The organism is Sulfitobacter guttiformis, from assembly GCF_003610455.1.
GTDB lineage: Bacteria > Pseudomonadota > Alphaproteobacteria > Rhodobacterales > Rhodobacteraceae > Sulfitobacter > Sulfitobacter guttiformis.
In genome coordinates, this window is the sequence record NZ_RAQK01000001.1 from 861,292 (window position 1) to 916,904 (window position 55,613).

Genomic DNA, 55,613 nt, shown 5'->3' on the forward strand with positions numbered 1-55,613 from the left:
GGAAAAACAGACAAAAGTCAGGAACGAAGAATGACCGATTTTACCATGAATACAGATGCCGACGGCATTGCCACGATTACGTGGGATGTTGCGGATAAATCCATGAACGTGATGTCCGTTGAGGGGCTAGAACAGCTCGACGCGCTGACCGATGCGGCACTCGCCGATGATGCGGTGAAAGGCATTATCATCACATCCGGTAAGGCTGGCTCGTTTGCCGGTGGTATGGATCTCAACCTGCTGGCAAAGATGAAAGCAGATGCAGGCGACGATCCTGCCAAAGGTCTGTTTGAGGGAACGATGCGTATGCACGCCCTTCTGCGCAAGATCGAGCGCGCAGGCATGGCCCCCAAAACCAACAAAGGCGGCAAGCCTATCGCGGCGGTCCTGCCCGGCACCGCCGCTGGCATCGGGCTTGAGCTTCCCCTCGCCACTCACCGCATTTTCGCCGCTAACAATCCTAAGGCCCGCATAGGTCTGCCTGAAATTCAGGTTGGTATCTTTCCGGGTGCTGGCGGCACTACCCGTCTGGTGCGGATGCTGGGTGCGATGGCTGCCTCTCCTCTGTTGCTGGAGGGTAAAATGCTGGCCCCTGCAGATGCCAAAAAAGCCGGTATTATACACGAGGTCAGCGACGACCCGATGGCCGATGCGCGCGCATGGGTCCTCTCCGCGACAGACGCCGATATTCTCAAGCCTTGGGATGCAAAGGGCTACAAAATGCCCGGCGGCGCGCCCTACCACCCCGCGGGTTTCATGACCTTTGTCGGGGCCTCTGCCATGGTCAACGGCAAGACAAAAGGCGTCTTCCCCGCTGCAAAAGCGCTGCTGAGTGCAGTCTATGAAGGCGCGCTTGTCCCCTTCGATGTGGCCCTAAAGATCGAGGCCCGCTGGTTCACCTCTGTGCTAATGAACCCGACCTCATCTGCAATGATCCGCTCGCTTTTCCTCAACAAAGAAGCTTTGGAAAAAGGCGCTGTACGCCCCGAAGGCATTCCTGACCAGCGCGTCAAAAAGCTGGGCGTTCTGGGCGCTGGTATGATGGGCGCGGGCATCGCCCTCGTCTCCGCACAGGCGGGCATCGAAGTTGTTCTGATCGACCGCGATCAGGCAGCGGCCGACAAAGGCAAAGCCTACTCCGAGAGCTATATGGACAAAGGTATCGCTCGCAAAAAAGCCACTGTAGAGAAAAAGGAGGCACTGCTCTCGCTCATCACTGCCACCTCCGATCTCGACGCTCTCAAGGGCTGCGATCTGATCATCGAGGCGGTTTTCGAGGACCCGAAGGTGAAGGCCGAGATGACTAAAAAGGTCGAGGCGGTAATTCCCGAGGACTGTATCTACGCCTCTAACACCTCCACCCTGCCAATCACCGATCTAGCCAAAGCCTCCAGCCGCCAAGAACAGTTCATCGGTATTCACTTTTTCAGCCCCGTTGAGCGGATGCTGTTGGTAGAGATCATCAAAGGCGCCGAGACCGGTGACCGTGCTGTGGCAAAGGCGCTCGATTATGTGCGCCAGATCCGCAAAACGCCGATCGTCGTCAACGACGCGCGCTTTTTCTACGCCAACCGCTGCATCATCCCCTATGGCGGCGAAGCAAACCGCATGATTACCGAAGGCATCGCCCCTTGGTATATCGATCAGGCTGCACAAATGCTTGGCTTCCCTGTCGGTCCGGTACAATTGGGCGACGAGACCTCCGTGGACCTCGCCACCAAGATCATGCGCGCCACCAAGGCCGCGATGGGCAATGCCTATCCTGCGTCCGAGGCGGATGAGCTGATTGTCTGGCTCGAAGAAAAAGGCCGCCTGGGCCGCAAGACCAAAGCGGGCTATTTCGACTATGACGAAAAAGGCAAGCGCCTTGGATACTGGAAAGGCATGCAGGACAAATACCCGCTGGCAGAAGTCCAGCCCCCCTTGCAGGACGTCCAAGACCGCCTGATGTTCGTACAGGTCCTTGAGGCCGTGCGTGCGCTGGGAGAAGGCGTCCTCATGGACATCCGCGAGGGCGACGTAGGTGCGATCCTCGGCTGGGGCTTTGCGCCATGGTCCGGTGGTCCGTTCTCCTGGTTGGATATGATCGGCACACCCTACGCAGCCGAGCGTTGTGACCAGCTTGAGGCGCAATTCGGAGAGCGGTTCAAATGCCCCGACTTGCTGCGTGAAATGGCCGACAAGAACCAAAGCTTTTATGGTCGTTTTGGACCAGAGGCCAAAAAAGCAGCCTGATCAGGCACAAGTAAAGGGGCGCTTCGGCGCCCCTTTTTATATCCGCTATTCTGCGGATTCCCCGAAAACGGCAATTAAAATGCCCAGCATCGCGAGCATGGCAAAAAGAACCGCTTTCTTACGCGCTGAAGGGTGTGCCGCAGCCCTACGTGCGGCGATAAATGATTGTAATGCGTAATAAATCGCGAAAGCCCGCGAGGCATATCCAATGATCTCAAAAACGCTAAATGCCCAAGTTAGGACCAGACCGCAGGCGACTAGCACGCTATAGCCCGCGCGCGCCGACAACCGGCCCCGCGTCAGTTCAGTCAGCAACCCGCCCGATCCGTTGGTATCCGCCACCGCCGCGCTAAACTGCGCGCTCATAGCCGCAACAAGAAGCAATGCAGGTAGTATGGGCGCAATAACCGACGTCATTCCGATGATCGAAGTCTCGTTCAACGCGGCAGCATCAGGAACAATCGAAAAACATAAAAGCGTGATGTATATCAGATAGATCGCCGTAGAAATACCTTGGGCCAACCGCATCGAACGAACCCTCGTCACCGCATCGTATTCTGCCCCAAGATAGCGCGATGTCTCAAATCCCTGCACCGTTACCAGCAGCCCGAAGGCGAGAAGAATGCCCTCCACCGGTCCCAACTGCACGGGCTGGACAACCAATGCATGCGCCATGCTAAGGGAGGAAAAGTACCATCCGAGCCCAAACAGTAATCCGGCGACAATCGATAATTTCAATCCGACCGCTAGTAGCTCCAACCGCTCAAGCGCGCTGAATCCACGGGTCCATCCCACACCGAGGATGATCACAAACACACCCGTCGTGATGAGCTTTGCAAGGTCGGGACCACCCTGCGGGATCAGAGTCGCCGCGAAAGAGCCCAACAAGTTCAGATAGTAAGCCACCGAAATGACATAGGCCAAGGCAAGCGCCCATGACGCGGCCACCTCCACCGGGTGGTGGCTCCCTTCTGAGCTGGTCCGGTCCAGATAGGCGATGTTGAACCTGATCGCGCTACCAAATAGATAGGCAACCGCACAAAGGCCAGCCATCACCAGCGGTGCCCATGCGCCGAAGGAGCTGCTCAGGATTGGCCCCAGAACCAGAAACCCGCTACCGATGATCGAGGCCAGCGGCGTAATTGCCGCCCGCCACAACGGCGCACGTGCCAGCGGTGGATAGAGCAATACAGCTGCTACTGCACCGCAGACCATCAAAATCAACAGGCTCAACATCTCGCAGGCTCCGGCATGGAATATCAACTTACTGGTACCTACGACCGCGTACGCCGGAATAGAACCAAAAAGAAAGGGCCGCAAAAGCCACCCTTCTTGCACCCATGAAGGCGAATTGAATAGCTGGACAGGAAAATTTACAAAGCCGCGTAAAATTCCGTGTTCTCGACAGGAATCATCATATGATCCTCAATATAGATCATATCGACCAACTCTTCCGCCTTTTCGCCGCTGAGCACCTGATAGGTTGGCTCGCCCGCCTCAAGAAATTTATCCAGCGTCGACATATCACAGGGACAGTGGATCAGCGCACCCCCTTCGGCATAAATCACTTCGTCATGGGCGAAATACACTGCAACCAGTTCAACCTTGTGCATCGGCTGGCGCTGGCGGATACCGCGCAACCCTACGAGGCTGATAGCAGTAAGAACCGCGAAAGGATCGCCATGCACGTCCTGCGCGGCATCACTTTCGACCATAATGCCCTGATCAGGCAGCAAAGTCAGCTCTTCGCGATTACCAAGCGCATTCACAGGAATAACGACGGGCCAGAGGGTTTCAGCGCTTTCGGGTGCATCAAGCCACATATGGGCGCGGCGAATTTCCGTGATCTCCTGCATGCCATGATCGAATGTCAGCACCTTGTCACCAACCGCCAGCGCATCTATCGCGCGCCAGCCCAGATTGCTGGCTACCCGCGTGCCCACCATCAAACCGTGATTGAGTGTATCCAGACCACCATCATAAGCACCGCTCATTTCGAGGATGCGGTGTGTCGGCTCTTGCGCCTTGAAACCTATTCCAAACATTTCATCGTCCCCTTGGTGTGCAGCCTCGTTGGGTTGCCGTATTTTGTTAGCTGCACCCAATTGGCGCGATTCGTAGGGCAACCAAGAGCCATCAATGGGGCAGACTTGGGGCATTGTCCCTGTTCACTCGATAATTCGCACCAAACCCTCAAGATTTGGTTGAAAACGTGAACAATACAGCGAGGCGTGAGTGGAATGATCCTCATCAGACGTCAAAACTGTAGTCAAACCGCGCAATATCGACAGCGCATATGTCAGCGACCTGTTCGCGGCTGCGCTCGGTATAGGTCTCACGATAATTTCCGTTGCGCGCGCTGCGGTTCACATGCGGGATATCAAGTGTCAGACCCAGATGTGCCTCCAGCGGCGCGATATCATGCGCCAGGTGCTCCAGCCGAATGAAAATATCCGCCCGCTCTATCCCCTGCGCATCGGTGACATAGGAGGCTGCGGGTGCGTTCGCGAAACTTTGTGCGGTTAGAGGCGCGCCTACAAATTCCTCGAATGGCAGTGTCTTGGCCATCGCAACAGACGGATGATCGAATTGCTGCACTTTTAACCAATGATAATAGCTGACCATCCGGTCCCACGGATTGCGCACCAAGGTAAAGATAAACAGATCGTCCAACTCGTCCGCCGTCAATAGCCCGTCCAAATCCGCGAGAGTGCTATGCTTCCATAATCGTCCGGCCGCAGTCACACCTTCAAGCCGTTTGCGCCGCTTGCGTGCCTTTGGTGTGTCGCCCAACATAATGTCGTCCTTCATTGCACGCGCCTCCAGCGCCAGCGCCATCGAGGTGCCGCCGGTTTTTGGCGCGTGGATGAAAAGGTATCGCCGCCCACGGGAAAGGATCATATGCCGTCATCCGGTACTTTCACGGCCCGCACCGGCATCGCCTCGTCGGTGCGCAGAGTGATCACCACGCCTGCAGCAGCTATCAGTGCCATCCCCGCAAGGGCCACTGGCCCTACGGTTTGCCCCCACAACACCCACGCCCAAAAACTGGCAAAGACCAGCAGGGAATATTCGAACACCGCCACATACCCTGCCTCGCCCAGCAGGTAGCCCCGAAAAATCAATCCGATGCCAATGATGGACCCCACCGCCTGCACCGCGATCCAAAACCACATCGAAGCCGTCAGCGGCACCCAGCCCCGTGCCACAAACCCGTCAAACCCTTCGGGTCCACCCGCGGGCAACAGCAACAGGCCTACAGCGCCAAACACTGCCAGCGTTCCAAAAAAACCTGCCGACAGTGCAATCGTACTCTCGTCTGCACACCACAGGCGCGTCACCACCGCCCCGATGGCATAAAGAAACCCGGCCACAATCGGTGCAAAAGCTACAGGATCAAGGGCGTTTGGGTCAGGCTGGATCACCAGCAGCGCTCCGAAAAATCCAGCGAGCACAGCTCCGGTCCGCACCTTTCCGACCCTCTCACCCAAAAACAGAACCGAGATCAGCAGCACAAACATCGGAGCGGTAAACAGTCCCGCAACAACCACCCCGATGGGCAGAACAGATAAACAACCGAAATAGATCAGCATCGCGCTGGCAGGAAATAGCGACCGCGCCATCACGGCCTTCCAGCGTAGGGGCCGGATCACGCCAATCCCTGCCGCAGCAACGGCCGCCAGCAATATCACCGCCAGAGCGCCGCGCAGCATATGAAACTGCCATAATGATCCGGTCTCGGAGATATAGGGCACAAAATTATCCGTGATCCCGAGTGCAAACATCCCCCCCAGCACCGACACAGCCGCAAGGCCGGGTTTTAATCCCGTATCGCTCATCCGCTCTCACTCTCCCCGCGCACCTGCGCATCTTGTGCATTTCATATTCCCTCCCCCTGCATATCGTGCTCAAATGTTTGTGCAATGATTTGGTGAGGCGCACAGGCGCAGACCAATGAAACGGGGGGGATTGCAGATGGGCTGGATGCGCGACGAGACCGGGCTGGACAAATGTGCCGCCAATTATGTGCCGCTTACCCCATTGTCCCATTTGCGCCGTGCCGCGGACGTGTTCGCCGGCCGCATTGCAGTAGTGCATGGCGACCATCGCGTTACCTATGCGCAGTATTATGATCGCTGCACCCGCCTTGCCTCTGCCCTCGCCGCGATGGGCGTAAAATCAGGCGATGTGGTGGCCACTTTGCTGCCGAACACCCCGGCACAGGCCGAAGCGCATTTTGGCGTACCCGCCTGCGGCGCGGTCCTGAACACGATAAATACACGTCTCGATGTGGATACTGTCACCTATATTTTCGATCACGGCGGCGCATCTGTCGTCCTCGTGGATACACAGTTTATCGAGTTGGCCGAGGCAGCGGCAGCGCGCCTCGAGACGCCGCCACATGTGATCGAAGTGCCCGATGCCGCCGCAGGTTTCCCCGCCACAGGCCGCCATCCCGCATATGAGGATATTATCGCTGCCGCAGACCCCGTGTTCGAATGGCACATGCCGCAGGACGAATGGGAGAGCCTCGCGCTCAACTACACTTCCGGCACCACAGGACGACCCAAGGGCGTGGTCTATCACCACCGTGGAGCGTATCTGATGACTATGGGCACAGTGGTGTCGTGGCGCATGGTCCTTCATCCTGTGTTCATGCAGATCGTCCCCCTGTTCCATTGCAATGGCTGGAACCATACGTGGCTCATGCCCCTGATCGGCGGTACGCTGGTATGTGCCCGCGACATTACGGCAAAGGCGATCTTTGATGCCATCGCCGACGAAGGCGTAACCCATTTCGGTGGTGCGCCTATCGTTCTTAACATGATGGTCAACGCAAGTGCCGACGAGCGCCGCGAATTCTCCCACCTTGTTGAGGTCGTCACCGCAGGTGCGCCCCCCGCGCCCGCAACATTGGGCAAGTTCGAGGCGTTGGGATTTAACGTGACACATGTCTATGGCCTGACTGAAACCTATGGCCACGTCACTGAATGTATCTGGCGCGAGGAGGAATGGGGCACACTCGACAAACCCGCCCGCGCCGCTGTCAAATCCCGTCAGGGTGTTGCCTATCCGATGATGGAGCATATCACCGTACTCGATGCGAAGATGGCGCAGGTGCCCCGCGATGCCACAACGCAGGGCGAGATCATGATCCGCGGAAACTCGGTGATGAAAGGCTACCTCAAAAACCCCTCCGCTACGCAAGAGGCATTTTCCGGAGGTTATTTCCACTCCGGTGATATCGCCGTACAGCACCCTGACGGCTATATACAAATCTCCGACCGCGCCAAAGACATCATTATTTCCGGCGGCGAGAATATCTCTTCGGTCGAAGTGGAAGCCACACTTATGGCGCATGATGCCGTGATGCTGGCCGCTGTCGTCGCAAAGCCTGATGATAAATGGGGCGAAGTGCCTTGCGCCTTTGTCGAACTGAAAGCGGGAGTAGAAATCGACGAGGCCACGCTCATCGCCTTTACACGCGAAACCCTTGCTGGGTTTAAAGCGCCCAAGCGGGTGGTTTTTCAGGAACTCCCCAAAACCTCGACGGGGAAGATCCAGAAGTTCGAACTGCGAAAACTCGCCGCGGCCCTGTGATCATCGCCAGACCGGAGCCTGATGCCCGTGCTGCGCTAAACTAGCCGACTGCCCCTCCTGAAGGAAAGCAGCGCTGCGGATGATAGCCGCGCCATTGGCGGCTGCTTGGCACATCAGACAGACCAAGACCGCATATCAGGACGAGTGATACGGGATGCTAGCTCCCGTTTTACGACCGGTTCAGACAGAACAGCGTGATGCATATCACTCTGGCCCCCATTGCCCTGCCCTGCCCACCTGTTAATGTGGCATGATAACAGGCCCGAGCAGCGCATAAAATGACGGCACTAACGAAATACGATCGCCTTGAGGCCACAGGCCTGTGGCGCCCTGATCCTGACGGTCAGCGGCGGGAGGTAATTGTATCCATCGGAAATGCGACGCTGGTTATCACAGACATGAACGATCAGGCGATCACGCACTGGTCCCTCGCAGCCGTGGCGCGGGCTGAAACAGGCAACACCGCCGCAATTTACCATCCCGATGGCGACGAGGGCGAAACGCTTGAGTTGCCAGAGCACGAGCGTGAAATGATCGAAGCGATCGAGAGTTTGCGGCAGGTCATTGCCAAATCCCGCCCGCGCCCGGGTCGCCTCCGCTGGCTGGGGGTCACGTTGTCGATCTCGGCGGTGGCAGCGGTTGTTCTTCTGTGGCTTCCGGGCGCAATGCGCGATAACACGCTACGTGTCGTGCCTCAGGTAAAGCGCGAGCAGCTAGGCGTGGCCTTGATGGACCGGATGCAACGGGTCACCGGCCCCATGTGCAACAGCGCCCCCGGCTTGCGTGCCCTGCGGCGCTTGGGCGCGCGGCTTGATACACCAAAACTGGCAGTTGTGCCATCGCTTGGCCGCCCCGCCCTCCACTTACCCGGCGGTGTAATCGTACTTGACCGCTCTGTGTTCGAAGATTGGGAGGAACCGGATGTCTCGGCCGGATACATCCTCGCCGAACTCGCACTTCAGGTTGAAAAAGACCCGCTGTCCGATCTGCTGGACGGTGTCGGCCCGTGGGAAAACTTCCGCCTGCTCACCACCGGTGAGATTTCAGGCAAAGCCCTTGATAGCTATGCCGAACATCTGATGACAGCGCCCGCCCGCGATCCTGACACCACCAATCTGCTGGCTCTTTTCGAGGGATCCGACGTGCCCGCGACCCCCTATGCCCGCGCCCGCGACCTTACTGGCGAAAGCGTGCTGCCCCTGATTGAGGGCGATCCGATGCAGGGCCGCCAAACCGAACCGTTGTTACAAGACGCAACATGGCTACGTCTCCAAAATCTTTGCGGCGGATGATCCTGCTGGACGCCTGCGCTACCATCGTGCTGTCTCCCGTGCTGCTGTTTCAGGCCTTTCGGCTGCGCAAACGTGCCTTGCGCTTGCCCGAAGCAGAAGGGCCGCGCAGCGGATGCACCGGCAAAGGGCCTGCGCTGAACCTGCTTATTGTAGGGGACAGCTCTGCCGCAGGTGTGGGTGCGCAGACGCAAAACGATGCTTTGGCCGGAAAGCTGACAGCTCGGTTGGGGCGCGATAGAACAGTGCAATGGCATCTGATCGCTGCAACGGGAGCCACTACGCCCGGTACACTCGCCCGCCTCAGATCCACAGCCCTACCTCCCGCTGATGTGGTGGTGCTCGTGCTGGGCGTCAACGACGTCACACGCGGCAGAGCGCAATTTGCATGGCTGCGCTGTCACAGCACTTTGCGTGCGCTGCTAAGGTGCGAGACAGGGGCGCGGCATCTTTATATCTGCCAGATCCCGCCTTTGGGCGATTTCCCATTGCTGCCCAATCCGCTGCGCTGGATCTTGGGCCGCAGAGCGCTGAGGTTCGACGCCGCCCTCGCCCGCGCATTGCGAGACGAGCCTGGCACAACTCATGTCATGCTACCCGATAAACTGGATCCGGCAGACATGGCCATCGACGGTTTTCATCCCGGTCCCGTTATCTATGCCTCATGGTCAAACGAAATGGCCCGCCAGATCTTATCCGACGGGCCAAAAAGTTAGTTCGGTAATATTGGTCTAGCGCGCGAATGCACTGTAACCCGCACCGCGCAGCCTGCTCACGGCGCGGCTCACATCGCCCTGACCACCAAACGGGCCAGCAATCACCAGCCGTGTCGTCAGGCCGTCACGGGTGTAGCGACCGATACGCACCGGCATGCCCATCTGTTGCACTTTGCGGGCCATCTGTTGAGCTGCGGCAGGGTCGGTGAACGCCCCGACCTGTACAAAACCGCGACCGGCAACTTGCGCCTTGGGCTGGGCGTTCGCCTTGGGCGCTACTGTCTGCGGCGCGGAGCGGGAGGAATAGACCGGCTGCCGCTGAACCGTTGCGACACGTGCTTGAGCCGGCTCCGGCTGCACGACCCCGCGCACATTGCGCACCAGACGTTTGAGCGTGCGGCCATTGCGCTTAACGATCGTCACTTCGCCGAATTCACGCTGTTGGGCCGCATAATCAGTATATGGGTAAACCAGTGGCACCGATGCTGTAACATCACGGCCATCGGCCTGATTAATCAACCGGCGCGGCACCGACGATGTCCAAACAAGGTTCATTGCGTAGTGACCAGCCAGCGATTGTTCGGCGCGTTTCGGATTCAGGCGGCCGTCTTCCCAAACACGCTTGTACCCATGGGGCACGGTAACGTTCGTCGTGTTCACACGGTTTACCGCGACATGGCGTGGCACAATACGGGTGTTCGGGCCGACAGTGACCGGCTGCGAAGCGGCACTCTTCGACACGCTTGCAACCACAGCACTGCGCGGTGCTGGCGTGTGGGGGATGCGGGAGCCTATGATAGATGCTGTTTGTGGACCGCATCGCACGGCATACCGGCCACTGCGCAGATATTGACCGCTGATCGCAGATGCACCCGGACAGGCGGATGCGCCCTGCTGTACTTGCGCAACTTGCGGCGCAGGCACCATTACCGGAGCCGGCTGCACAACCTTCTCAACAATCGGCGCAGGCGCGCGGGCTACCTGACGCACCACTTTCGGGGCGGGCTGCGCCTTGGGGCGGGCCTGCACAACGGGTGCGGGGCGCGGCTGTGGTGCGGGCGCGCGTACCGCGGAAGCTGCTGGAGGATTGGTAATCTGTACAACTTCGGCAGTTTGCACCGGCGCGGCGGGCGCTTGGGTCACCTGGCCGGCAAACGTAGGCTTGAAACCACAGATCGACTGGCGTGATCGTGATATACGCGGCACCCATGATACGAGACCGTCAATACCTGCACGAATGAATACACAGCCCTTGCTGTCAACGTATTGCTTGCCCAAAAAGGATGCTGGCGGGAATTCCGCCGGCTGGTTATCGACACGGCTCTGGGCGGATGCGGCAGCTGCGCCCAGAGTGCCGGAAATGATAGCGATTACGACAAGTCTGGTAAGTTTCATTCGTGCCCCCACTGGATGTAGTGGTCAGAATGTCAAAACACGCTGGGCGAGTAAAGCGGTCGCTTCAACAATCGCCACAATTTCGCCACATTATCATTGATCTACGAACACAGCGCGCGGGTTTGCGCCTACAGGCTGTGGATAAACCCCAGAGTGTTGCGGCCCGTGTGACGGATCGCAAGGAATCAATATGATTTTCCGGTATTGGGGCAATGACGCTATTTCGTGCCGAACATACGGTCGCCCGCATCACCAAGACCCGGTACAATATAGCCCAACTCGTTGAGCTTTTCATCCACTGCCGCCGTGACAATCGGAACATCGGGATGCGCCTCTTTCATGCGCGCAATGCCCTCCGGTGCTGCCAGCAGGCACAAAAACAGAAGGTTGTTCGCCCCTGCCTCTTTCAAAAGATCAATCGCCGCAACAGATGAATTTCCTGTGGCCAGCATCGGGTCCACAGCAATCACCAGCCGGTCGTCGAGGCCCTCAGGCACCTTGAAGTAATATTGCACCGGTTGCAGCGTTTCCTCGTCACGGTAGAGCCCGACAAATCCCACACGCGCCGAGGGGATCAACTCCAGCACTCCGTCCAGCAGGCCGTTGCCCGCCCGCAGGATCGAGATCAACGCCAGCTTCTTACCGTCCAGCGTGGGCGCGTCCATCATCTGCATCGGTGTCTCGATCCGCTTGGTCGTCATGGCCAGATTTCGCGTCACCTCATATGCCAGCAACTGACTTATCTCGCGCAGCAGTTGCCGGAACACTGCTGTTGGCGTCTCTTTATCACGCATAATCGTCAGTTTGTGCTGGACCAGCGGGTGGTCCACGACTGTGAGGTGTTGGTCGTTCATGTCCGGCTCCTTGAGTTATCGGGGAACCTCTACCCCGAGATGACCGGCAACAAAAGCCGCCACATCCGCAAATCCGATATGACCCTCCGCGCCTAGCATCCCCGTGCCAAGGCCCGCCACCAGAACCGGCACCCGCTCGCGGGTGTGGTCCGTCCCGGCCCATGTAGGATCATTGCCGTGATCTGCCGTGAGTACCATTATGTCACCCTCGCGCATCTGCGCAATGACCGCGCCGATTTCCGCGTCAAACCATTCAAGCGCGCAGGCATAGCCCGATACATCACGCCGATGGCCAAACACGCTGTCAAACTCGACAAAATTGGCGAATGTCAGACTGCCCTCGGGCGCATCACGCACCAGATCGCCCAAATGATCCATCAGCACCGCATCGGTGCCTTTGCGCACCTCGTCAAACCCTTGCATGGAGAAGATATCGCCGATCTTCCCCACTGCAAATGTTGCACGCCCTGCGGCCTGCACCCAATTACTCAGCACCGGACGCGGCGGCATGATCGCAAAATCACGGCGGTTGGGCGTTCGGACAAAACCGGCATCAGCGCTGCCCACGAAGGGCCGCGCAATCACACGCCCCACCTTTTGCGCATGGAGGGTAGGCGCAATATCCGCACAAAGCTTCAGAAGGCGCTCCAGCCCGAATATTTCCTCATGCGCGGCAATCTGGAACACACTGTCGGCGGAGGTATAGCAAATGGGCCAGCCACTGCGCATATGCTCGGCGCCCAGTCCTTCGATGATGGCGGTGCCAGGCGCGTGACAATTGCCCAAAATGCCTTCAATCCCCGCTGCAGCACAGACATGAGCAATGAGTTCCGCATCGAACGACCCTTCGGTGCGCTCAAAAAATTTCCACTCCCACGGCACGGGCAGGCCCGCCAGTTCCCAATGGCCCGATGGCGTATCCTTGCCTTTCGAGACCTCGGTTGCGGCCGCCCAAGTACCCTCTAAAGGCACGTTGAAAGCTTCAATCTCTAGACCGCTCGCCGCTTTGATTGCGGCTCCCAGACCAAGCCGCGCCAGATGCGGCAGCTTGAGTGCGCCGCTCCGCCCTTCCTCGGCGCGCCCTGCCGCACAAGCCTGTGCAATGTGGCCCAACGTGTTTGCACCCGTATCCGGCAACTCCCCGTTGAAAAAGCTGCCCGCATCAGGCGCGCCACCAATCCCCACGGAATCCATCACAACAAGAAAAGCCCGCCCCATCAGCCTACGTGCTCCACAATAAGTTCTGGTAAGGGCAAGGCCGCGGCGCCCAGCGTGATCGCCGCCTGTACCGCAACCAGCGCCCGATCTGCCTGTTCTGGACGTGCTGCATGAACCACCGCAAGCGCCTGACCTTGTTCGACCCATGTGCCAAGGCGCACCACCCGTGACAGGCCAACAGCAGGATCGACAGGATCACTCTCGATAACCCGCCCGCCGCCAAGAGCAACCACAGCAAGGCCCAACGCCTCCCCGTTGATGGCCTGCACATAGCCAGCGACCGGCGCCTTGACCTCGCGCATTACCGTTGCCTCCGGCAAAAACCGCTGCCAGTCCTCGACGAAGCGAACCGGCCCGCCGAGGGCTGCAATCATTGCGCCGAAGCGCTCTGCCGCATGTCCGTCCGCAATCGCAGCACTGATCATCAAAGCACCCGCCTGCGCATCCTTTGCCAGCCCCGCATTGGCCAGCAACACACCGCCCAGCACCGCGCACAGCTCAACTATGGGGCCCTTTACGTCGCCGCGCAGAACCTGCATCACCTCCGACACCTCCAGCGCATTACCAAGGCTCGGGACCAAAGGCTGGCCCATATCGCTGATCACAGCCCGTGTAGGACAGCCTGCCGCATTCGCGGTCCGCACCAGCGCCTGCGCAAGCGCGCGCGCGGCAGCGATGTCCTTCATAAACGCGCCCGACCCCACTTTGACATCCAGCACCAGACCGTCCAGCCCTGCGGCAAGCTTCTTGCTCAGGATCGAGGCGGTAATAAGATCGAGGCTGTCCACAGTGGCGGTCACATCGCGCACCGCATAGAGGCGACGGTCCGCAGGGGCGATATCACCCGTCGCACCTACGATGGCGCAACCGACCTGATCCACAATCCGCCGTAACCGCACCTCATCGAGCATCACGCCCACACCGGGGATCGCCTCCATCTTGTCCAGCGTTCCGCCCGTATGCCCCAACCCGCGCCCCGAAATCATCGGCACATACGCGCCACAAGCGGCCAAAGCAGGTGCAAGGATCAGACTTACGCAATCTCCCACGCCGCCGGTGGAGTGTTTATCGAGCACAGGCCTGTCCAGATCCCATGTCAGTACCTGACCTGAAGCGCACATGCCGCGCGTCAGCGCCACGCGCCCCGCCTCGTCCAGACCGTTGCGGCAAACGCCCATGGCAAATGCACCCGCCTGCGCCGCGCTCAACGTCTGGTCGGCAAGCGCACCGGCGACCCACGTTAATTCCTCGGGGCTCAAGGCGATGTCATGACGCAGCTTGGCCAGAATACTCCGCGCCTCCATTTAACGCCCCAGAAACGAAGAATCGAATGCCCCGGGCAGCAGCGCGGAAATGCTCATCGCCTCCTCGACGCCCTCGACCGTTGCCATGGTCACCACAACATCGCCTGCGCCGAACTCCGCCAGCTTTTGGCGGCAGCCACCACACGGCGTCACGGGAAGAGGTGAACCCGCAACCACATAGCCTTCGGTAAATGATGTCTCGCCCGCGGCGACCATTGCAGCAATCGCACCCGCTTCCGCGCAAGTACCCTCTGGATAGGCGACATTCTCGACGTTGCAGCCGCGATATATGGTGCCAGATGCCCCGCGCAACGCTGCTCCCACCTTGAAATTGGAATAGGGCGCATGCGCGTTCATCCGCACCGCCATCGCTGCTTCTCTCAAATCACTCACTGGAATCTCCCGCTTATTGGCCTTCCACCCTAGCCCTGCTTGATCCAAGATGCGAAGGGTTTTCGTGTCTTTAATTTCCCCACTGCACCGCGGCCTTAAACCGCGTTTCTCAAATGCCCACTGGCGCTTGGTACGCAATAGTTTAATACTAAACTAAATTCAGAATGAGGTTCGCACCATGTCCGACAAGTCCCAAACCCGTCAGGCTGCCCTTGATTATCATGCCTTCCCAAAACCCGGAAAACTCGAGATAAGGGCAACCAAACCGTTGGCCAACGGGCGCGATCTGGCCCGTGCCTACAGCCCCGGTGTGGCAGAGGCCTGTATCGAAATTCAAAAAGATCCCTCTACTGCCGCCCTATATACATCCCGTGCCAATCTTGTCGCGGTAGTGACAAACGGGACCGCAGTTTTGGGCCTTGGCAACATCGGCGCTCTGGCGTCCAAGCCGGTGATGGAGGGAAAGGCAGTTCTGTTCAAAAAATTCGCAGGGATCGACTGTTTTGACATCGAAGTAAACGAATCCGACCCCGAAAAACTTGCTGATATTGTTTGCGCACTCGAGCCGTCGTTCGGCGCGATCAACCTTGAAGATATCAAGGCCCCCGATTGCTTCACGGTCGAGCGGATATGCAACGAACGAATGAACATTCCCGTGTTTCACGACGACCAACACGGCACAGCCATCGTTGTCGGCGCTGCGGCCACAAATGCGCTATTTGTCGCGAACAAGAAGTTCGAGGATATCAAGATTGTCAGCACGGGTGGCGGTGCTGCGGGCATCGCCTGTCTTAACATGCTGCTGAAGCTGGGTGTGAAGCGAGAGAATGTCTGGCTGTGTGACATTCACGGTCTTGTCTACGAGGGCCGCGAGATCGATATGAACCCGATCAAATCCGAATACGCGCAAAAAACCGACCTGCGCCAACTGGACGATGTGATCCATGATGCCGATCTGTTTCTGGGTCTCTCGGGTCCCAACGTCCTGACGCCAGAAATGGTTGGAAAAATGGCAGATACGCCGATCATATTTGCACTGGCGAACCCCAACCCAGAGATCATGCCCGATGCCGCCCGCGCAGTGCGTCCCAATGCGATCATCGCCACAGGCCGGTCGGATTTCCCCAATCAGGTAAATAACGTACTCTGTTTTCCCTTCATCTTCCGCGGAGCACTGGATGTGGGTGCCACAACAATCAACGACGAGATGAAGATCGCCTGCATCGAGGGGATCGCCGCACTCGCGCGCGCCACTACCTCGGCAGAGGCCGCCGCCGCTTATCAGGGCGAGCAAATGACATTTGGCGCCGATTATCTTATCCCCAAACCGTTTGACCCCCGTCTTGTTGGCATCGTCTCCTCGGCGGTGGCACGTGCTGCAATGGAGACAGGCGTAGCCACCCGCCCCATCGAGGATATGGCAGCCTACAGGGCGAAACTCGACCATTCCGTTTTCAAATCCGCGCTTTTGATGCGCCCCGTGTTTCAGGCGGCCCGCGCCACGCCGCGCCGCATTGTATTTGCCGAAGGCGAAGACGAGCGTGTGCTGCGCTGTGCCCAAGCGATGCTGGAGGAAACAACCGAGCGCCCCATTCTCATTGGCCGACCCGAGGTCATTGAACGGAGAATGGAAAAGGCCGGTCTCGCACTCAAAATCGGGCATGACGTCGATGTAGTTAACCCAGAAAATGATCCACGCTACCGCGATTATTGGGAAACCTATCACGGCCTGTTGGCAAGGCGCGGCGTCTCCCCCGATATTGCGCGTGCCATAATGCGAACAAATACCACCGCCATCGGCGCTGTCATGGTCCACCGCGAGGAGGCCGACAGCCTTATTTGCGGCACTTTTGGTGAAACCCGCTGGCATCTCAATTACATTGAGCAGGTTTTAGGTCGAGATGGCCGCCGCGCCCATGGTTCGCTGTCGCTTATGATCCTCGAGGACGGCCCGCTGTTTATCGCGGACACGCAGGTGCACCAGCACCCCAACCCCGAACAGCTTGCCGAAATCGCTATCGGGGCGGCGCGCCATGTCCGCCGCTTTGGCCTCACGCCCAATGTCGCCATGTGTTCGCAATCACAATTCGGAAATCAGGGCGAAGGATCGGGCAGCCGCCTGCGACGCGCCATTCGCATCCTTGACGCTGGCAACCATGATTTCTCCTACGAGGGGGAGATGAACATCGATACCGCTCTCGACCCCGATCTGCGCAAGCGCCTCTTCCCCGAAAACCGCATGGAGGGGCCAGCGAACGTGCTGGTGTTCGCCCATGCGGATGCGGCATCGGGCGTGCGCAACATCTTGAAAATGAAGGGTGGCGGCCTCGAAGTTGGTCCGATTCTGATGGGCATGGGCAACCGTGCGCATGTTGTCTCGCCCTCGATTACGGCGCGCGGGCTGCTGAACATGGCCGCCATCGCGGGCACACCAGTAAACCACTATGGCTGAGGATTGGCGTAGAACAAAAAATCTAACCTGTGAACGGATGTTTGGCGCATAAAAAAGGCGGGGGAATTCCCCCGCCAATGCGTGTTCAGGATAAGGTGCAGTGCGGTCTATTTCTTGCGCACCGCCATGCTTGCGACCGCCGCATCCTTTGCTGCGTTGGTCTGTGCAGTTTCCACCGCTTTAACGCGGCGCTTGGCTTGTTTTGCTTTATTCGCTTGTTTGTCGCCCATGGCGTAACCCTATCAAAGGTTGAATGGCGGGGCCGTGATGTCCTCGCCTAGGGTCAGCGTGCGCGCATGTTCCGGCTCAATCTTGTCCGTTTTCGACAACTGCAGCGAAATACGACACTGTTGCAGAGCTATCAACTCACAGAAATCTGTAAATTCCTTTACCCAACCATCGGCTTTCTTATGAATCTACTTGCCGCCCCCCTGCGCCTGCGCGTTAACTCCGCCCAACAATAAGGGAGGACGACACGATGGGATATGCAGAGGTTTACAAGGCTGCTCAAGACAACCCAGAGGCATTCTGGCTCGAACAAGCCCAAGCTATAGATTGGGTCAAAGCCCCTGAACAGGCCCTGTTCGACAAGGGTGCGGATCTGTATGAATGGTACGCTGACAGCCTTGTAAACGGCTGCTATAACGCTGTGGACCGCCATGTTTTGAATGGCCGTGCAGCACAGGCCGCGATCATCCACGACAGCCCGATCACCGGCACCAAAGAAACAATTACCTTTGCGCAACTTCAAACCCGTGTTGCCGCCCTCGCAGGCGCGCTTGTAGCGCAAGGCGTCACATCGGGTGATCGCGTGATCATCTATATGCCCATGGTCCCCGAAGCGGTCGAAGCGATGCTGGCCTGTGCGCGTATCGGCGCTGTCCACTCGGTTGTGTTCGGAGGATTTGCCGCGAACGAACTGGCCGTACGGATTGATGACTGTACGCCTAAGGCGATAATTGCCGCCTCCTGCGGGCTTGAGCCAAACCGCGTAGTCCATTACAAACCCCTGCTCGACGGTGCCATCGACATGGCACAGCACAAACCCGACGCCTGCATCATCCTGCAACGCGCCCAAGCACCCTGCGACATGGTCGAGGGCCGCGACGTCGAGTGGGAAGCTGCCAAAGCACTTGGCACACCAGCCGAGTGCGTCGCTGTTGCGGGCAATCATCCTGCCTATATTCTCTATACTTCTGGCACGACTGGCGCGCCGAAGGGTGTTGTGCGCCACACCGCAGGCCACCTCGTGGCACTCAATTGGACGATGAAGAACATATATAACGTCGATCCCGGCGATGTTTTCTGGGCCGCCTCAGATGTGGGCTGGGTGGTAGGTCACAGCTACATCGCCTATGGCCCGCTCATCGCGGGCAATACCACAGTGGTTTTCGAGGGAAAACCTGTTGGAACGCCCGATGCAGGCACTTTCTGGCGCGTCATTTCAGAGCACAACGTGCGCAGCTTTTTCACCGCCCCTACAGCGATCCGCGCCGTCAAACGCGAGGACCCCAAAGGGCTTGAAGTCGCAAAATATGATCTTACGTGCCTGCGCGCTCTTTACCTTGCCGGTGAGCGGGCAGATCCTGACACCATCATCTGGGCGCAGAACGTTCTTGGGAAACCGGTCTACGATCACTGGTGGCAAACCGAAACGGGCTATACCATTGCCGGTAACCCTGCGGGGCTGGAAGCGCTTCCCGTCAAAATCGGCTCTCCCACCGTACCCATGCCCGGCTATAACGTGCAGATCCTCGACGAGGCCGGCCACCGCGTCGGCCCGGATACACTTGGGGCCATTGCCATCAAGCTTCCGCTGCCGCCCGGCACGCTGCCGACACTCTGGAATGCCGAAGACCGCTTTCGCAAAAGCTACCTGTCCCATTTCCCCGGTTACTATGAGACAGGCGATGCCGGCATGATCGACGCTGACGGCTATCTCTATATCATGGCGCGTACGGATGACGTGATTAACGTCGCAGGCCACCGCCTATCGACCGGCGCCATGGAGGAGGTCCTTGCGGGTCATCCGGACGTGGCCGAATGTGCGGTAATCGGGGTTAATGATGCGCTGAAAGGTCAAGCACCGATGGGATTTGTCTGCCTGACAAAAGGCGTCGACCGCCCCCATGCGGAAATCGAGGCTGAATGCGTAAAACGGATCCGCGACCAGATCGGGCCCGTGGCAGCGTTCAAGCTGGCGCTGGTTGTGGATCGCCTGCCAAAAACCCGCTCGGGTAAAATCCTGCGCGCGACGATGGTAAAAATCGCGGATGGCGAAACATTCAAACTGCCTGCCACTATTGATGATCCCGCCATACTCGACGAGATCAGAGCGGCACTTCAGACCATAGGCTATGCAAAAGTCTGATGCCGTCTGCGCTTGCCGCACTCGGTTATTAAAAAAAGCGGCCCCCGCAAAGGGGCCGCTCTTCTACGAACTTATCCAGTGGTTCAGAGGCTTGACATAAAGTCGTCAACTTCTTTTTTCGCCTCTTCTTTCGAACGGCCGTATTTCTCTTGAATGCGGCCTTCGAGTTCCTCGCGATTACCCTCTGCTTTATCGAGGTCATCGTCGGTCAGGTCGCCCCATTTTTGCTGCGCTTGACCTTTGAATTGTTTCCAGTTGCCTTGAATTGTATCCCAGTTCATCAGGTATCTCCTTTACGTTTGTTATGGGCCGGTTTCGCGTCTCAGCGTCTCCCGCGCCTCTCATAAATGTAACCCTTCACGATCTTGTTTGGTTCCATAAGCGCATAAAATCTTGCTTCACTTAGCATCGACGCTACGCTGGGCTCAGAACCAGAAGGATAGTCCATGCGCAAAACACTTGGCCTCATTACCGCACTTATGCTCACCCCCGCTTACGCAAGCGCACAGGAAGGCACCCGCGTGCAGATAACAGGAGAGATCATTGACACGTGGTGCTATTTCTCCGGCGTCATGGGCGGGCCGGATGCCGTTGTAGGATCGTCCCACCACACATGCGCACTGTGGTGCAGCGCGGGCGGGATTCCTGTGGGCATACTGGGCGAGGACGGTACCGTTTATACCGTACTCAAGGTCGGCGAGGATGATGAAAGTGCCGGCGGTGACACATTGCTCACCTTGGCCAGCTACTCCGTGACAGCCGATGGAATGCTCTACCCGCGTGACGGCATAAACTATCTGGTTGTCGCCAACGTAGTTGCAGAAGATGCGATTTCCAACCTCACCCATGAGGACTACGGTCCTGTTCCGGGATTTGCGATACCGGAGCCGAAACCATGAAGCACCTTCTCGCCCCAATCGTCGCTTTGGCGCTCGCTCACCCCGCCACCGCTCAGGATTTCTCCGACGGCTCCGAGGCAAAAAGCTGGAGCCTTTATGCCGAGGTGCCCGCCAAATTCGACGCAACGGTAGTTGATCTGCTGTGCCATCTTACGGGCGATTGCCCCGAAGATTGCGGCGCAGGCCGCCGCCAGATGGGCCTGCTACGCAGTGCCGATAACGTGCTGATCCTCGCGATGAAGAACAACCAGCCTGCGTTCACAGGTGCTGCCGTTGACCTTGCCCCGTTTTGCAACCAGACGGTCACCGTCGATGGCCTGCTGCTCGAAGACGAAGATCTTGCTGCCAAAAACATGTACCTTGTCCAGACCGTGACTACTGCTGATGGCACCACGCAAAAAGCAAACACATGGACCCAGGTTTGGGCCATGCAAAACTCTGAGGCAGCTGGTGAAGGGCCATGGTTCCGCCGCGACCCCCGCGTCAATGCCGAGATCGCAAAAAACGGATACCTCGGTTTGGGCCTCGAAGCTGACGCAGCCTTTATAAAAGAGCTGTTCGAGTGATCCGCGCTGCTTTGCTCGCTATGTTTTTCGCCACGTCTACAGCGGCGGGGAGTAGTCTTCCGTTCGATACGGGCGGTGCGTATTCCCTGACCAATCAGTTCGGCCAGACACGCACGCAATCAGACCCCGATGGCCATGCACAGTTGGTGTTTTTCGGATACGCCAACTGCCCAGGAATTTGCTCGGCTGCCATGCCCTTAATCGCAGATGTGGTAGATGCGGTTGCGGGTCATGGCATCACCCTTCGACCTGTGATGATCACCGTTGATCCCGCCCGTGACACAGTCGAAAACATGGCCATCCCGATGGCAAACTACCATCCCGACTTCATCGGCCTCACGGGCAGTCCCGCCGCACTTGATACAGCCTATCAGGCATTCAACATCGACCACAAACTGGTCTATGACGACCCTGAATATGGCCCTGTGTTCAGCCACGGCGCGCTTATTTACCTCATGGACAGCAGAGGCGAGGTTTTATCCCTCATCCCCCCTGTACTCGACACCCGGCGCGCCACCGAAATCGCGCTGAAATATATCGCACGCTGATGATCAGAGCCTAAGACAGAACTTCGAAACAGGTCAGGTGAACTGCTCCGAAATCAGCCGCTCTTCCAGACCATGACCTGGGTCAAAAAGTATCTTGTGGGAAATATTCGGCTCCGAGCGGATCTCGACAGAAGCCACGTCGCGGTAGCTGGTGCCGTCCGCGTCGGCCATGACAGGTCGCTTGTCAGGCTCCTGAACGTCAAAGCGCACTGTGGCGGTCGAAGGCAACAGCGCCCCGCGCCAGCGCCGAGGCCGGAACGCCGCCATCGCCGTTAGGGCCAGCACGTCCGCGCCGATAGGCAGGATCGGACCGTGGGCGGAGTAATTATATGCCGTCGATCCCGCAGGTGTTGCCACCAACGCCCCATCGCACACCAGCTCCTGCATCCGCAGTCGCCCGTCCACAGTAATCTGCAATTTTGCGGCCTGAGGCCCTTGCCGCAGAAGGGCCACCTCATTGAGTGCAAGCGCCTCAGAGACCCTCCCGTCTACATGAATGGCCTTCATCGACAACGGGTGGATCACCGCTTCTTCTGCAGCGTCAAGGCGGGCGCGCAGGTCACTCTCGACGTAAGTATTCATCAAAAAGCCGATTGTCCCGCGGTTCATCCCGTAGACAGGCGCGGCCAACGCCTGGGTCTCGTGCAGCGTTTGCAGCATAAAGCCGTCGCCGCCCAGCGCCACAATGACCTCCGCCTCTTCAGGCTCGACAGTGCCATACCGCCCCACAAGCGCTGCGCGTGCGGTTTGCGCCACTGCTGCGCGACTCGCCAAAAATGCAATCTTCTGAGGCATCATGTTTCCGATCTGCGCCACGTTCCACCCAGAGAACCACACTATTCCCCCAACTGCCAGCACCGGCCAGCCAAATCATCATCTGCGGCAAATTGCAGGGTGCAGTCGCTCCACGGCGCATCTATCTGGTGTTCAGTCGCTTTCACGTCTTCACCACCGCGCGGGTTTCCTATACGAAACTGCGCAACAGGACCCCATGCTCAAGGAGCCATTATGTCAGATTTCTTTACCCGTTCTCTTGCCGATACAGATCCCGCCATCGCGGAGGCCACCGCCAAGGAATTGCACCGCCAGCGCACCGAGATCGAGCTGATTGCTTCTGAAAATATCGTCTCGGCCGCCGTAATGGAGGCGCAGGGCGGCGTTATGACCAACAAATACGCCGAAGGCTATCCTGGCCGCCGCTATTACGGTGGTTGCCAATATGTCGACATTGCCGAGCAATTGGCCATCGACCGCGCCTGCCAGCTTTTCTCCTGCGGCTTTGCCAACGTCCAGCCAAACTCGGGCTCGCAAGCAAACCAGGGTGTGTTTCAGGCGCTACTCCAGCCCGGTGATACCATTCTGGGTATGTCCCTCGACGCAGGTGGCCACCTCACACATGGCGCCAAACCGAACCAGTCGGGCAAATGGTTCAACGCCATTCAGTACGGCGTTCGCCGCGAAGACAACCTGCTGGACTATGACGAGGTACAGCGCCTCGCGACCGAGCATAAGCCCAAGATGATAATCGCCGGCGGCTCCGCCATTCCACGCAAGATTGATTTTGCCAAAATGCGCGAAATCGCCGACAGCGTTGGCGCCTATCTGCTGGCGGATGTGGCACACTTCGCAGGTCTGATCGCGGCGGGCGAATACCCCAACCCCTTCCCCCACGTGCACGTGGCCACCACCACTACCCACAAAACCCTGCGCGGACCCCGCGGCGGCATGATCCTCACCAACGACGAGGATCTGGCGAAGAAGTTCAACTCCGCCATCTTCCCCGGCATTCAGGGTGGCCCGCTGATGCACGTAATCGCCGCCAAGGCAGTGGCATTTGGCGAGGCACTTCACCCATCATTCAAAACCTACATCAAGCAGGTCATCAAGAACGCGCAGGCACTTTCTGATCAACTGATCAAAGGCGGGCTGGACACGATCACCCACGGCACCGACACCCATGTATTGCTGGTTGATCTGCGCCCAAAAGGCGTCAAAGGCAACGCCACTGAAAAAGCGTTGGAGCGTGCAAACATCACCTGCAACAAAAACGGCGTTCCTTTTGATCCTGAAAAGCCGATGGTCACCTCCGGTATCCGTCTAGGCTCCCCCGCAGGGACCACGCGCGGCTTTGCCGAGGCCGAATTCCGCCAGATCGCGGATTGGATCATCGAAGTGGTTGATGGTCTTGCGGCCAACGGCGAAGAGGGCAACGCACAGATCGAAGCAAAGGTAAAAGCGGAAGTAGAGGCGATGTGCGCCCGCTTCCCGATCTATCCGAATCTCTGATCACAAGGCCCTTCGCCTGTCATAATTACACGCTGGCCCCGACACTTATGTGCGGGGCCAGTGCCGTTAGACCGAGGTACTCGCGACATCATCCCGATGCCGAAATCTTGTCACGACAAGCATCAGATGCAGCTTCCCATCTGACAACTGATTTCAGGAAAATCTAAAAGATATCTTCCCGCGGAGCGTGTGTAAGCGCGGAACGCCGTACTGCAATCAAGCGGCGGCTAATATGATACGGGGCGCGGGACGCTAATAATCAAATCCGCGGATAAACTCTTTTAATATCGAAATTTTATCGAAATCTAAGTTCAGTCGGCAGCTTTGAGTCATTATAAAAAACCTCTATTAAAATCGTGAAGAATGCGAGTTTTAGAAACGCGGCCTGTCTATGGTCAGCCCTTCTAATGGCCAGATAGATATCTAAAAAGTGGGCTATCGGAAAAAATTGGCAAATCGGCACAGCGGGAAGTTGTTGCGCACAGCACATCACCCGTCAGCTCAACACAAGCGGGTATAACGTCCTAGATATTGCGCCCTCGCCCAGCGCCATAGAAAAGACCTGCTCCAGCCTTATGGCTACTAGATGCGTTCCAGTCGTTATGGAAATATCTAAACCGCCCGAAAGTTTCGTCTGTTGATTGAAAAGGCTTTTTCTGATTCTCCGCGAGAGCAGTTGATTTGGGAGGAAGACGTCGAAATTCCGCTATTATACAGCCGGAACTTCAGACCATGTTAAAAATTTTGAGAGCCCTGTTGAAGAAGAAATCGGCCGCGCTTTCAAAGGGCAATTCCCAAATCATAAAACCACCTGCCGCTGCTGTCGAAGAGCAACGCATGTCTACAAAGCATGTATTTTGCGAATGTTTGACACGCCTAAGTCGGAACATGAATGTCGCACACCCGCCCAGAGGTTTTCATCGTATGAATGCGCCTTACGGGCAATTGCTGCTCGAAAAAATTGTGGGGATCAATGACAAGAACAGGCAGGTGAGCTCCGATACCCGGTCGTCGGGAAATAAGCAGATGTGAAGCGGGAAATGCGCAAATCCAGTTTCGCTAGACCCAATCCATACCTTTCCACGCAGCGGATTTTAGGTCACTCTATCGTCAGTGACCCGACAAAATTCAAAAGGCGACACCAATGATTATTCATCCCGCAGGTTCCCGCCCCTCCGGTACTGGCCCCGCAGAATATTTTACCGGAACGGTGCGCATGGACCCACTGATCACAGCGCCCGCCCCCGCCCGCCTGCGCGGCGTTACTGTCACGTTCGAGGCGGGTGCGCGCACGGCGTGGCATACCCATCCGCTGGGCCAGACCCTTATCGTGACTTCCGGTACAGGCCTCGTTCAGCGTGAGGGAGGTGTGGTGGAAACGGTCCGCCCCGGTGATACCGTCTTTTTCGAGCCCGATGAGAGGCACTGGCACGGGGCGAGTGCAACTGTAGCTATGACCCACATCGCACTGCAGGAGGAACTCGACGGGAGTGCGGTCACATGGCTTGAGCATGTAACCGACGCCGAATATTCCGCTTAGACATATCCGCCCCACCACAGCCAAACGACGAACATCACTGCAACGGCAAGCAGGTTTGCGGCCACCGCCGCTGTCACGCTCAATATGCGCGACTTGCGCAACTCGACCACGTCCAAACTGACCAGATAGGTGCGCACAGCTTCGAAATCACGCTCGACGGCCTCGGCATCTATCTGCCGCGCGGTTTTGGGGTTATGGGCCAGCGTCTCGGCGCGCATAAGTGCCACCCCCCGCTTTCGCACCGACCTCGGCAGCCGCCGTCCCGCACGGCGCAGGGCCTGCGCCAGATCGCGGCCCCGCACGTCCAACTTTTCCTGCATCAATCCGCGCAATTTTCGCGATTTGGCCGCCATATCCCTGTCTGTCATCATCTCCCAACTCTAAGCGGCTGGTCACTGCCCTGCAATGGCGCTACGCCTGATCACATGCTGAGTTTTACCGAATTCGGGGATTCATCCCCTGACCGCCCCCCCCTGATCATCGCCCATGGCCTTTATGGCTCTGGGCGGAATTGGGGTGTTATCGCCAAACGCCTGTCCGACACGCGCCGCGTGATCACGCCTGATATGCGTAATCATGGCAGCAGCCCGCGCGCGGCGACCCAGTCCTATGAGGACATGGCCGACGACCTCGCCGATCTTATCGCCCACATAGGTGGTCCCGTGGATCTGTGCGGCCACTCCATGGGCGGAAAAGCTGCGATGGTTCTCGGGCTCAAATACCCCCACTTGCTGCGTCGCCTCATCGTGGCCGACATCGCACCAGTCCCCTACTCCCACACCCAATCACACCAGATCGCCGCAATGCGCGCCGTAGACCTGAATGCAGTAACCCGCCGCTCGGAAGCCGCAGAACAACTGGGCGCTCAAGGGGTCGAGCCTGCGCTACAAAGCTTTTTCACTCAATCGCTGGATGTCGCTGGTAAACGCTGGCTGCTCAATCTCGACGTGCTAGAGGCCGAAATGCCAAACATCATCGGCTTTCCCGAAATCGAGGGCCAATTCACGAACCCCACCCTATTCCTGACCGGCGGCGATAGCGCCTATGTACTGCGTGAGCACCGCCCGCTGATAAAATCGCTTTTTCCTGCCGCCCGTTTTGCCAAATTGCCAAACGCAGGCCACTGGCTTCATGCCGAACGCCCACGAGAATTCGAGGCCGCTGTGCGGGCTTATCTTGATGCGTGAAAGGACAGGTAAACCCCCGCCAGCATGCTGTTAAATGAGCAACGCTAGCGCAAAAGGCTTATTCCAACGGTCCAGATGTCAAAGGCCAGCATCGGCCATCTGACCGTCATCGGGTGCACCAGCCAAACGCAAACAAGAATAACCGCATACCGGTCACCGCAAACAGCATCATGAATATCAAAGAAAACACTGCAGGCAGTATCTTGATCAGATCTTTCTCATGCACCACGTCGAAGCGCCGGTACAACGGAGGGAGTCCCCCCTGAACTTGAAGCGTCACAATCAGATAGACAAACGCCGTAATCGAAAAGGGCAAAATCAGGGTGTCAGCATTCATGACGCATGATAAACGTCCTACATCACTTTTGCCCGAACAAACTAGCGAAAAACTGGCACTTAAATACTCCAGCGAAATACCTCCCCTTTTGCACCTTGCACCCCGCAGCCCAGCGCCTATAAGCACAAAAGTTTGCGAAATTCATAGGGGGCCATAGCCATGCCAAAGAGAACCGACATCAAGTCGATTATGATCATTGGTGCAGGGCCTATTGTCATCGGACAGGCCTGCGAATTCGACTACTCCGGCGCGCAGGCATGCAAGGCGCTCAAGGAGGAAGGCTACCGCGTAATCCTTGTCAACTCAAACCCTGCCACCATCATGACCGATCCGGGCCTAGCCGATGCCACCTACATTGAGCCGATTACCCCTGAAATGGTCGCAAAGATTATCGAAAAAGAGCGCCCCGACGCGCTGCTGCCCACGATGGGCGGCCAGACGGGGCTGAACACTTCGCTCGCCCTCGAAGAGATGGGCATACTGAAGAAATATAACGTCGAGATGATCGGTGCGAAGCGTGAAGCAATCGAGATGGCCGAGGATCGCAAACTGTTCCGCGAAGCCATGGACCGCCTCGGCATCGAAAACCCGAAAGCGACCATTTGCACCGCACCGAAAGATGCGAATGGCAAGAAAGACCTCGCCGCAGGCGTGCGCATCGCACTGGAATCTCTTGAGGAAATCGGCCTGCCCGCCATAATTCGTCCTGCCTTTACCATGGGCGGCACCGGGGGCGGCGTCGCGTATAACCGCGAGGACTACGAATTCTATTGCCGCTCTGGCATGGATGCCTCGCCCATGGGTCAGATCCTCATAGACGAGTCGTTGCTGGGCTGGAAAGAATTCGAGATGGAGGTTGTACGTGATAGCGCCGACAACGCCATCATCGTCTGCGCAATCGAGAACGTGGACCCGATGGGAGTGCACACAGGCGACAGCATCACTGTAGCTCCTGCACTCACTCTGACGGACAAAGAATATCAGATCATGCGCAACCACTCCATCGCCGTACTGCGCGAAATCGGCGTGGAAACGGGCGGTTCTAACGTGCAATGGGCGATCAACCCCGCTGATGGCCGCATGGTCGTAATCGAGATGAACCCCCGCGTGTCACGCTCCTCCGCGCTGGCGTCAAAGGCCACTGGTTTCCCGATTGCAAAGATCGCCGCAAAACTGGCAGTCGGCTTTACGTTGGACGAGCTAGACAACGACATCACCGGCGTCACACCCGCGAGCTTTGAGCCTACCATCGATTACGTCGTCACCAAGATCCCCAAATTCGCCTTCGAGAAGTTTCCAGGCTCCGAGCCTTACCTTACTACCGCGATGAAATCCGTCGGCGAAGCTATGGCCATCGGCAGGACCATTCACGAAAGCCTGCAAAAGGCGCTGGCGTCAATGGAATCCGGCCTTACCGGCTTTGACGAAATTATCATTCCAGGTTTCAATCCTGACCTGCCCGATGACGCCTCTGATAACCGCGCCGCCGTGACAAAGGCGATTGCAAAAACCACCCCCGACCGTATGCGGACCATCGTTCAGGCTATGCGGCACGGCATGTCAGACGTAGATATCCATGCTACGACCATGTTCGATCCGTGGTTTCTCGCCCGCTTTCGCGAGATCGTGGAGGCGGAAGAAGTTGTCCGTGCAAATGGCCTGCCCACCGAAGAAACAGCGCTACGCCGCCTCAAAATGATGGGCTTTACCGATGCCCGCCTCGCGACGCTCACAGGCCAGACCGAAAAAGAGATCCGCAAATATCGTCTCGGACTCGGCGTAAAGGCTGTATTCAAACGCATCGACACCTGCGCCGCCGAATTCGAAGCGCAGACGCCATACATGTACTCGACTTACGAAACACCAATGATGGGCGACGTCGAATGCGAAGCACGCCCGTCTGACCGGAAAAAAGTCGTAATCCTCGGCGGCGGCCCCAACCGTATCGGTCAGGGGATCGAGTTCGATTATTGCTGCTGCCACGCGTGCTATGCCCTCACGGATGCCGGCTATGAAACCATAATGGTCAATTGCAACCCCGAGACGGTCTCAACCGACTATGACACCTCCGACCGCTTGTATTTTGAGCCACTCACATTTGAGCACGTCATGGAAATCCTACGCGTTGAGCAGGAAAACGGCACCCTCCACGGCGTTATCGTACAGTTTGGCGGCCAAACGCCCCTGAAAATCGCCCAAGCACTGCACGACGAAGGCATCCCGATCCTCGGCACCACGCCCGATATGATCGACCTTGCAGAAGACCGCGAACGCTTCGCCGATCTGGTGCAGTCCCTCGGCCTCAGGCAGCCGCACAACGGCATCGCCCATTCCGACGCCGAAGCCATCGAGATCGCGAAAGAAATCGGCTTCCCCCTCGTCATCCGCCCCTCCTACGTCCTCGGTGGCCGTGCGATGGAGATCGTCCGAGATCAGGCCAACCTCGAGCGCTACATATCGGAGGCCGTTGTCGTCTCGGGCGACAGCCCCGTGCTTCTCGACAGCTACCTTTCGGGGGCGGTCGAACTCGATGTAGACGCCCTCAGCGACGGCACTGATGTCCACGTCGCGGGCATCATGCAGCACATCGAAGAAGCCGGCGTACACTCCGGCGACTCTGCCTGCTCGCTCCCTCCCTACTCGCTCAGTAAAGAAATTATCGCAGAAGTCGAAGTGCAGACAAAAGCCCTCGCAAAGGCTCTTAACGTCGTGGGCCTCATGAACATCCAGTTCGCCGTCAAACCCAACGCCGAGGGCGTCGAGGAGATCTTCCTGATTGAGGTCAACCCCCGCGCCTCACGTACAGTCCCGTTCGTCGCCAAAGCAACCGATAGCGCCATCGCCAGCATCGCCGCCCGCATCATGGCCGGAGAGCCGCTGAGCAACTTCCCCCTACGCGCGCCTTATGACGCCAATGCCGCTTATGACGATGTCCTGCCGCTGGGCGATCCGATGACGCTGGCCGACCCGAACATGCCATGGTTTTCGGTCAAAGAGGCGGTTCTCCCCTTTGCCCGCTTCCCCGGTGTCGACACGATCCTTGGACCCGAAATGCGTTCCACCGGAGAAGTGATGGGTTGGGACCGCGATTTCCCCCGCGCGTTTTTGAAGGCACAGATGGGCGCTGGTACGATGCTGCCCCGCACAGGCAACGCTTTCCTATCGATCAAGGATGCTGACAAAACCTCCGATGTTCTGGATGCAGCGCGCATTCTAACAGAACAAACCTTCACCATTATCGCAACGCGCGGCACTGCCGCATGGCTGACTCTTCACGATATTCCCTGCCAAATCGTGAACAAAGTTTACGAGGGCCGCCCCGACATCACCGATATGATGAAAGATGAAAACATCCATCTTGTGATGAACACGACCGAGGGCGCGCAAGCGGTCGAGGACAGCAAAAGCATTCGCTCTATCGCCCTGTATGATCGTATCCCTTACTATACCACGGCTGCAGGCGCTTACGCCGCCGCGCTGGCGATCAAGGCACAGGCAGAGGGTGATATTGGCGTGAAATCGCTTCAGGGATAATGTAAGGAAAAGTTCCAGATGTCAGGCATCGCCGCAAAGATCGCCCACAGTGCAAGTGATATGATCGCTGGCATGGCTCCCTCCCTGCTTGATGGGCTGTTTGTCTTTGCCAGCACAACAGATAATGAGCTTTTGATCCGAACAGCGCCCCATGTAAGGGGACTGTTTCTAGAGGCGGAAGGCAGTTCTCTGATATTGCCGCTAGATGTAGCAACTGCCGAAGGTTTGGATATTTCGGCGCCTATGCACTGCATTACCCTTACGGTTCATTCTGCACTCGATGGTGTTGGCCTTACCGCTGCGGTAGCCTCTGCGCTGGCAGACCATAACATCCCTTGCAACATGGTCGCGGCCTTTTACCATGACCATGTTTTCGTCCCTGAGACAGACGCAGCTAACGCAATGCGCATCTTACAAGCACTCCAGAAAAACCAATGCGCCAGTGAAAGCCCATAAACTCCGCTTTTAAATCGCACATCCCTGAAATATCCGCTAAAATCATCCAAGCCTTCCCGAGGTGTCCGCAGTCTTTCGCGCCCAAGAAAAGTTACCCACAGGAATTAACCGACCTAAGTCACTGCCAGTAAAGAGGAATAAGAGATGTACACACCCGCAATTACAGGCACTGGCGTATTCACGCCCGATCAGGTCATCACCAACGCCGAACTGGTCGCGTCCTTTAATGCTTATGTGGATATCTACAACGCAGAAAATGCAGCGCAGATTGCAGCAGGCGCGCTCCCTGCCAAGGACTACTCCTCGGAGGAATTCATCCTGAAAGCTTCCGGCATTAACCAGCGCTATGTAATTGATAAAGAAGGCATCCTAGACCCGAACGTCATGCACCCCCTTCTGCGCCAACGCAGTGATGACGAACCCTCGTTAATGGCGGAAATGGCGCTGGATGCTGCAACAAAGGCTCTTGAGGCGGCAGGAAAGACAGCTGCCGATGTCGATGCCGTTATCTGCGCAGCCTCAAATCTCGAACGCGCTTATCCCGCAGTGGCCATCGAAATACAAAACCTTCTTCAGATCAACGGCTTCGCTTTTGACATGAATGTGGCTTGCTCCTCTGCGACCTTCGGCATTCAAGCTGCCGCGGACATGATCCGCTCTGGCTCAATCCGGAGTGCGCTTGTGGTTAATCCTGAAATTTGCTCAGCGCATCTGGAGTGGCGCGATCGCGACTGTCATTTCATATTCGGCGATGTCGCCACGGCCGTTTTGATTGAGCGCGCGGAGGATGCGACGGGGTCGTATTTTGAAATCAGATCAACGCGCTGCGCGACGGACTTTTCCAATAACATTCGCAACAACAACGGCTTTTTGCGCCGTTCCCGCCCTGACGGTGTTGCAGACCGTCGCGATATGCAATTCATGCAAAACGGGAGAAAAGTGTTTAAGGAAGTGTTGCCTATGGTGGCAGATCACATCGCCGGGCATATGGCTGAAGAAACCGTCCACGCTGATGATTTGAAACGTATTTGGCTGCATCAGGCGAATAAATCTATGAACGATTTTATCGGGAAGAAAGTTCTAGGACGCACTCCGGAAGAAGGAGAGCAGCCCAACATTCTACAAGATTACGCAAATACATCTTCCGCAGGGTCGATGATTGCATTCTCCAAGTATTCTGACGACCTGAATGATGGTGATGTCGGTCTTATCTGTTCGTTCGGTGCTGGATATTCGGTGGGCTCGGTTATCGTCGAAAAACACGGCTAGATGTCCTTCAGTGACACCCGTTTATGCACCTGCTCGGCACTCTCTACCCGCTCGGAGTAGCGGTCGACAAGGTAGTCAGACCGCCCCCTTACCAGCCATGTAAACTTTACCAGCTCTTCCATGACATCCACGATGCGGGCGTAAAACGGTCCTTCTGGCAGCCGCCCTTCACTGTCAAACTCCAACCATGCCTTCGGGATACTAGACTGGTTCGGAATGGTGATCATCCGCATCCAGCGTCCTAATATACGCATTTGGTTGACCGCATTGAAGGACTGAGAGCCCCCCGAGACCTGCATGATCGCCAGTGTCTTACCCTGCGTGGGCCGTATGCCGCCCTGCAACGACAGCGGCAACCAGTCAATCTGGCTCTTTATGATCCCTGTCATCGCGCCATGCCGCTCAGGACTGGACCAAACCATCCCCTCCGACCAAACGGCCAGATCCCGCAATTCCACGACCTTGGGATGATCATCCGCTGCATCGTCTGGCTGGGGAAGACCACGCGGGTCAAACATCTTTGTCTCACACCCGAGGTGCCGCAAAATGCGCGCCGCTTCTTCTGCTGCAAACCGCGAATAACTCTGCGCCCGCAAGGAGCCATAGAGCAATAGGATGCGCGGTCTATGACCTGCATCATCAGGGGATTTCAGTGCGTCTACGTCAATCTGCGCAAGTGCATCCATGACGGCCGCAGGAAGGGGCTCAGACACTTTCGTCTTCCAGATGGAGCTTCATATCCACCAAAACCTGCTGCAACAACGAGGTTTCCTTCAACAGCCTCTTGGCCTCGTTCACTGTGATCTTACCATCAGCGATGGACTGCTGATATTCGCCCATCAGCATCGCAAACCGTTGGCTAAGTGCGATAACATCCGAATTCACGCTGCCCCTCGTCGTGTCATTCGCGCGCCGCTCATCAAACTCGACCCGTGCACCAGAAAGCTCTGCAAGCGCTTGCGTCACGTGAGGATATCCCGCAGCCATTTCGAGCGCTGCAACAGCGTCAATTGGCATAAACCTGTCCGAATGTTCGTCGTGGTCCGAGTAATAGCGGCCAAGCGTAGCTTTGGATTTGCCTGTAACATCACAGGCGGCCTCTACCCCCACCGCTTTGACCAATGCCTCGGTATGCTTTTTCAAATAATTGGCGGCTGCACCCATAGAGAAAAACCTTAAATCGCTGCACGTTTATGCCAGCATAAAATTCATGCCTGCAAAGACCTAGTGCATTTTCCCCCTAAATTTGTCAATCATAAGCTGACTGACTTGCACAGCGCACCGCTTGCCGCATAAATACGCAGATGGCCAAGCTTTATTTCAATTATTCAACAATGAACGCAGGAAAATCGACCGTCCTGCTCCAAGCAGCGCATAACTACCGTGAGCGCGGCATGGTCCCTTATCTCATCACTGCCCAACTCGACAATCGCGCTGGCGAAGGTCGCATTGCGTCGCGCATCGGCATCGCCCAGTCAGCCGATACATTCCACAGCGACGAAGATATCTTTGCCAAGATAGAAACCCGCCTCGCAACCGGCCCTTGCGCCTGTATATTCGTAGACGAGGCGCATTTTCTTAGCGATGCCCAAGTCTGGCAACTGGCGCGGGCGGTGGATGATCTGGGCGTTCCAATCATGTGTTACGGTTTGAGGGTTGATTTCCAAGGAAGGTTGTTTCCCGGCTCTGCTGCCTTGCTGGCCCTGTCAGACGAGATGCGCGAGATCCGCACGATCTGTCATTGTGGAAAAAAGGCAACCATGGTGGTCCGCAAGGATGCAACAGGTCAGGTGCTCCGTGAAGGCGCGCAGGTACAGATCGGCGGCAACGAAAGCTACATTTCCCTGTGCCGCCGGCATTGGCGCGAGGCGATGGAGGACCGCTAAACCGGATTTGGCGGAGTATCGCCACGAAAGAATGCTTGTAGATTCTCAACTACCATACGCCCCATATCCACACGCACCTCCGCAGTAGACGTACCCATATGCGGTAATAGCACTACGTTATCCAGATCCCGCAGCGCTTGGGGAACGTCCGGCTCGAATTCGTAAACATCGAGGCCCGCGCCCCCTATTTTGCCCTGCGTCAGCGCCTCAATAAGGGCTGCCTCCTCAATCACATCGCCGCGCGCAATGTTAATCACGCGGGCATGCGATTGCATGGCCCCCAGTATCTCAGCATTGATCATATGGCGCGTCTGCGGACTTGCTGGCACGGCAGTGACCAGCACATCAACATGCGCGGCCAAGCTCTTTAGATCGCTGTGATATACAGCATCGAAATCCAGATCTTTTTCAGTGCGGCCAAAGTAATGAACCGTCATCCCGAAACCGAAGTGACAGCGCCGTGCAATTGCCTGTCCGATGCGACCCATGCCCACAATACCGACCGACTTGCCGCTTAAATGCAGCCCCAGCATCTGGGTTGGATGCCAACCCTCCCAAGTGCCGGAACGGACCAGTCGCTCGCCTTCTCCAGCGCGGCGTGCACTCATCAACATGAGCGTCATAGCAATGTCAGCTGTGGCGTCTGTTACAGCGCCGGGCGTGTTGGTCACCGTAATGCCACAGGCTTTCGCAGCGGCGACATCGATATGATTATACCCGACCCCGAAGTTGGCTAAAATCGCGCAGCGAGGTGAGGGCACACCGGCAAACACTTCGCCTGAGAACTGATCCCCCAATGTGCACATAACACCGTCATAGTCGCGTAGCGCCGCCGCCATCTCTTCTGCGCTCAGCGGGTGCGTCTCATCACGGCGCACGACGTTCAAACCCTCAAGCGAGGCATAAACTTCATCGGGCAAGAGCCGGCCAATCAATACTTTTTTCAATGCATCCGCCCTCCCAGTGGCGTGGTTTGATCCGGTACTGCAAGGACAACCGCTCCGTTCTCGTCCGGCAATCCCAGCACCAGTACTTCTGACATAAATGGTCCGATCTGACGCGGTGGAAAATTTACAACCGCCAGAACCTGCCGCCCGATGAGGCCTTCAGGCGTATAATGCACCGTCAACTGCGCAGAGGTCTTGCGCACTCCTATGTTCTCTCCGAAATCAATCCACATCTTGATCGCCGGTTTGCGGGCTTCGGGGAATGCCTCCGCCTTGATAACGCGGCCTGTGCGGACGTCGACTTTCATAAAATCGTCAAATGATAATTCAACCATTTGCCAACTCCCTTGATCTGTCCGCCGCTGCCGCAACCGCGCGTTTCAGCAGCGGGGGAAATCCGTTTTGCGCGTCCATCAGAACCTCAAGGGCTGCCTGCGTCGTGCCATTGGGGCTAGTGACATTCACCCGCAGCTGCGCTGGATCCTCATCCGATCGCATCGCCAGCGCGCCGGCCCCCGCAACAGTTGCCCGCGCCAACTGAAGGGCCATCGCTTCGGGCAAGCCCAGCGAGACGCCCGCCGCTGCCATCGCCTCGATCATATGAAACACATATGCCGGACCGGAGCCGCTTACGCCGGTGACGGCGTCAATCTGCGCTTCCTCGCTCAGGCGCACAACCTCACCTACCGCCAACAAAAGCGCTTCGGCCTCATCCAGACCTTTTTCGCCTGCATGCACATTACCAACAATCGCCGTAATCCCCTGCGAAATCGCGGCGGGTGTGTTGGGCATGGCACGCACTACAGGTGTTTCTGCTCCCAATGTCGTCTCGAAAAATGCGATCGGCGTGCCTGCAGCCACACTCACGAACAGGGTATGGCCATTACCCATTTTGCGCAGCGTGGGCAGCGCCTCGGCCATCATCTGAGGCTTCACGGCGACCAATACGATGGCAGGACGCTCTGGCAGGTCTGCGTTCAGATGCACGCCGGTCTCTTTCAGCCAATCGGACGGAAATGGATCCTGCACCCAGACAGAAGATGGGGGCAAACCACGACCCAGCCACCCCGCAAGCATCGCAGATCCCATCTTTCCGCAGCCCAGCAAAACAAGCCCGTCTGCGGCAATTCGTGAATTTTTCATACGTCCCCCGATTTTATGTCGGGATAAGAGTTACGCCCGCCCGTAGGCCTCTGCAATGGCGACTTGCAGCGCGTCTTGTGGCGTCCGGTCGCCCCAAACCACAAGCTGCATCGCAGGATAATACCGCTCCGCACTCGTTACTGCGGCGCCGATCATAGTGTCGATCTGCTCAGGCGATGCGATATGCCCGCCCGCGAGAACGAGGCCGTAGCGGTAAATCATCATCTGCTGCTCGGCCCAATAGCTGAACGCGCCCGCCCAGCATCGGTCATTCACATCATTGAGCAGACCATAGAGCGCGGGGATCTTATCCTCCGGTGGCTCCATCTCAAAACTGCAAATCAGGCGTAGTGTTTCGTCATAGGCCGACCATGCCAAGGTGACCTGATAGGTCCGCCACTGGCCTTCTACTTCCATCGCGATCTGTTCGTCGGAAATCCGGTCGAACACCCAGTCATGATGCTCGGCTAATGTTTCGACAATGTCGATAGGATGAACGTCATCTTCAATATACTGCTCGGACAGGGCCATTCAGCCACCTCTTTTGTTATCTCCAGAACGGTGGGGCATGTAACCTGCCCCCTAGTTTTGGGTGCTTTCGCTATAAGACGCGTGTTTGCCTGTACGTCCTACAATATATGGTGGCGTGATGGGTAGGGTCTGGCAAGTCTTTTTCTGGGGATAACCCAAGACAAACGCGAATAACCCGATTTACAGCCCCAACCAGCTAATTTTTATGGAGTTTTGGGACTAGTGTTGCCGCCGCTGCACTAACATATCCAAAAAAAATCGCCCCGACCGGATGGTGGGGCGATCTTGCGTAACGCAATATTTGCCGAAGTCGGGCGACAGCGCGCCCGCCTGATCAGGACTTTTCGAGTGCGTCCAGTCGCGCTTTGAGCGCTTCGTTCTCTTCACGTGCTTTTTGGGCCATCGCGCGGACCGCATCGAATTCATCACGGGTCACAAAATCGCGGTCCGCAAGCCAGCGGTCCATCATTCCTTTGAGGGCATTTTCGGCCTCATCCTTAGCCCCTTGCGCCACGCCCATCGCGTTGGTCATGATCTGGCTGAGGTCGTCAAAAATTTTATTGCGGGTCTGCATCGGGTCTCTCCACTGGCTTCTCTTTATATATGGGGCCGGTTGCGGCGCCATGCAAGGTTGACATCGCCTGCCAGCCGCGCTCAATCACCGCATGCATGCTTTGATCCCCTTCCCCGACATCTCGCCCGAGATTTTTTCCGTCACCCTGTTCGGCATGACGTTCGCGCTGCGCTGGTATGCGCTGGCCTATATTGTAGGAATACTTGCAGGTTGGCGGCTGGTGCTACGTGCTGCACAAACTCCGCGGCTGTGGCGCTCTGATAAACCGGTAATGACAGCAAATCAGATCGAGGACTTGCTTACTTGGGTGATCCTCGGGGTGATCCTCGGGGGGCGTATGGGCTATGTTCTCTTTTACCAGCCCGATTTCTATCTCTCCAATCCTGCGCAAATCCTGCGGGTCTGGGAAGGGGGCATGTCCTTCCATGGCGGAGCCATTGGTGTGATTATTGCCGCGGTTCTATATACGGGGCGGTACAAGATTGCGCGCGTCAGCGCCGGCGATCTCGTTGCTCTGGGCATTTTTCCGGGTCTGCTGTTGGGGCGTCTGGCAAATTTCATCAACGCCGAGCTCTGGGGCCGTCCCACGGATTTACCGTGGGGTGTAGCGTTTCCAACAGAAGCTGCGCAATTTTGCCCTGATGTAATTGGTATCTGCGCCCGCCATCCCTCGCAGCTTTACGAGGCCATGCTTGAAGGCGCTATTCTCGGCGCCCTGCTCGTTTGGCTCGCATGGCGGCGCGGTGCTTTCAAAACGCCGGGTCTAATTATGGGGACCTTCCTCGCGGGCTACGGAATTGCACGCTTCATGGTCGAGTTTTTCCGCCAGCCTGATGCGCAGTTCATAACAGAAGGCAATCCGCTGGGCCTCGCGCTGCACTACGGTGGCTTTGGCCTCACCATGGGGCAACTCCTGTGCTTGCCGATGATCGCAGTGGGACTTTACTTTATCCTGAGCGCCCCGCGCCGCGCATGAGCTTGCGCGACATCATCAGCGCACAAATCTTGGCGCAAGGGCCGATGCGTATTGATGACTACATGTCAATCTGCCTGCTGCACCCCGTCCACGGCTACTACACTACACACATGCCATTTGGCACTGCGGGCGATTTCATCACAGCACCCGAGATAAGCCAGATGTTCGGCGAACTGGTAGGCCTGTCGCTGGCGCAGGCATGGCTGGATCAGGGGGCACCCGCCACCTTCACGCTGGCAGAGCTCGGCCCCGGTCGTGGCACCCTCATGGTCGATGCAATGCGTGCCGCATCCCGTGTGAAAGGGTTTTGCAAGGCCGCCCAAATTACGCTGCTGGAAGCTTCACCCAGTTTGCGGGCGGTTCAGGCCGATACTCTGGCAGACTATCGTCCGCAGTGGATCGACAGCCTCGGCGCCCTCCCTCAACAGCCGACATATGTTATCGCAAACGAATTTTTCGACGCGCTGCCAATCCGCCAGTTTGTACGTGAAGGCAGCCGCTGGCGCGAACGGCAGGTGGGTGTGAAGGACGGTGCACTGGTATTCGGCCTTGGCCCCGCCCAGCCACAGCCCGCCCTTGCCCACCGCCTTGAAGATACCCGCGACGGTGACCTGATCGAGGATTGCGCCGCGGCTGCACCTCTTCTGGCAACCATCTGCAAACGTATTTCCGGGCATGGCGGTGCAGCCCTCGTTTTTGACTATGGCGACTGGCGCAGCGTCGGTAACACGCTGCAAGCGGTTCAAAACCATGCGCCGACATCCCCTCTCGCAGAGCCCGGCGATGCCGACCTGACTGCCCATGTGGATTTCGAGCCGCTAGTGCGCGCAACGGTCTCCTGCACCCCCAGCCGTGTCACCCCCCAAGGCGTTTTCCTCGAACGCCTCGGAATCACTACACGGGCGCAGGCATTGGCCAAAACCCTCTCAGGCAAAGCGCTCGAAGGACACATTGCTGCACATCGCCGCTTGACGCACCCTCAGGAAATGGGAAACCTGTTCAAGACTTTCGGGATTGTCCCCGAGGGTGCGCCTATGCTGCCTGGATTAGAAATATGACCCTCGAGATCCTCACTTCCGATGCGCTCCCCGTACGGCACGGGTTCTTTACCCGCCGGGGCGGGGCGTCCTCGGGTGTGTTCGCAGGTCTCAACTGCGGGCAAGGCTCCTCCGATCAGGCCGAAATTGTTGCAATCAACCGCGCACGGGTTGCCGATGCTATGGGCGTTTCTCCGACGCATTTGCTGGGCGTCCATCAGATCCACTCCGCTACAGCCCTACCTGTTGATGCACCCTTCGTTGATAAGCCCCGCGCCGATGCGCTGGTGACTTCGACCCCCGGTTTGGCCCTCTCTGTGCTGAGCGCCGATTGTCAGCCTGTACTCTTTGCCGATGCGCAGGCGGGTGTGATCGGCGCAGCCCACGCAGGCTGGCGCGGTGCTCTGGACGGGGTACTGCATGCCACCGTGGATGCAATGGAAGGGTTGGGCGCCAAGCGCCAAAACATCACCGCCGTAATTGGCCCCGCCATCAGCCAGCGCGCCTATGAAGTCGGACCCGAGTTCATGGAGAGCTTCATGGACGAAAACCCCGAATATGCCCGCTACTTCATCAATGGCTCGGGGGACCGGATGTTGTTCGACCTTCCCGGTTTTGGCCTGAACCGTCTGCGCGCCGCCGGTGTTGGCCATGCAGAGTGGACGCGGCACTGTACTTTCTCTGATGCAGCGCGATTCTACTCCTACCGCCGTACCACGCACGCTAAAGAAGCCGACTATGGTCGTCTGATTGCGGCTATCACCCTGTGATCAGGGCACAATTGGGGCGAATTTAGCCCCGTGCCCGCCCTAATCAGAAGGGTCAGCGCAGACACCCCACCCCGCTACTGTTGCGCAAACGCGGATAATCCGCCTGAAATCCCTTGTTTTGAAAGCGCGACACGGATTAAGGCCACAGCGCCACAATCTGCGATAAAAGCTCCCCGAATATTTAGAAACTTTTTATGCAATGCCCAAAACGGGCCAGATTGCACCGCCATATTGATCTCAAGCAAAGGGCAGCGCCCAAAACAAAAATCAGACCCGAGGATGAGATCATGAAAACCAACACACGCTTCATCAAATCGATCACAAAAGCTGCCGCCGAGAATGACACTGTTATGCCTTGGGCCCGCGGCAAACGGCGCGCCGCATTTATCGCGAAGCGCAACGCAGAAGCAGCCCCGCAGCGCAAAACCGCTTAATCGAAATTCCCCCCGACATCAGTACGCCACACCATCACCGGACTGATGCATACTCCCGCCCCTCCCCGCGTCGAATCGCAGGGAGGGTTTTTTTGTTTCTGCTGACGATTTACGCCCCGGATCATGGTCGGCGCTGACCTGACTAAGGCAAAATGTGGCAGAAGCTTCAGGAATTAGAGAAACAAAACACCTAAGATTAACTGGATTGATCGCATAAGCTGCTTAAAAGTCGCGTAAACTTTGACAATGAGGCGCAAACATGGCGAATTGGGTCTTACGAAAGACATGAAATGACAAATACCGTTATTTCCGTCGTTGTCGGTGGGGGCCGACGAAGGATGTGACAAAGCCATGATAGGTTACGCACATGACATTGACTGCCAACTCCGCTGCCCCGCGCGGCGCACCATTTAATACAAGGTACGGAATGATGAATTCTTCACTTCCCGCCTCTGAGGGCCAGATAGCCCAAGCTGCGATGCCAAAGCGCACCTACGAAGTTGCAGCGTTGCGCGAGGACGGATCGCTTTATATCGGGCAGAGCACCGCACCGGCGATCCCTCTGTTCGAGAACGCTTTTTCCGCAATGACCCATGGCAGCCTAGTCCAGACACCGACGGGCCTTATTGCGGTCGAGGATCTCCAGCCCGGCGATCTGGTCAATACAGCCTCCGGCGAGGCGGCTACCCTCACGTGGGTTGGTACCTCTACATTCTCCCCTGCCGATGCGGGCAAGCGGACGCCCCTTATCAGGATCATGCCCGACGCGCTCGGTCAGTCGCGCCCCGAGCGGTCGCTCACTGTTGGACCCGGTGCGCGTATCCTGCACACCCCAGCCGCCTTGCGTGGCGTGGCCGATGGCAAGCAGCTCTTGACCCCTGCATCCAAGCTGGTTGACGGTGTCAATGTAATCGAAATTACGCCTCCGACGGCGACACGGATGTTTCACATCTGTCTGTCACGCCATGCCGTGATCAACGTAAACGGGATTGAGATGGAGACCTTTCATCCGGGCGCTACTGCACCGCGTGAAGTGAGCCATTCGATGCGCGACCGCTTTCTCTCGTTGTTCCCGCGCATCAGCCATCTGTCGGATTTCGGTCCGCTCGCCCATCCGCGCGCACCGGAAATCGACACGCATTAATGCCGGCTACCGCAAGCTTAATCTGTCTTTCGAAATATCTATCCCAAGCGCGCAGGCCCCCTATCAGGCCTTAACGCTCAGACGTTCCTCCAAGACGTCAAACGGAACGCCAGGCTCATCCTTGGCGTTCCGGATGACGAGTGAGGTTTTAACGCTTGCCACATTGGCCGCTGTTAGCAACTGCCCAGTCAAAAAGCTCTGGAAGCTTGATAAATCAGGGGCGACACATTTAAGTACAAAATCAACTTCACCGTTCAGCATGTGACATTCACGCACAAACGACCATGCGCGGCAACGGTCCTCAAAGGCCGACAGGTCAGCCTCGGCTTGACTGTTCAGTCCGACCATCGCAAACACCTGCACCTCGAAACCCAGTTCGCGGGCATCTACCTGTGCATGATAACCACGGATAAACCCCTGCTCTTCAAGAGTTCGCACACGGCGCAGGCATGGCGGTGCAGAAATGCCAACCCGCTTTGCCAATTCTACGTTCGTCATCCGGCCATCCGCCTGCAATTCGGCAAGGATTTTGCGGTCTATCGGGTCAAGTCGCGGTCCGGCCATGTGTCCCCCTACAGCTTTTCGATTGTTATACAGATAACCACAACGCGCGCAATAATGTTTCACACGGACGCAATATTGTTTAAATTAGACTTCACCGTTCGTTATTCAGAAGGGAGAATACCAATGCTTCTACACCTAACTTACTCTCGATAAACAGGCCGTATTCACGCAATGGTTATCGTCGCCACAGCCACGCTGCGGCACAGGGGTTTAAGACCCGCTCGCCCCTGTATATATCCATGCTCAAACAGATTCCACTCAGATACCGTATAAAGGGTAGACCATGGCCGAAACACGCAAGACCAAGCTTTTGATCATCGGCTCCGGCCCCGCAGGATATACCGCCGGCGTCTATGCAAGCCGCGCGATGCTTAATCCTATCCTGGTGCAAGGGATTGAGCCAGGAGGTCAACTGACCACGACGACAGAGGTTGAAAACTGGCCCGGTGATACCGAAGTACAAGGCCCCGATCTGATGGTCCGTATGGAAGCACATGCAAAGGCCATGGGAACCGAGATCATTGGTGACATTATTACAAACCTCGATCTGTCCAAGCGCCCCTTTGTGGCCACCGGTGACAGCGGCACAGAATATGTAGCCGATGCCGTTATCCTCGCCACGGGCGCCCGCGCCAAATGGCTGGGGCTGGAGAGTGAAGAAAAATTCAAAGGCTTCGGGGTTTCGGCCTGTGCAACATGTGACGGATTTTTCTACCGCGGTCAGGAGATTGTCGTCATCGGCGGCGGCAACACTGCGGTCGAGGAAGCGCTGTTCCTGACAAACTTTGCCTCCAAGGTGACACTGGTGCACCGCCGCGACGAATTGCGCGCCGAAAAAATCCTCATAGACCGCCTCGAGAAAAACCCAAAAATCGTCCCGATGTGGTTCAACCAACTCGATGAAGTTTACGGCACTGACAGCCCCTTGGGCGTCGAAGGCATCAAGGTCAAAAACACACAGACGGGCGAGATTACGGATATTCCGTGCAAGGGTGTGTTTGTCGCCATCGGCCACGCGCCCGCAAACGAGTTGGTTAAGGACAAGCTTGAAACCCATATGGGTGGATATGTTGTAACCAAACCCGACAGCACCGAAACATCCATACCGGGTGTATTTGCAGCAGGTGACCTGACTGATCACAAGTACCGTCAGGCAGTTACCAGCGCCGGCATGGGCTGCATGGCCGCCCTCGAAGCAGAGCGTTTTCTGGCAGAAGTCGGTGATGATGCGGGCAAGGATATGTCCCTGCCCCTCGGCTACGGGGCCGTAGTGGATGAAGATGCCTAAGGGATGAATCGGGGGCGCAGACGGCAAATCCGGCGAAACAACGCCGGTGATCTCTAAATTGCGCCCCTTCTGTGCGGTAGAACCCTACAATTCGGCCTGCGCAGGCTTGATTTATGTGCATTCCGGACGTTAGGACGATCGCATAGACGGACTTAACCCGATTTCCAAAAAAAGAGATATGGCATGACCAGCGCAAACCTTGCACCGATCCCAGAACTTTACGTGTCCTACGATTCTGCCCAAAAGCTCAAGAACGAGGCCGCCAGTCTGGTCAGTCATGATCTGACTCCTCGCCAGATTTGCGACCTCGAGCTATTGATGAACGGTGGCTTTAATCCGCTCAAAGGCTTTTTGTCCGAAGCCGATTACGATGGTGTTGTCGAGAACATGCGCCTTGCCGATGGTAGCTTGTGGCCGATGCCTATCACTCTTGACGTTTCCGAGGAATTTGCGGGCAAGCTCGAAATCGGTCAGGACATTGCACTGCGTGATCAGGAAGGTGTGATCCTTGCCACCATGACTGTCACCGACAGCTGGACGCCGAACAAAGCACGCGAAGCTGAAAAAGTGTTCGGCGCCGATGACGATGCGCACCCCGCCGTCAACTACCTGCACAATCAAGCCGGTAAAGTATATCTTGGCGGTCCGGTCACCGGCATTCAGCAGCCTGTGCATTATGATTTCAAATCACGCCGCGACACTCCCAATGAGCTGCGCGCCTATTTCCGCAAAATGGGCTGGCGCAAGGTTGTCGCCTTCCAGACCCGCAACCCGCTGCACCGCGCGCATCAGGAACTGACGTTCCGCGCCGCACGCGAAGCACAGGCGAACCTGCTGATCCACCCCGTTGTCGGCCTGACTAAACCGGGCGATGTCGATCACTTCACCCGCGTGCGCTGCTATGAGGCGGTCCTTGACCAGTACCCACAAGCAACGACATCCATGTCCTTACTCAATCTCGCAATGCGCATGGCCGGTCCGCGCGAGGCGGTTTGGCACGGCCTGATCCGCAAAAACCACGGCTGCACCCACTTCATCGTGGGGCGCGATCACGCAGGCCCCGGCAACAACTCCAAGGGCGAAGACTTCTACGGACCCTATGATGCTCAGGACCTGTTCCGGACCCATCAAGAAGAAATGGGTATCGAGATGGTTGATTTCAAACACATGGTCTGGGTGGCAGAGCGTGCCCAGTATGAGGCCATGGACGAAATCAAAGATAAAGATGACGTCACCATCCTCAACATCTCCGGCACCGAGTTGCGCCGCCGCCTACAGGAAGGTCTGGAAATCCCCGAGTGGTTCTCCTTCCCCGAAGTCGTAACCGAACTGCGCCGCACCAAGCCACCGCGTAACAAGCAGGGCTTTACTGTCTTCTTCACCGGCTTCTCCGGTTCCGGGAAATCCACAATTGCGAACGCACTTATGGTGAAGCTGATGGAGCAGGGCGGCCGTCCTGTAACCCTTCTGGACGGCGACGTTGTGCGCAAAAACCTCAGCTCCGAACTGGGATTTAGCAAAGAACACCGCGACCTCAACATCCGCCGCATCGGCTATGTTGCGTCCGAGATCACTAAAAACGGCGGCATCGCTATTTGTGCGCCCATCGCGCCATACGCAACGACACGTCGCGCGGTACGCGAAGACGTAGAGCAGTTTGGCGCATTTGTCGAAATCCACGTCGCCACTACGATCGAAGAGTGCGAGCGCCGCGACCGCAAGGGCCTATACAAGCTCGCCCGCGAAGGCAAAATCAAGGAGTTCACAGGGATTTCAGACCCCTACGACGTTCCTGCAAATCCTGAACTGAGCGTAGAGACAGAGATCGTTGATGTAGATAACTGCGCCCATCAGGTTCTGCTCAAACTGGAATCCATGGGTCTGATCAAAGCTTGATCAGCTGACGACGCACAAACAAAGAATGCCAGCCTTGCGGGGCTGGCATTCTTTGTTTTCCAGTCGGTCATGCAGTGTGGCCGCTTAACCGAATTATAATCTGTACCCATATTCCCACCTGCTGACTTAAAGCCATGCTCCCATGCAGCAAAAGCCGCTTTACGGTTCCATCTGCGCCGACCGCATAAATCTGCATAAACGGGTTTTTATCTGCTTATGTTATTCCAGATGGGCCAACCCCGACATAACCAAGGCGCCCTGCCCTGACACTTTGACCCCTGTAATTTCGTCCCTTGGTCCCAGGACCTCAACCCGCGCCTTCCCTGCGCGCCCCAAGCCGTGCCCCTGTTCAGCTGTAAAAATCGGCTCTTTGATCAGATCATTTGCCCACAGATACGCCGCCATACAGCCCGTTGCAGATCCGGTGAATGGATCCTCAGGCGGGCTGGGCGGCGCCATCAGAAGACGGCTAAATGTATCGCCATCCTGTGTCGCGCCCTCAAGGCAGACCCAAAATGGCTCCATGACATCAGTGATTTTCAAGCCTTGGGCGGTGGCGTAATCAGCCAGCGCCCGCTGATCCAGTGTTGCCCGTGCCAGTGTCGCACGGTCGCGCACCAAAGTGATGCAAAAAGGTAATCCAGTCGAAACAATTTGAGGCGGGTGTACGATATCAGAAGCCTTAAGCCCGCCCACAGCCGCTACCAGCCCCGCATCGACCGTCGCGCCAAATTCGGGTCTGTTCTGGGTCATCGTGACATAATCGCCCTGCACGCTCACAGGGACCAGACCTGCAGCTGTCTCCAGCACCAATGGCCCGTCAGTGATCATACCGCGTCGGCGCATCGCAACAACGGTGGCAACCGTCGGATGACCGGCAAAGGGTATCTCACGACTCGCCAGAAAATATCGCACACGAATATCGGCTACATCGGAGGGGCCGGTGAACGTACATTCCACCAGCGATGTCTCGCGGACATAGGCGCGGCAGACTGCTTCGGACAGCGCTGCACCACCGTGCACCACCGCGCAACCGTTGCCACCAAAGACACTACCGGTGAATGCGTCTACCCAGTCAAATTCGAACGCCATATCTTTCTCCAACACAAAAAGGGGCCGCATCCCTGCGACCCCTCAACATTCTGCACCTGATCCAGAGGGTCAAGGCGTTCTTCAAACCTGACCTCACAGATCGAGGAAATTAGTGCACCAATACAGGTGCATAGTTATGCTCACGCGCCAGATCGAACGCAAGTTTGCGGTCACCTACCAGTGCCAATTGCTGCCCGTCCGCATTGTGAACGGCATAGAGCTGTTCCAGACCTTCGGCCTGATCACGTACCTCGCGCGGAAGGTCAGTCACGGAAATAGTCTTGACGTAAACGGTCCGGTCCGCCGGTCCTGTCATTTCTGTAGTCCCCATACTCTTTACCCCTTACGAATGTTAATGGTCTGAACGACCGTTTCAGGCTTGGCTTGGGTCAGGTCGACATGCAGCAGACCGTTCTCCATGAGAGCCTCACCCACTTCGACACCATCCGCCAACACAAAACTGCGCTGGAACTGGCGCCCAGCGATTCCGCGGTGCAAAAACACGCGGCCCTCGCTATCGTCATTTTGCCGACCGCGAATGACCAACTGACGGTCCTCTACAGTGATCGACAAATCACCTTCCCCAAAACCGGCCACAGCAAGTGTGATGCGGTAGCTCCGCTCGGAGGTTTGTTCGATATTAAAGGGCGGATAGCCCTCATTGCCGGATTTGGCACTGCGTTCCAGCACCCGCTCCAGCTGTTCAAATCCCAACATATGGGGATAAGAGGCAAGCGTTAGTTTCGTCATTGTCCAGCCGTCCTTATAATAGCAAGCGACAGTCACGTGACGCCCCGTATTTGGCTGCGTCACATCCTAAATATGGGAGCGGCAAGCATTCCGCGCAAGGGCTATGCTAAAATCTCGTTACCGCTTATGAGTAAACGCGCAATTGTTAATCAGAATCAGAGCACCCATGAACGAACCAACAGATCTCTCCATGAAAAACGATGAGGTCCTGCGGGTCGAGCTCGAGATTTTTCGCCGCGAGCACCGTGACCTGGACGAGGCCATCCGTGCGCTCAGCGAGCGCGGTGTCGCCGACCAGCTCACCCTGCAACGTCTCAAAAAGCGCAAACTGCTGCTTAAAGACCGAATTGCACTGATCGAAGATCGCCTTACACCGGACATCACTGCCTAACGCTTCGCTCGCTTAGCTGCGTGCCGTGATTGCGACATCGGCACTTGTCAGCAAAGTTTGGCGCCTTCCCCACATTGCCCCGCCCGACCTTATGGCTATAATGTACGCTTAATCTCCCGACGCAAAGGCCGCAGCGCTATGAGCACTCCACCCGTTGGCATCATCATGGGTTCCCAGTCGGACTGGCCCACCCTGCGCGAAGCAGCGACCCTGCTTGACGAGCTTGGCATCCCCTACGAAGCGCGAATCGTCTCTGCGCACCGCACCCCCGACCGGTTGTGGGAATACGGAAAAACAGCAGTGGATCGTGGCCTGCACGTGATCATCGCAGGAGCCGGCGGGGCGGCGCATTTGCCAGGCATGATGGCTTCCAAAACCCGCGTGCCGGTGATTGGCGTACCCGTGCTGACCAAAGCGCTGTCGGGTGTCGACAGCCTCTATTCCATTTTGCAAATGCCCAAAGGCTTCCCTGTCGCGACCATGGCCATCGGTGCACCCGGCGCTGCGAATGCCGCGCTCATGGCGGCGGGCATTCTCGCGCTCAACGATCCCGCACTTGCCGTGCGCCTCGATGCGTGGCGCGCTGCCCTTTCCGCCTCTATACCCGAAAGCCCGACTGATGACTGATCCTCTGCCCACGGGCGCAACCATCGGTATTCTGGGCGGTGGCCAGTTGGGCCGCATGCTCAGTGTCGCCGCTGCCCGTCTTGGCCTGCGCACCCATATCTACGAGCCGGGCAGCAATCCTCCCGCCGCCGATGTAGCCCATGCCGTGACGACCGCGCCGTATGACGATGTAAAAGCACTCACAGCTTTTGCCAATTCGGTCGATCTTGTGACTTATGAGTTCGAAAATATACCTACAGAAGCGCTCGATATCATCGAGGCTATTACACCCATTCACCCCAACAGGCGCGCCCTTGGCACCTCGCAGGATCGTCTGGTTGAAAAGAATTTCCTCCAAGACATCGGCCTGAAAGTGGCGCCCTTCGCCGACATCACCAATGACGCCAGCCTTGAAAGCGCGATTGCCAGCATCGGCACGCCCGCAATCCTTAAAACCCGCCGCTTCGGCTATGACGGAAAGGGGCAATCGCGCCTGAACACGTCACAGGATGCAGCGACAGCGCTCGCTGATATGGCAGGCGCACCTGCTATCCTTGAAGGTTTTGTTAATTTCAGTATTGAGATTTCGATCATCGCTGCGCGCAACCCACAAGGGCAAGTCGCCTGTTATGACCCCGGGGAGAACATCCACCGCGACGGCATTCTACACACCACCACGGTTCCCGCAACGATCCCGTCACGCCTGCGCACTGATGCGGTCCTGCTGGCTGCGAAGATTCTCAATACGCTGGAATATGTGGGGGTTATGGGGGTTGAACTATTTGTCACACCCCAAGGCCTGATCGTGAACGAAATTGCCCCACGTGTGCACAACTCAGGCCACTGGACCCAAAACGGCTGTGCAGTGGACCAGTTCGAGCAGCATATTCGGGCAATTGCGGGATGGCCTTTGGGCGACGGCGGCCGTCATTCGGATGTGGTGATGGAAAACCTGATCGGTGCCGATATGGATAAAGTACCGGCACTCGCAAAGGAACCTAACTGCGCCGTGCATCTCTATGGCAAAGTCGAGACAAAGGCGGGCCGCAAAATGGGTCACGTCAACCGTATCAAAAGCTGATCATTCGAGAGTTGCTCAGCCCATAAACCGCGCTGCGATCTCGCCTGTCATATAGCTTACACGACCCTGCACCAGCGTGGCCGCGACCCTTAGGCTTGACCGCTCCAACACCACCATATCCGCCCGCTTTCCCACGCTAAGCTCGCCGCGGTCTGACAGTCCCAAGACAGCTGCCGGACCGCCGGAGACCAGCGACCAAGCGCCCTTCAAATCCCGCATCCCGTTTTGCCACATCATCAACGCAGCGCGCCGCGCACTTGGGTAATGATAGTCAGAGGCCAGCGCATCGCAGTATCCCATTGATATGAGATCAACAGCCGAGACATTCAGATTGTGGGAACCGCCCCGGACGACGTTAGGGGACCCCATAACGACAATGCCGCCGGCATCCGCTGTTGCCTCCGCCGCCTCGAGCGTCTCGGGGAACTCGGCGACCTTGACGCCCCGCGCGGCCCATACTGCCCGCTGTGCGGCAGTGCTGTCATCATGGCTGCCCATAACAATACCGCGCTTACCCAGTTGCGCACACAGCCAGTCGAGAGCTGCGGGCACTTCGTCACTTTCGGCTTCCAGCGCCTGCATCAATGCCAGATGTGCCTCGGGACTGCGCCGCGCCTTGAGTGCTTGGGATACAAGCCTGCGCGGCTGCACTCCGGCTTGTAACCGGTCGTGCGGTAAATGATCATTGAAGACGATGTATCGCAGTCCCCAGTCCGACATTCGGTCCGGCAACTCATCATAAAAATCAAGCATGTGCGTCTCGAACCGCAATTGCCCGCGTAGATCTGTTACCATCGAAGGGGCAACATCACGCAAATGCGAAAACACCTGTTCAGCAAATTCATAGCTGCGCACGCCCCCTTCCCAGCTTATAAACTGTGCCAGTGTTGCAGTCGTGATCCCATTTGCCGCCAGTTCGGCTTCGACCGCGATGAGGCCCTCGGCCATCTGTTTCATCGCGCCGCGACGCGGGGCCAGATGCCGTTCAAAACCGTCTCCGTGGACATCGACAATGCCCGGCAATACGAGGTAGCCGGACAAGTCGACGCTGCGGCCAACGGGGCCATCCACGATTACACCCTGCGCAAAAGAAAGACCGTCGCGGTGAATACCCGCCGATCCAAGCACCTCAGCACCGGATAGATCAAGGTTTAACATCAGGCCCCGCAATTCCGGGGAGACAGCCCCCCTCAGGGCAGCCCAGCTGATCGAGGACAGCGCCGAACAATGTCATATCCGCCTCGAATTTTCCGGTGCGCAGAAAAGAAATCGTCTGTGCGATCACTCTTGGATTATTCATCATAAAGGTATGCGTGACCGGCAGAACCAGATGTGCACTCATGCCTTTCACACGGGTTGAATAAACAGCCACCTTGCCATCATCCTGCCCGGGGAGCAGCGACGAGAAATAGGGATTGAGCGATTGCGATCCAGCGATGACCCCGAGCTCGAAGTTTGCATCGGGAAGATTGCGGGGCAATGAAGTAGAACCGGTGCCCATTTGTAGACCCGCAGGACCGTTGATCCAGTCAAAGGCAATCACATCACGCAACTCGTCTACGATCTCGCTCCCCTGATTTGGCGGGCCCAACATCACTGCACGACCAACACGCTCGGCGCCGACATCAGCGACCCATTTGCGCAGTAAAATCCCCCCCATGGAATGGGTCACAAAATCGACTTTCTCGGTCCCGCAGGCCGCAACAGCATCAGGCACCGTCTCCCGCGTCAGCTCCCCGATAGGTGCTTCCGTTGAGGGGTATCCCGGCCGGATAACGCGCCAGCCTTCAGCTTCCAGCGCGGCCTCCATCAGGGCAAAGGAGGTTTCGGTCCGCGCCAAGCCGTGCAACAACACAACGCACCGCGCCTGCGCAGCACTTGCTGTTAAAAGCACAGCACATATGATCAGGGTAAGTCTCATGCGTTGCTGTCTAATCCCAATCGGCGCAGTTGTAATCCCCCATCGCGCCGTTGCGCAAAAAGGAGCGCATCCATGACCCCCACCACACCCCCTCGCCTCGCTGTGCGCGCCATTATCCTACATGAAAACCGACTCTTGTTGGTCAACGCCTGGCCGGCAGGAAAAAGCGATCTGATGTGCGCGCCTGGTGGCGGGGTCGAACGCGGCAGCTCGCTGCCCGACAATCTGATACGCGAGGTATTTGAGGAAACCGGCCTACGGATCATTGTAGGACGCCCCTGCCTCGTGAACGAATTCCACGATCCGAAGGGCAGTTTCCATCAGGTGGACGTCTACTTTTACTGTACTCTATCGGGTGCACCAACGCTTGATCACGACTGGCAGGATGTGGACGCGATTGTAACCGACCGTCGTTGGGTGACGCGGCAACAAATGGCACACATACGCACCAAACCCGACAGTCTTGCCGCCGTGGCATGGCGCGATGCGGACGCGCCAATGTATGATCCGCTTGAGCCGCTTATCGTTTAGCGGTCACCGACCAGCCGATGCCGCCCACAACCAAGGCCGCTGCGATCATAACAATAGGCGTTACCACCTCCCCAAGCATGACAGCGCCTGCAATGATGGCGATCACCGGCACGCTTAATTGGACTACCGCAGCCGTAGCCCCCTGCATTTGGCGTAAGACCGAATACCACAAAGCATAGCCTAGGCCGGACGTCACAGCGCCACACACAACCGCCAAGAACATTCCGGTCTGATCCGCCTCAAGCCCGCTTTTATAAAGCAGTACAGCAATGAGGGGCAGGCAGAGGATGAAATTGGCCCCTGTCGTCGCCAGCGGATCCGCTGCGGTGCGGCCCGCAATCGTGTAAGCAGCCCAACCGAGCCCCGCCAGACACATCAATGCAGCGCCTGCAGGATCGGTGACACTTTCCTCACCAGGCCATAGCACCAGCACCAGTCCGCAGAACGCCACACAAGCGCCCGTGACCTGCCGCGCCGTTGGCACCTGACCAGTGATCGCAGCATGACCAAACATCGTGATCTGCGTAACCCCGAACAGGATCAGCGCGCCCAGACCGGCATCGAGCGTCATATAGGCCATCGAAAAACCGACCATATATGCCGTCAAACTTACCGCACCCACGATCCGTACGCGCCGCAGCAGCGGCAGCGTGGCCCCACGCAAAAGCGCGATGCTGCCCAATGTCATCGCACCAGCAGCAACCCGCAGCACGGCAAAAGCACCGGGCCCGATATGGCCGCCTTCCACTGCCGCGCGTGTCAGAAGAGAGTTGGCGGCAAAGGCGCACATTGTAATGAGTGTTAGCAGGATCAATCGCATACTTCCGCCTACCCCGCCGCCCCCACATAGCCAAGTCCTATTTGCCCGCAGGGCAACCCCACTCAAGTTCTTGCACCAAGCATTCAAGTGAAAATAAACTCATCGTCATCGGCCAAGGTCGAAAGAAGGGCCTCAAGATCGCTGTGGTCTTGTGCCGTAAATACTGTTGTCCGGGAATCGATCATGTCGCGGATCTCGTGCTTGAACAGCGAGAGAACGGCACCTTGAACATCAGCATCAAGCAACGCTGCGGTAAGCCCTTGTTTGATGATTTCCTTTTGATGGGCCGTCTGGCGTATTAGATTACGGTGCTCCGCAGCAGATTGCATAGCACCCACCATAGAAAAACGAAGCTGCTCGGAAGTCATTGCGTCTTTTGTCAAAAAATCGTGGCAGCCGTTTCGCATCGCAGTAACGGCCGTTTTCATATCGCCGTTCCCTGTGATCATGATCGTCGCTACATCACTGTTGAGCCTGCTTTTCTGGATATACTCGAGCACCTCGAGACCGTCCCCCTGTGGCAGTCGGTAGTCTATGAGGATGAGGTCGAAGGCTTCATTTGCCACAGCGGCCTTTAACGCCGTAATCGTATCGACCTCGGAAAGCGCGACCATTAAATGGGTGTTCTGACTCAAGCGGCGAATACGTGCGCGGTCGAATGCACTGTCATCTAGCAAGAGGGTCTTAATAATCTGCGGAAATACCCGCTCCTCAGGGCCCAAGACTTCAACGGATACGGACATAGCTCTACCTTTTTTCTTTCGATACTTTGTGATCATGGTATCCGCTACATGCCTATCAAATTGTGAACCCCCACTGGGTCCAGCACGCTTTACTTCTCCAGAATTTAGGTTGAAATCTGACTAAATTGGGTCAATCCGTGCGATCGTGTAAAGCTGATCCAGCCTTAATGTGGGCCGTCGCAATCAGTCCGTCGCACAGCCGTGGGGGATCACCACATCAACGCGCAATCCGCGCTGATCACTTTGCACTTTGGATAATTCAACAGACCCGCCGTAATGCTGGGCCAGTTTGCGAACGTTAGCCAGCCCCATACCGGTTCCTTCAATTTCGTCACGCGGACGTAATGTGGTCATCGCCCCCAGCGCTTTTGAATAAAAGCGCTGGGGGATTCCCGGTCCATCGTCACAAACGGTTATGCGGATCATCCCGCCCTCCTGCCGCGTTTTCACGGTGATCCCGATGGCAGGTTTATCGTGGTGTTTGACTGCATTCCCGATTAGCGCACTCCACAGCATCAACGCGTCCTGCTCCCCCATCATCGCTGCACGGCAGCCGAAATCACGCGTCACCAAGATGCTGTCTGGCAGGCATAAACCGGATAAAACCTCCTCCAACGAGGCGTCCAGATCAACGCGTACAACCTCCTGTAATCGTCCGACGCGGGAATATGCCAGCAAATCTGTCAGCATCCGGTCGAGCCGTGCAGTGTGCCGGTTCATCATCTCAATTGATTGCGCTACCGATCCAGTCACTTCGATCCCTGCCTCGGCTAGATCTTCTGAAATCCATTGTGGTAACTCGAGGAGCGCCCGTACAGATGCCCTTACATCATGGCTCATCAGATAGATGAAATCATCAATATCCTGAGTATCCTGAGCCGCCGTCCCTGTCGGAACAGCAACCGCAGCTGCAACGGAGCGCGTCATAAGGTACCTTTCAAATTGTCCTCTTATGAGCCTAGCAGCGCAATGATTTAGGCGCGGTTAATTAACAAGGTGAGCAGCAAAAGTCATTCTGAAAAAGCAACAAAGGGCCCCTCTAAGAGGAGCCCTTTGCTCTGTCGGTAAGGACAGGTTGGGTATGATTTTACCTCTAGGTATCTATTCTTGCTGAAAAGACCCTGTCGGCATAGGCAAATTTTGCTAAAGCAAAAATGCCTTACATCATGCCGCCCATGCCGCCCATTCCGCCCATGTCAGGCATGCCGCCGCCGCCGTCTTTGGAAGGACGGTCTGCAACCATAGCTTCTGTCGTGATCAGCAGACCAGCAACAGATGCTGCATCCTGAAGCGCTGTACGCACAACCTTGGCCGGGTCGATAACGCCGAACTTGAACATGTCGCCATATTCTTCGGTCTGAGCGTTAAAGCCGAACTTCAGGTCGCTGCTTTCGCGGATTTTGCCCGCAACAACAGAACCGTCAACGCCGGAGTTTTCAGCAATCTGACGCAGCGGCGCTTCGAGCGCGCGGCGGATGATCGCAATACCGACGTCCTGATCGGAGTTTGCACCTTTGAGGCCGTCAAGCGACTTGCCTGCCTGGATAAGGGCAACACCACCACCAACAACAATACCTTCTTGTACCGCTGCACGTGTCGCATTGAGTGCATCGTCAACGCGGTCTTTACGCTCTTTGACTTCCACTTCGGACATGCCGCCAACGCGGATCACAGCAACACCACCGGCCAGCTTGGCCACGCGCTCTTGCAGTTTCTCTTTGTCGTAGTCGGATGTTGTTTCTTCGATCTGTGTGCGGATCTGGGAAACGCGCGCTTCGATCTCGGACTTCTCGCCTGCACCGTCAACGATTGTTGTGGTGTCTTTGGTGATCGAGATTTTCTTGGCCGAACCCAGCATATCCATTGTCACGGATTCCAGCTTCATGCCCAGATCTTCGGAGATAACCTGACCACCGGTCAGTACTGCAAGATCCTGCAACATCGCTTTGCGGCGATCACCGAAGCCTGGTGCTTTGACTGCCGCAATTTTCAGACCGCCGCGCAGCTTGTTCACAACCAGAGTTGCAAGCGCTTCGCC

The 55,613-nt window shown here is 57.1% G+C and carries 59 protein-coding genes (2 of these 59 only partly in view); 28 read left to right on the forward strand and 31 right to left on the reverse strand.

Going from position 1 to position 55,613, the window contains the following annotated elements:
* Positions 1-34, forward strand: the end of a protein-coding gene (locus tag C8N30_RS04095; RefSeq protein WP_025063228.1) for a hypothetical protein. It extends 449 nt beyond the left edge of the window; the window shows 34 of its 483 coding nt (coding positions 450-483); the start codon falls outside the window, past its left edge; its stop codon occupies positions 32-34.
* Positions 31-2,235, forward strand: coding sequence for a 3-hydroxyacyl-CoA dehydrogenase NAD-binding domain-containing protein (locus tag C8N30_RS04100; RefSeq protein ID WP_025063229.1), 2,205 nt, complete (start codon positions 31-33; stop codon positions 2,233-2,235). Before C8N30_RS04095 ends, C8N30_RS04100 begins: the two co-directional genes overlap by 4 nt.
* A 45-nt stretch (positions 2,236-2,280) precedes the next feature.
* Here the strand turns inward: C8N30_RS04100 and C8N30_RS04105 are convergent, their stop codons facing one another.
* From C8N30_RS04105 to C8N30_RS04120, 4 genes are all read right to left on the reverse strand, one after another.
* Positions 2,281-3,471 carry an APC family permease gene (locus tag C8N30_RS04105; protein WP_025063230.1) on the reverse strand — a complete coding sequence of 397 codons (1,191 nt, stop codon included), beginning with the start codon at positions 3,469-3,471 and terminating at the stop codon, positions 2,281-2,283.
* A gap of 137 nt (positions 3,472-3,608) precedes the next feature.
* Entirely contained in the window at positions 3,609-4,280 is a 672-nt protein-coding gene (locus C8N30_RS04110) for a Hint domain-containing protein (RefSeq protein ID WP_170151158.1), read from the reverse strand.
* A gap of 205 nt (positions 4,281-4,485) precedes the next feature.
* Positions 4,486-5,136, reverse strand: coding sequence for a sulfotransferase family 2 domain-containing protein (locus tag C8N30_RS04115; RefSeq protein WP_025063232.1), 651 nt, complete (start codon positions 5,134-5,136; stop codon positions 4,486-4,488).
* Positions 5,133-6,074, reverse strand: a complete 942-nt coding sequence (locus C8N30_RS04120) for a DMT family transporter (RefSeq protein ID WP_025063233.1) — start codon at positions 6,072-6,074, stop codon at positions 5,133-5,135. Before C8N30_RS04120 ends, C8N30_RS04115 begins: the two co-directional genes overlap by 4 nt.
* 136 nt (positions 6,075-6,210) lie before the next feature.
* Between C8N30_RS04120 and C8N30_RS04125 the strand changes: the two genes are divergently transcribed.
* The 3 genes from C8N30_RS04125 to C8N30_RS04135 all read left to right on the forward strand — a co-directional run bounded on the left by C8N30_RS04125 (position 6,211) and on the right by C8N30_RS04135 (position 9,841).
* Complete coding sequence (locus C8N30_RS04125) at positions 6,211-7,836, forward strand: AMP-binding protein (protein ID WP_025063234.1); 1,626 nt, start codon at positions 6,211-6,213, stop codon at positions 7,834-7,836.
* Positions 7,837-8,114: 278 nt separating this feature from the next.
* On the forward strand, positions 8,115-9,128 hold the full coding sequence (locus tag C8N30_RS04130; RefSeq protein ID WP_025063235.1) for a hypothetical protein: 1,014 nt from the start codon (positions 8,115-8,117) through the stop codon (positions 9,126-9,128).
* Positions 9,095-9,841, forward strand: coding sequence for an SGNH/GDSL hydrolase family protein (locus tag C8N30_RS04135; protein WP_084273608.1), 747 nt, complete (start codon positions 9,095-9,097; stop codon positions 9,839-9,841). Before C8N30_RS04130 ends, C8N30_RS04135 begins: the two co-directional genes overlap by 34 nt.
* Positions 9,842-9,856: 15 nt before the next feature.
* Here the strand turns inward: C8N30_RS04135 and C8N30_RS04140 are convergent, their stop codons facing one another.
* From C8N30_RS04140 to C8N30_RS04160, 5 genes are all read right to left on the reverse strand, one after another.
* Positions 9,857-11,236, reverse strand: a complete 1,380-nt coding sequence (locus tag C8N30_RS04140) for an SPOR domain-containing protein (RefSeq protein WP_025063237.1) — start codon at positions 11,234-11,236, stop codon at positions 9,857-9,859.
* 218 nt (positions 11,237-11,454) lie between these two features.
* Complete coding sequence (gene upp, locus C8N30_RS04145; RefSeq protein WP_025063238.1) at positions 11,455-12,090, reverse strand: uracil phosphoribosyltransferase; 636 nt, start codon at positions 12,088-12,090, stop codon at positions 11,455-11,457.
* 15 nt (positions 12,091-12,105) lie between these two features.
* Positions 12,106-13,308, reverse strand: a complete 1,203-nt coding sequence (locus tag C8N30_RS04150; protein ID WP_025063239.1) for a phosphopentomutase — start codon at positions 13,306-13,308, stop codon at positions 12,106-12,108.
* Positions 13,308-14,612 (reverse strand): thymidine phosphorylase, encoded by a 1,305-nt coding sequence (locus tag C8N30_RS04155; RefSeq protein ID WP_025063240.1) that lies wholly within the window; start codon positions 14,610-14,612, stop codon positions 13,308-13,310. The genes C8N30_RS04150 and C8N30_RS04155 overlap by 1 nt, the downstream gene beginning before the upstream one ends.
* Positions 14,613-15,005: a cytidine deaminase gene (locus tag C8N30_RS04160; RefSeq protein WP_269667562.1), complete on the reverse strand. Its 393-nt coding sequence runs from the start codon at positions 15,003-15,005 to the stop codon at positions 14,613-14,615.
* Positions 15,006-15,183: 178 nt separating this feature from the next.
* On the opposite strand from C8N30_RS04160, the gene C8N30_RS04165 reads away from it, so the two are divergent.
* Entirely contained in the window at positions 15,184-17,457 is a 2,274-nt protein-coding gene (locus C8N30_RS04165) for an NADP-dependent malic enzyme (protein ID WP_025063242.1), read from the forward strand.
* A 107-nt stretch (positions 17,458-17,564) separates the two neighbouring features.
* Here the strand turns inward: C8N30_RS04165 and C8N30_RS19770 are convergent, their stop codons facing one another.
* Entirely contained in the window at positions 17,565-17,687 is a 123-nt protein-coding gene (locus C8N30_RS19770; RefSeq protein ID WP_269667563.1) for a hypothetical protein, read from the reverse strand.
* A 248-nt stretch (positions 17,688-17,935) separates the two neighbouring features.
* On the opposite strand from C8N30_RS19770, the gene C8N30_RS04170 reads away from it, so the two are divergent.
* Positions 17,936-19,828, forward strand: coding sequence for an AMP-binding protein (locus C8N30_RS04170; protein ID WP_025063243.1), 1,893 nt, complete (start codon positions 17,936-17,938; stop codon positions 19,826-19,828).
* A gap of 83 nt (positions 19,829-19,911) precedes the next feature.
* Here the strand turns inward: C8N30_RS04170 and C8N30_RS04175 are convergent, their stop codons facing one another.
* On the reverse strand, positions 19,912-20,109 hold the full coding sequence (locus C8N30_RS04175) for a CsbD family protein (RefSeq protein WP_025063244.1): 198 nt from the start codon (positions 20,107-20,109) through the stop codon (positions 19,912-19,914).
* 165 nt (positions 20,110-20,274) lie between these two features.
* On the opposite strand from C8N30_RS04175, the gene C8N30_RS04180 reads away from it, so the two are divergent.
* From C8N30_RS04180 to C8N30_RS04190, 3 genes are read left to right on the forward strand one after another with little or no spacing between them, the layout of a single operon-like run.
* Positions 20,275-20,727, forward strand: a complete 453-nt coding sequence (locus C8N30_RS04180) for a hypothetical protein (protein WP_025063245.1) — start codon at positions 20,275-20,277, stop codon at positions 20,725-20,727.
* The gene (locus C8N30_RS04185; RefSeq protein WP_025063246.1) at positions 20,724-21,293 is read left to right on the forward strand and encodes a hypothetical protein; all 570 of its coding nucleotides are present in this window, start codon (positions 20,724-20,726) and stop codon (positions 21,291-21,293) included. Before C8N30_RS04180 ends, C8N30_RS04185 begins: the two co-directional genes overlap by 4 nt.
* Positions 21,290-21,841 carry an SCO family protein gene (locus C8N30_RS04190; RefSeq protein WP_025063247.1) on the forward strand — a complete coding sequence of 184 codons (552 nt, stop codon included), beginning with the start codon at positions 21,290-21,292 and terminating at the stop codon, positions 21,839-21,841. Before C8N30_RS04185 ends, C8N30_RS04190 begins: the two co-directional genes overlap by 4 nt.
* 33 nt (positions 21,842-21,874) lie before the next feature.
* On the opposite strand, the gene C8N30_RS04195 is transcribed toward C8N30_RS04190, so the two are convergent.
* Positions 21,875-22,636, reverse strand: a complete 762-nt coding sequence (locus tag C8N30_RS04195; protein ID WP_025063248.1) for an NAD kinase — start codon at positions 22,634-22,636, stop codon at positions 21,875-21,877.
* Positions 22,637-22,849: 213 nt separating this feature from the next.
* Between C8N30_RS04195 and glyA the strand changes: the two genes are divergently transcribed.
* Both glyA and C8N30_RS04210 read left to right on the forward strand, forming a co-directional pair.
* A complete protein-coding gene (gene glyA / locus C8N30_RS04200; RefSeq protein WP_025063249.1) occupies positions 22,850-24,127 on the forward strand; it encodes a serine hydroxymethyltransferase in 1,278 nt (425 codons plus the stop codon).
* Positions 24,128-25,271: 1,144 nt separating this feature from the next.
* Positions 25,272-25,667, forward strand: coding sequence for a (R)-mandelonitrile lyase (locus tag C8N30_RS04210; protein WP_025063251.1), 396 nt, complete (start codon positions 25,272-25,274; stop codon positions 25,665-25,667).
* Here the strand turns inward: C8N30_RS04210 and C8N30_RS04215 are convergent.
* Positions 25,664-26,038, reverse strand: coding sequence for a hypothetical protein (locus tag C8N30_RS04215; protein WP_025063252.1), 375 nt, complete (start codon positions 26,036-26,038; stop codon positions 25,664-25,666). The genes C8N30_RS04210 and C8N30_RS04215 overlap by 4 nt on opposite strands.
* Positions 26,039-26,092: 54 nt before the next feature.
* Between C8N30_RS04215 and C8N30_RS04220 the strand changes: the two genes are divergently transcribed.
* Positions 26,093-26,854, forward strand: a complete 762-nt coding sequence (locus tag C8N30_RS04220) for an alpha/beta fold hydrolase (RefSeq protein WP_025063253.1) — start codon at positions 26,093-26,095, stop codon at positions 26,852-26,854.
* Positions 26,855-26,960: 106 nt separating this feature from the next.
* Here the strand turns inward: C8N30_RS04220 and C8N30_RS04225 are convergent, their stop codons facing one another.
* Complete coding sequence (locus tag C8N30_RS04225; protein ID WP_025063254.1) at positions 26,961-27,191, reverse strand: hypothetical protein; 231 nt, start codon at positions 27,189-27,191, stop codon at positions 26,961-26,963.
* Positions 27,192-27,350: 159 nt separating this feature from the next.
* On the opposite strand from C8N30_RS04225, the gene carB reads away from it, so the two are divergent.
* The 3 genes from carB to C8N30_RS04240 all read left to right on the forward strand — a co-directional run bounded on the left by carB (position 27,351) and on the right by C8N30_RS04240 (position 32,450).
* On the forward strand, positions 27,351-30,725 hold the full coding sequence (gene carB / locus C8N30_RS04230) for a carbamoyl-phosphate synthase large subunit (protein ID WP_025063255.1): 3,375 nt from the start codon (positions 27,351-27,353) through the stop codon (positions 30,723-30,725).
* 18 nt (positions 30,726-30,743) lie between these two features.
* Positions 30,744-31,181 carry an ACT domain-containing protein gene (locus C8N30_RS04235; protein WP_025063256.1) on the forward strand — a complete coding sequence of 146 codons (438 nt, stop codon included), beginning with the start codon at positions 30,744-30,746 and terminating at the stop codon, positions 31,179-31,181.
* 144 nt (positions 31,182-31,325) lie between these two features.
* Complete coding sequence (locus C8N30_RS04240) at positions 31,326-32,450, forward strand: beta-ketoacyl-ACP synthase III (protein ID WP_025063257.1); 1,125 nt, start codon at positions 31,326-31,328, stop codon at positions 32,448-32,450.
* Here the strand turns inward: C8N30_RS04240 and arsH are convergent.
* Both arsH and C8N30_RS04250 read right to left on the reverse strand, forming a co-directional pair.
* Positions 32,447-33,136, reverse strand: coding sequence for an arsenical resistance protein ArsH (arsH, locus tag C8N30_RS04245; protein WP_037968497.1), 690 nt, complete (start codon positions 33,134-33,136; stop codon positions 32,447-32,449). The two genes, C8N30_RS04240 and arsH, sit on opposite strands and share 4 nt — an antisense overlap.
* A 19-nt stretch (positions 33,137-33,155) precedes the next feature.
* Positions 33,156-33,614: a hypothetical protein gene (locus tag C8N30_RS04250; protein ID WP_025063259.1), complete on the reverse strand. Its 459-nt coding sequence runs from the start codon at positions 33,612-33,614 to the stop codon at positions 33,156-33,158.
* A gap of 140 nt (positions 33,615-33,754) precedes the next feature.
* Between C8N30_RS04250 and C8N30_RS04255 the strand changes: the two genes are divergently transcribed.
* The gene (locus tag C8N30_RS04255; protein ID WP_025063260.1) at positions 33,755-34,336 is read left to right on the forward strand and encodes a thymidine kinase; all 582 of its coding nucleotides are present in this window, start codon (positions 33,755-33,757) and stop codon (positions 34,334-34,336) included.
* Here the strand turns inward: C8N30_RS04255 and C8N30_RS04260 are convergent.
* The 5 genes from C8N30_RS04260 to C8N30_RS04280 form a co-directional block, all read right to left on the reverse strand.
* The gene (locus C8N30_RS04260; protein ID WP_025063261.1) at positions 34,333-35,283 is read right to left on the reverse strand and encodes a 2-hydroxyacid dehydrogenase; all 951 of its coding nucleotides are present in this window, start codon (positions 35,281-35,283) and stop codon (positions 34,333-34,335) included. The two genes, C8N30_RS04255 and C8N30_RS04260, sit on opposite strands and share 4 nt — an antisense overlap.
* The gene (locus tag C8N30_RS04265; protein WP_025063262.1) at positions 35,280-35,618 is read right to left on the reverse strand and encodes a tRNA-binding protein; all 339 of its coding nucleotides are present in this window, start codon (positions 35,616-35,618) and stop codon (positions 35,280-35,282) included. Before C8N30_RS04265 ends, C8N30_RS04260 begins: the two co-directional genes overlap by 4 nt.
* Entirely contained in the window at positions 35,611-36,426 is an 816-nt protein-coding gene (gene proC / locus C8N30_RS04270; RefSeq protein ID WP_025063263.1) for a pyrroline-5-carboxylate reductase, read from the reverse strand. Before proC ends, C8N30_RS04265 begins: the two co-directional genes overlap by 8 nt.
* A 30-nt stretch (positions 36,427-36,456) precedes the next feature.
* Entirely contained in the window at positions 36,457-36,957 is a 501-nt protein-coding gene (locus C8N30_RS04275; RefSeq protein WP_025063264.1) for a type III secretion system chaperone family protein, read from the reverse strand.
* Between the two features lie 334 nt (positions 36,958-37,291).
* Complete coding sequence (locus C8N30_RS04280; protein ID WP_025063265.1) at positions 37,292-37,531, reverse strand: accessory factor UbiK family protein; 240 nt, start codon at positions 37,529-37,531, stop codon at positions 37,292-37,294.
* Positions 37,532-37,622: 91 nt separating this feature from the next.
* Between C8N30_RS04280 and lgt the strand changes: the two genes are divergently transcribed.
* From lgt to C8N30_RS04305, 5 genes are all read left to right on the forward strand, one after another.
* Positions 37,623-38,507 (forward strand): prolipoprotein diacylglyceryl transferase, encoded by an 885-nt coding sequence (lgt, locus tag C8N30_RS04285; protein ID WP_025063266.1) that lies wholly within the window; start codon positions 37,623-37,625, stop codon positions 38,505-38,507.
* Entirely contained in the window at positions 38,504-39,565 is a 1,062-nt protein-coding gene (locus tag C8N30_RS04290) for a class I SAM-dependent methyltransferase (protein WP_025063267.1), read from the forward strand. The genes lgt and C8N30_RS04290 overlap by 4 nt, the downstream gene beginning before the upstream one ends.
* Positions 39,562-40,314, forward strand: coding sequence for a peptidoglycan editing factor PgeF (gene pgeF / locus C8N30_RS04295; protein ID WP_025063268.1), 753 nt, complete (start codon positions 39,562-39,564; stop codon positions 40,312-40,314). The genes C8N30_RS04290 and pgeF overlap by 4 nt, the downstream gene beginning before the upstream one ends.
* A 287-nt stretch (positions 40,315-40,601) precedes the next feature.
* On the forward strand, positions 40,602-40,748 hold the full coding sequence (locus tag C8N30_RS19260) for a hypothetical protein (protein ID WP_170151159.1): 147 nt from the start codon (positions 40,602-40,604) through the stop codon (positions 40,746-40,748).
* A gap of 430 nt (positions 40,749-41,178) precedes the next feature.
* Entirely contained in the window at positions 41,179-41,892 is a 714-nt protein-coding gene (locus tag C8N30_RS04305; protein WP_232222833.1) for a Hint domain-containing protein, read from the forward strand.
* Between the two features lie 63 nt (positions 41,893-41,955).
* Here C8N30_RS04305 and C8N30_RS04310 read toward each other — a convergent pair whose 3' ends face one another.
* Entirely contained in the window at positions 41,956-42,456 is a 501-nt protein-coding gene (locus tag C8N30_RS04310) for an Lrp/AsnC family transcriptional regulator (RefSeq protein WP_025063270.1), read from the reverse strand.
* A 283-nt stretch (positions 42,457-42,739) separates the two neighbouring features.
* Here C8N30_RS04310 and trxB point away from each other — a divergent pair, with 283 nt between their 5' ends.
* Both trxB and C8N30_RS04320 read left to right on the forward strand, forming a co-directional pair.
* Complete coding sequence (gene trxB / locus C8N30_RS04315) at positions 42,740-43,744, forward strand: thioredoxin-disulfide reductase (RefSeq protein ID WP_025063271.1); 1,005 nt, start codon at positions 42,740-42,742, stop codon at positions 43,742-43,744.
* 183 nt (positions 43,745-43,927) lie between these two features.
* A complete protein-coding gene (locus tag C8N30_RS04320) occupies positions 43,928-45,640 on the forward strand; it encodes a bifunctional sulfate adenylyltransferase/adenylylsulfate kinase (RefSeq protein ID WP_025063272.1) in 1,713 nt (570 codons plus the stop codon).
* 219 nt (positions 45,641-45,859) lie between these two features.
* On the opposite strand, the gene C8N30_RS04325 is transcribed toward C8N30_RS04320, so the two are convergent.
* The 3 genes from C8N30_RS04325 to C8N30_RS04335 form a co-directional block, all read right to left on the reverse strand.
* Complete coding sequence (locus C8N30_RS04325) at positions 45,860-46,762, reverse strand: PhzF family phenazine biosynthesis protein (RefSeq protein WP_409373580.1); 903 nt, start codon at positions 46,760-46,762, stop codon at positions 45,860-45,862.
* A 79-nt stretch (positions 46,763-46,841) separates the two neighbouring features.
* A complete protein-coding gene (locus C8N30_RS04330; RefSeq protein ID WP_025063274.1) occupies positions 46,842-47,063 on the reverse strand; it encodes a DUF1150 family protein in 222 nt (73 codons plus the stop codon).
* A gap of 5 nt (positions 47,064-47,068) precedes the next feature.
* A complete protein-coding gene (locus C8N30_RS04335; protein WP_025063275.1) occupies positions 47,069-47,482 on the reverse strand; it encodes an Hsp20 family protein in 414 nt (137 codons plus the stop codon).
* Positions 47,483-47,648: 166 nt separating this feature from the next.
* Between C8N30_RS04335 and C8N30_RS04340 the strand changes: the two genes are divergently transcribed.
* The 3 genes from C8N30_RS04340 to C8N30_RS04350 all read left to right on the forward strand — a co-directional run bounded on the left by C8N30_RS04340 (position 47,649) and on the right by C8N30_RS04350 (position 49,560).
* Positions 47,649-47,873 (forward strand): YdcH family protein, encoded by a 225-nt coding sequence (locus C8N30_RS04340; RefSeq protein WP_025063276.1) that lies wholly within the window; start codon positions 47,649-47,651, stop codon positions 47,871-47,873.
* A gap of 138 nt (positions 47,874-48,011) precedes the next feature.
* Positions 48,012-48,500, forward strand: a complete 489-nt coding sequence (gene purE, locus C8N30_RS04345) for a 5-(carboxyamino)imidazole ribonucleotide mutase (protein WP_025063277.1) — start codon at positions 48,012-48,014, stop codon at positions 48,498-48,500.
* Positions 48,493-49,560, forward strand: coding sequence for a 5-(carboxyamino)imidazole ribonucleotide synthase (locus tag C8N30_RS04350; protein ID WP_025063278.1), 1,068 nt, complete (start codon positions 48,493-48,495; stop codon positions 49,558-49,560). The genes purE and C8N30_RS04350 overlap by 8 nt, the downstream gene beginning before the upstream one ends.
* 15 nt (positions 49,561-49,575) lie before the next feature.
* On the opposite strand, the gene C8N30_RS04355 is transcribed toward C8N30_RS04350, so the two are convergent.
* Positions 49,576-50,718 carry an alpha-D-ribose 1-methylphosphonate 5-triphosphate diphosphatase gene (locus C8N30_RS04355; protein WP_025063279.1) on the reverse strand — a complete coding sequence of 381 codons (1,143 nt, stop codon included), beginning with the start codon at positions 50,716-50,718 and terminating at the stop codon, positions 49,576-49,578.
* Complete coding sequence (locus C8N30_RS04360) at positions 50,705-51,481, reverse strand: alpha/beta fold hydrolase (RefSeq protein ID WP_025063280.1); 777 nt, start codon at positions 51,479-51,481, stop codon at positions 50,705-50,707. Before C8N30_RS04360 ends, C8N30_RS04355 begins: the two co-directional genes overlap by 14 nt.
* 72 nt (positions 51,482-51,553) lie before the next feature.
* Between C8N30_RS04360 and C8N30_RS04365 the strand changes: the two genes are divergently transcribed.
* On the forward strand, positions 51,554-52,012 hold the full coding sequence (locus C8N30_RS04365; protein WP_025063281.1) for an NUDIX domain-containing protein: 459 nt from the start codon (positions 51,554-51,556) through the stop codon (positions 52,010-52,012).
* Here the strand turns inward: C8N30_RS04365 and C8N30_RS04370 are convergent.
* The 4 genes from C8N30_RS04370 to groL form a co-directional block, all read right to left on the reverse strand.
* Positions 52,002-52,832 carry a DMT family transporter gene (locus tag C8N30_RS04370; protein ID WP_025063282.1) on the reverse strand — a complete coding sequence of 277 codons (831 nt, stop codon included), beginning with the start codon at positions 52,830-52,832 and terminating at the stop codon, positions 52,002-52,004. The genes C8N30_RS04365 and C8N30_RS04370 overlap by 11 nt on opposite strands.
* Positions 52,833-52,915: 83 nt before the next feature.
* Complete coding sequence (locus tag C8N30_RS04375; protein WP_025063283.1) at positions 52,916-53,575, reverse strand: response regulator; 660 nt, start codon at positions 53,573-53,575, stop codon at positions 52,916-52,918.
* Between the two features lie 183 nt (positions 53,576-53,758).
* Positions 53,759-54,502: a sensor histidine kinase gene (locus C8N30_RS04380; protein ID WP_025063284.1), complete on the reverse strand. Its 744-nt coding sequence runs from the start codon at positions 54,500-54,502 to the stop codon at positions 53,759-53,761.
* A 232-nt stretch (positions 54,503-54,734) separates the two neighbouring features.
* On the reverse strand, positions 54,735-55,613 hold the 3' portion of the coding sequence (groL, locus tag C8N30_RS04385; protein WP_025063285.1) for a chaperonin GroEL. 765 nt of this gene lie beyond the right edge of the window; only the last 879 of its 1,644 coding nucleotides appear in the window; its start codon lies off the right edge, out of view; its stop codon occupies positions 54,735-54,737.

Bases quoted from the DNA above. Each gene is read 5' to 3' on its own strand.
- C8N30_RS04290 (WP_025063267.1), top strand. From the start codon at position 38,504: ATGAGCTTGCGCGACATCATCAGCGCACAAATCTTGGCGCAAGGGCCG.
- C8N30_RS04130 (WP_025063235.1), top strand. From the start codon at position 8,115: ATGACGGCACTAACGAAATACGATCGCCTTGAGGCCACAGGCCTGTGG.
- C8N30_RS04350 (WP_025063278.1), top strand. From the start codon at position 48,493: ATGACTGATCCTCTGCCCACGGGCGCAACCATCGGTATTCTGGGCGGT.
- C8N30_RS04115 (WP_025063232.1), bottom strand. From the start codon at position 5,136: ATGATCCTTTCCCGTGGGCGGCGATACCTTTTCATCCACGCGCCAAAA.
- upp (WP_025063238.1), bottom strand. From the start codon at position 12,090: ATGAACGACCAACACCTCACAGTCGTGGACCACCCGCTGGTCCAGCAC.
- C8N30_RS04280 (WP_025063265.1), bottom strand. From the start codon at position 37,531: ATGCAGACCCGCAATAAAATTTTTGACGACCTCAGCCAGATCATGACC.
- C8N30_RS04175 (WP_025063244.1), bottom strand. From the start codon at position 20,109: ATGAACTGGGATACAATTCAAGGCAACTGGAAACAATTCAAAGGTCAA.
- C8N30_RS04275 (WP_025063264.1), bottom strand. From the start codon at position 36,957: ATGGCCCTGTCCGAGCAGTATATTGAAGATGACGTTCATCCTATCGAC.
- C8N30_RS04380 (WP_025063284.1), bottom strand. From the start codon at position 54,502: ATGACGCGCTCCGTTGCAGCTGCGGTTGCTGTTCCGACAGGGACGGCG.
- arsH (WP_037968497.1), bottom strand. From the start codon at position 33,136: ATGGATGCACTTGCGCAGATTGACGTAGACGCACTGAAATCCCCTGAT.
- C8N30_RS04375 (WP_025063283.1), bottom strand. From the start codon at position 53,575: ATGTCCGTATCCGTTGAAGTCTTGGGCCCTGAGGAGCGGGTATTTCCG.
- C8N30_RS04180 (WP_025063245.1), top strand. From the start codon at position 20,275: ATGCGCAAAACACTTGGCCTCATTACCGCACTTATGCTCACCCCCGCT.
- C8N30_RS04100 (WP_025063229.1), top strand. From the start codon at position 31: ATGACCGATTTTACCATGAATACAGATGCCGACGGCATTGCCACGATT.
- C8N30_RS04120 (WP_025063233.1), bottom strand. From the start codon at position 6,074: ATGAGCGATACGGGATTAAAACCCGGCCTTGCGGCTGTGTCGGTGCTG.
- C8N30_RS04210 (WP_025063251.1), top strand. From the start codon at position 25,272: ATGATTATTCATCCCGCAGGTTCCCGCCCCTCCGGTACTGGCCCCGCA.
- pgeF (WP_025063268.1), top strand. From the start codon at position 39,562: ATGACCCTCGAGATCCTCACTTCCGATGCGCTCCCCGTACGGCACGGG.
- C8N30_RS04335 (WP_025063275.1), bottom strand. From the start codon at position 47,482: ATGACGAAACTAACGCTTGCCTCTTATCCCCATATGTTGGGATTTGAA.
- C8N30_RS04325 (WP_409373580.1), bottom strand. From the start codon at position 46,762: ATGCGGCCCCTTTTTGTGTTGGAGAAAGATATGGCGTTCGAATTTGAC.
- C8N30_RS04140 (WP_025063237.1), bottom strand. From the start codon at position 11,236: ATGAAACTTACCAGACTTGTCGTAATCGCTATCATTTCCGGCACTCTG.
- C8N30_RS04250 (WP_025063259.1), bottom strand. From the start codon at position 33,614: ATGGGTGCAGCCGCCAATTATTTGAAAAAGCATACCGAGGCATTGGTC.
- carB (WP_025063255.1), top strand. From the start codon at position 27,351: ATGCCAAAGAGAACCGACATCAAGTCGATTATGATCATTGGTGCAGGG.
- C8N30_RS04255 (WP_025063260.1), top strand. From the start codon at position 33,755: ATGGCCAAGCTTTATTTCAATTATTCAACAATGAACGCAGGAAAATCG.
- C8N30_RS04195 (WP_025063248.1), bottom strand. From the start codon at position 22,636: ATGCCTCAGAAGATTGCATTTTTGGCGAGTCGCGCAGCAGTGGCGCAA.
- lgt (WP_025063266.1), top strand. From the start codon at position 37,623: ATGCATGCTTTGATCCCCTTCCCCGACATCTCGCCCGAGATTTTTTCC.
- C8N30_RS04105 (WP_025063230.1), bottom strand. From the start codon at position 3,471: ATGTTGAGCCTGTTGATTTTGATGGTCTGCGGTGCAGTAGCAGCTGTA.
- glyA (WP_025063249.1), top strand. From the start codon at position 22,850: ATGTCAGATTTCTTTACCCGTTCTCTTGCCGATACAGATCCCGCCATC.
- C8N30_RS04235 (WP_025063256.1), top strand. From the start codon at position 30,744: ATGTCAGGCATCGCCGCAAAGATCGCCCACAGTGCAAGTGATATGATC.
- C8N30_RS04110 (WP_170151158.1), bottom strand. From the start codon at position 4,280: ATGTTTGGAATAGGTTTCAAGGCGCAAGAGCCGACACACCGCATCCTC.
- C8N30_RS04320 (WP_025063272.1), top strand. From the start codon at position 43,928: ATGACCAGCGCAAACCTTGCACCGATCCCAGAACTTTACGTGTCCTAC.
- C8N30_RS04355 (WP_025063279.1), bottom strand. From the start codon at position 50,718: ATGTTAAACCTTGATCTATCCGGTGCTGAGGTGCTTGGATCGGCGGGT.
- C8N30_RS04310 (WP_025063270.1), bottom strand. From the start codon at position 42,456: ATGGCCGGACCGCGACTTGACCCGATAGACCGCAAAATCCTTGCCGAA.
- C8N30_RS04340 (WP_025063276.1), top strand. From the start codon at position 47,649: ATGAACGAACCAACAGATCTCTCCATGAAAAACGATGAGGTCCTGCGG.
- C8N30_RS04225 (WP_025063254.1), bottom strand. From the start codon at position 27,191: ATGAATGCTGACACCCTGATTTTGCCCTTTTCGATTACGGCGTTTGTC.
- C8N30_RS04185 (WP_025063246.1), top strand. From the start codon at position 20,724: ATGAAGCACCTTCTCGCCCCAATCGTCGCTTTGGCGCTCGCTCACCCC.
- C8N30_RS04150 (WP_025063239.1), bottom strand. From the start codon at position 13,308: ATGGGGCGGGCTTTTCTTGTTGTGATGGATTCCGTGGGGATTGGTGGC.
- trxB (WP_025063271.1), top strand. From the start codon at position 42,740: ATGGCCGAAACACGCAAGACCAAGCTTTTGATCATCGGCTCCGGCCCC.
- C8N30_RS04220 (WP_025063253.1), top strand. From the start codon at position 26,093: ATGCTGAGTTTTACCGAATTCGGGGATTCATCCCCTGACCGCCCCCCC.
- C8N30_RS04125 (WP_025063234.1), top strand. From the start codon at position 6,211: ATGGGCTGGATGCGCGACGAGACCGGGCTGGACAAATGTGCCGCCAAT.
- C8N30_RS04330 (WP_025063274.1), bottom strand. From the start codon at position 47,063: ATGGGGACTACAGAAATGACAGGACCGGCGGACCGGACCGTTTACGTC.
- C8N30_RS04170 (WP_025063243.1), top strand. From the start codon at position 17,936: ATGGGATATGCAGAGGTTTACAAGGCTGCTCAAGACAACCCAGAGGCA.
- C8N30_RS04155 (WP_025063240.1), bottom strand. From the start codon at position 14,612: ATGGAGGCGCGGAGTATTCTGGCCAAGCTGCGTCATGACATCGCCTTG.
- C8N30_RS04135 (WP_084273608.1), top strand. From the start codon at position 9,095: ATGGCTACGTCTCCAAAATCTTTGCGGCGGATGATCCTGCTGGACGCC.
- C8N30_RS19260 (WP_170151159.1), top strand. From the start codon at position 40,602: ATGAAAACCAACACACGCTTCATCAAATCGATCACAAAAGCTGCCGCC.
- C8N30_RS04240 (WP_025063257.1), top strand. From the start codon at position 31,326: ATGTACACACCCGCAATTACAGGCACTGGCGTATTCACGCCCGATCAG.
- C8N30_RS04370 (WP_025063282.1), bottom strand. From the start codon at position 52,832: ATGCGATTGATCCTGCTAACACTCATTACAATGTGCGCCTTTGCCGCC.
- purE (WP_025063277.1), top strand. From the start codon at position 48,012: ATGAGCACTCCACCCGTTGGCATCATCATGGGTTCCCAGTCGGACTGG.
- C8N30_RS04365 (WP_025063281.1), top strand. From the start codon at position 51,554: ATGACCCCCACCACACCCCCTCGCCTCGCTGTGCGCGCCATTATCCTA.
- C8N30_RS04215 (WP_025063252.1), bottom strand. From the start codon at position 26,038: ATGATGACAGACAGGGATATGGCGGCCAAATCGCGAAAATTGCGCGGA.
- C8N30_RS04165 (WP_025063242.1), top strand. From the start codon at position 15,184: ATGTCCGACAAGTCCCAAACCCGTCAGGCTGCCCTTGATTATCATGCC.
- C8N30_RS04265 (WP_025063262.1), bottom strand. From the start codon at position 35,618: ATGGTTGAATTATCATTTGACGATTTTATGAAAGTCGACGTCCGCACA.
- proC (WP_025063263.1), bottom strand. From the start codon at position 36,426: ATGAAAAATTCACGAATTGCCGCAGACGGGCTTGTTTTGCTGGGCTGC.
- C8N30_RS04360 (WP_025063280.1), bottom strand. From the start codon at position 51,481: ATGAGACTTACCCTGATCATATGTGCTGTGCTTTTAACAGCAAGTGCT.
- C8N30_RS19770 (WP_269667563.1), bottom strand. From the start codon at position 17,687: ATGGGCGACAAACAAGCGAATAAAGCAAAACAAGCCAAGCGCCGCGTT.
- C8N30_RS04305 (WP_232222833.1), top strand. From the start codon at position 41,179: ATGAATTCTTCACTTCCCGCCTCTGAGGGCCAGATAGCCCAAGCTGCG.